The 42,053-nt window shown below is 64.7% G+C and carries 37 protein-coding genes and 1 pseudogene (1 of these 38 only partly in view); 16 read left to right on the top strand and 22 right to left on the bottom strand.

Annotation, left to right across the window (positions count from 1 at the left end):
* The 3 genes from BG60_RS20495 to BG60_RS20505 form a co-directional block, all read right to left on the bottom strand.
* Nucleotides 1–832: the 5' end (the start) of a fatty acid--CoA ligase gene (locus tag BG60_RS20495; protein ID WP_008348519.1), read on the bottom strand. It extends 845 nt beyond the left edge of the window; 832 of the gene's 1,677 nt are visible here — the first part of the coding sequence; the start codon lies at nt 830–832; the stop codon falls past the left edge of the window.
* Between the two features lie 16 nt (nt 833–848).
* Nucleotides 849–1,973, bottom strand: coding sequence for a porin (locus BG60_RS20500; RefSeq protein ID WP_008348521.1), 1,125 nt, complete (start codon nt 1,971–1,973; stop codon nt 849–851).
* A gap of 162 nt (nt 1,974–2,135) precedes the next feature.
* Nucleotides 2,136–4,811, bottom strand: a complete 2,676-nt coding sequence (locus BG60_RS20505) for a winged helix-turn-helix domain-containing protein (RefSeq protein ID WP_008348523.1) — start codon at nt 4,809–4,811, stop codon at nt 2,136–2,138.
* 136 nt (nt 4,812–4,947) lie between these two features.
* On the opposite strand from BG60_RS20505, the gene BG60_RS20510 reads away from it, so the two are divergent.
* Genes BG60_RS20510 through BG60_RS20525 form a run of 4 tightly spaced genes read left to right on the top strand, consistent with a single transcriptional unit; the run spans nt 4,948 to nt 8,126 of the window.
* Nucleotides 4,948–5,679 (top strand): universal stress protein, encoded by a 732-nt coding sequence (locus BG60_RS20510; RefSeq protein WP_008348524.1) that lies wholly within the window; start codon nt 4,948–4,950, stop codon nt 5,677–5,679.
* A gap of 38 nt (nt 5,680–5,717) precedes the next feature.
* Complete coding sequence (locus BG60_RS20515) at nt 5,718–6,698, top strand: quinone oxidoreductase family protein (protein WP_034472575.1); 981 nt, start codon at nt 5,718–5,720, stop codon at nt 6,696–6,698.
* A 10-nt stretch (nt 6,699–6,708) separates the two neighbouring features.
* A complete protein-coding gene (locus BG60_RS20520) occupies nt 6,709–7,557 on the top strand; it encodes a TauD/TfdA dioxygenase family protein (RefSeq protein ID WP_008348529.1) in 849 nt (282 codons plus the stop codon).
* A gap of 11 nt (nt 7,558–7,568) precedes the next feature.
* Nucleotides 7,569–8,126: an RBBP9/YdeN family alpha/beta hydrolase gene (locus BG60_RS20525; protein ID WP_008348530.1), complete on the top strand. Its 558-nt coding sequence runs from the start codon at nt 7,569–7,571 to the stop codon at nt 8,124–8,126.
* On the opposite strand, the gene BG60_RS20530 is transcribed toward BG60_RS20525, so the two are convergent.
* Nucleotides 8,123–9,355 (bottom strand): Zn-dependent hydrolase, encoded by a 1,233-nt coding sequence (locus tag BG60_RS20530; RefSeq protein ID WP_034472578.1) that lies wholly within the window; start codon nt 9,353–9,355, stop codon nt 8,123–8,125. The two genes, BG60_RS20525 and BG60_RS20530, sit on opposite strands and share 4 nt — an antisense overlap.
* 21 nt (nt 9,356–9,376) lie before the next feature.
* Nucleotides 9,377–10,324: a GlxA family transcriptional regulator gene (locus BG60_RS20535; protein WP_008348535.1), complete on the bottom strand. Its 948-nt coding sequence runs from the start codon at nt 10,322–10,324 to the stop codon at nt 9,377–9,379.
* Between the two features lie 118 nt (nt 10,325–10,442).
* Here BG60_RS20535 and BG60_RS20540 point away from each other — a divergent pair, with 118 nt between their 5' ends.
* Nucleotides 10,443–11,255, top strand: a complete 813-nt coding sequence (locus BG60_RS20540; RefSeq protein WP_008348538.1) for an SDR family NAD(P)-dependent oxidoreductase — start codon at nt 10,443–10,445, stop codon at nt 11,253–11,255.
* On the opposite strand, the gene BG60_RS20545 is transcribed toward BG60_RS20540, so the two are convergent.
* Complete coding sequence (locus BG60_RS20545; protein WP_008348540.1) at nt 11,241–12,452, bottom strand: MFS transporter; 1,212 nt, start codon at nt 12,450–12,452, stop codon at nt 11,241–11,243. The two genes, BG60_RS20540 and BG60_RS20545, sit on opposite strands and share 15 nt — an antisense overlap.
* 164 nt (nt 12,453–12,616) lie before the next feature.
* Entirely contained in the window at nt 12,617–14,209 is a 1,593-nt protein-coding gene (gene garD / locus BG60_RS20550) for a galactarate dehydratase (RefSeq protein ID WP_008348543.1), read from the bottom strand.
* Between the two features lie 204 nt (nt 14,210–14,413).
* Between garD and kdgD the strand changes: the two genes are divergently transcribed.
* Both kdgD and BG60_RS20560 read left to right on the top strand, forming a co-directional pair.
* On the top strand, nt 14,414–15,331 hold the full coding sequence (kdgD, locus tag BG60_RS20555) for a 5-dehydro-4-deoxyglucarate dehydratase (RefSeq protein ID WP_008348545.1): 918 nt from the start codon (nt 14,414–14,416) through the stop codon (nt 15,329–15,331).
* Nucleotides 15,332–15,450: 119 nt separating this feature from the next.
* Entirely contained in the window at nt 15,451–16,803 is a 1,353-nt protein-coding gene (locus tag BG60_RS20560) for an MFS transporter (RefSeq protein ID WP_008348547.1), read from the top strand.
* A 60-nt stretch (nt 16,804–16,863) separates the two neighbouring features.
* On the opposite strand, the gene BG60_RS20565 is transcribed toward BG60_RS20560, so the two are convergent.
* Entirely contained in the window at nt 16,864–17,196 is a 333-nt protein-coding gene (locus BG60_RS20565; RefSeq protein ID WP_008348548.1) for a DUF2322 family protein, read from the bottom strand.
* Nucleotides 17,197–17,278: 82 nt separating this feature from the next.
* Entirely contained in the window at nt 17,279–17,725 is a 447-nt protein-coding gene (locus tag BG60_RS20570; protein WP_008348550.1) for an SRPBCC family protein, read from the bottom strand.
* A 164-nt stretch (nt 17,726–17,889) separates the two neighbouring features.
* Here BG60_RS20570 and BG60_RS20575 point away from each other — a divergent pair, with 164 nt between their 5' ends.
* From BG60_RS20575 to BG60_RS20600, 6 genes are all read left to right on the top strand, one after another.
* Nucleotides 17,890–19,374 carry an MmgE/PrpD family protein gene (locus BG60_RS20575; RefSeq protein ID WP_034472580.1) on the top strand — a complete coding sequence of 495 codons (1,485 nt, stop codon included), beginning with the start codon at nt 17,890–17,892 and terminating at the stop codon, nt 19,372–19,374.
* A gap of 214 nt (nt 19,375–19,588) precedes the next feature.
* On the top strand, nt 19,589–20,464 hold the full coding sequence (locus BG60_RS20580) for a glycine betaine ABC transporter substrate-binding protein (protein ID WP_008348553.1): 876 nt from the start codon (nt 19,589–19,591) through the stop codon (nt 20,462–20,464).
* Between the two features lie 154 nt (nt 20,465–20,618).
* Entirely contained in the window at nt 20,619–21,980 is a 1,362-nt protein-coding gene (locus BG60_RS20585) for an MFS transporter (RefSeq protein WP_008348555.1), read from the top strand.
* A gap of 13 nt (nt 21,981–21,993) precedes the next feature.
* Entirely contained in the window at nt 21,994–22,965 is a 972-nt protein-coding gene (locus BG60_RS20590) for a dipeptidase (RefSeq protein ID WP_008348557.1), read from the top strand.
* A 75-nt stretch (nt 22,966–23,040) separates the two neighbouring features.
* Nucleotides 23,041–23,601 (top strand): PAS and helix-turn-helix domain-containing protein, encoded by a 561-nt coding sequence (locus BG60_RS20595; RefSeq protein ID WP_008348559.1) that lies wholly within the window; start codon nt 23,041–23,043, stop codon nt 23,599–23,601.
* 204 nt (nt 23,602–23,805) lie between these two features.
* Entirely contained in the window at nt 23,806–23,985 is a 180-nt protein-coding gene (locus BG60_RS20600) for a hypothetical protein (RefSeq protein WP_241484872.1), read from the top strand.
* A 77-nt stretch (nt 23,986–24,062) separates the two neighbouring features.
* Here the strand turns inward: BG60_RS20600 and BG60_RS20605 are convergent, their stop codons facing one another.
* From BG60_RS20605 to BG60_RS20620, 4 genes are all read right to left on the bottom strand, one after another.
* The gene (locus BG60_RS20605) at nt 24,063–26,042 is read right to left on the bottom strand and encodes a PhoX family protein (RefSeq protein WP_034472583.1); all 1,980 of its coding nucleotides are present in this window, start codon (nt 26,040–26,042) and stop codon (nt 24,063–24,065) included.
* Nucleotides 26,043–26,130: 88 nt separating this feature from the next.
* Entirely contained in the window at nt 26,131–26,616 is a 486-nt protein-coding gene (locus BG60_RS37010) for a hypothetical protein (RefSeq protein WP_075583525.1), read from the bottom strand.
* Nucleotides 26,617–26,682: 66 nt separating this feature from the next.
* Nucleotides 26,683–27,024, bottom strand: coding sequence for a double zinc ribbon domain-containing protein (locus BG60_RS37015; protein WP_075583526.1), 342 nt, complete (start codon nt 27,022–27,024; stop codon nt 26,683–26,685).
* A 27-nt stretch (nt 27,025–27,051) separates the two neighbouring features.
* Nucleotides 27,052–29,115, bottom strand: coding sequence for a heavy metal translocating P-type ATPase (locus BG60_RS20620; RefSeq protein WP_008348566.1), 2,064 nt, complete (start codon nt 29,113–29,115; stop codon nt 27,052–27,054).
* Nucleotides 29,116–29,317: 202 nt separating this feature from the next.
* Here BG60_RS20620 and cadR point away from each other — a divergent pair, with 202 nt between their 5' ends.
* Nucleotides 29,318–29,749 carry a Cd(II)/Pb(II)-responsive transcriptional regulator gene (cadR, locus tag BG60_RS20625; RefSeq protein ID WP_008348568.1) on the top strand — a complete coding sequence of 144 codons (432 nt, stop codon included), beginning with the start codon at nt 29,318–29,320 and terminating at the stop codon, nt 29,747–29,749.
* Between the two features lie 20 nt (nt 29,750–29,769).
* Here cadR and BG60_RS20630 read toward each other — a convergent pair whose 3' ends face one another.
* Genes BG60_RS20630 through BG60_RS20640 form a run of 3 tightly spaced genes read right to left on the bottom strand, consistent with a single transcriptional unit; the run spans nt 29,770 to nt 33,699 of the window.
* Nucleotides 29,770–30,798 (bottom strand): alpha/beta fold hydrolase, encoded by a 1,029-nt coding sequence (locus tag BG60_RS20630; protein WP_034472629.1) that lies wholly within the window; start codon nt 30,796–30,798, stop codon nt 29,770–29,772.
* A 39-nt stretch (nt 30,799–30,837) separates the two neighbouring features.
* Entirely contained in the window at nt 30,838–32,343 is a 1,506-nt protein-coding gene (locus BG60_RS20635) for a M81 family metallopeptidase (RefSeq protein WP_034472586.1), read from the bottom strand.
* Nucleotides 32,344–32,373: 30 nt separating this feature from the next.
* On the bottom strand, nt 32,374–33,699 hold the full coding sequence (locus BG60_RS20640; protein ID WP_008348574.1) for an MFS transporter: 1,326 nt from the start codon (nt 33,697–33,699) through the stop codon (nt 32,374–32,376).
* A 135-nt stretch (nt 33,700–33,834) separates the two neighbouring features.
* On the opposite strand from BG60_RS20640, the gene BG60_RS20645 reads away from it, so the two are divergent.
* Nucleotides 33,835–34,794, top strand: coding sequence for a LysR family transcriptional regulator (locus tag BG60_RS20645; RefSeq protein ID WP_008348577.1), 960 nt, complete (start codon nt 33,835–33,837; stop codon nt 34,792–34,794).
* Between the two features lie 50 nt (nt 34,795–34,844).
* The gene (locus tag BG60_RS20650) at nt 34,845–35,102 is read left to right on the top strand and encodes a hypothetical protein (RefSeq protein WP_033536295.1); all 258 of its coding nucleotides are present in this window, start codon (nt 34,845–34,847) and stop codon (nt 35,100–35,102) included.
* 5 nt (nt 35,103–35,107) lie between these two features.
* On the opposite strand, the gene BG60_RS20655 is transcribed toward BG60_RS20650, so the two are convergent.
* The 6 genes and pseudogenes from BG60_RS20655 to BG60_RS20675 form a co-directional block, all read right to left on the bottom strand.
* The gene (locus tag BG60_RS20655) at nt 35,108–35,731 is read right to left on the bottom strand and encodes a YajG family lipoprotein (protein WP_033536296.1); all 624 of its coding nucleotides are present in this window, start codon (nt 35,729–35,731) and stop codon (nt 35,108–35,110) included.
* 152 nt (nt 35,732–35,883) lie between these two features.
* Nucleotides 35,884–38,163: a putative bifunctional diguanylate cyclase/phosphodiesterase gene (locus BG60_RS20660; RefSeq protein ID WP_008348581.1), complete on the bottom strand. Its 2,280-nt coding sequence runs from the start codon at nt 38,161–38,163 to the stop codon at nt 35,884–35,886.
* A 76-nt stretch (nt 38,164–38,239) separates the two neighbouring features.
* Nucleotides 38,240–39,244: an ATP-binding protein gene (locus BG60_RS39345; protein ID WP_200889170.1), complete on the bottom strand. Its 1,005-nt coding sequence runs from the start codon at nt 39,242–39,244 to the stop codon at nt 38,240–38,242.
* A 265-nt stretch (nt 39,245–39,509) separates the two neighbouring features.
* Nucleotides 39,510–40,415, bottom strand: a pseudogene (locus BG60_RS40185) (PAS domain-containing protein); the annotation flags it as partial.
* Nucleotides 40,416–40,458: 43 nt separating this feature from the next.
* Nucleotides 40,459–41,097 (bottom strand): Vgb family protein, encoded by a 639-nt coding sequence (locus BG60_RS20670; RefSeq protein ID WP_008348584.1) that lies wholly within the window; start codon nt 41,095–41,097, stop codon nt 40,459–40,461.
* A 36-nt stretch (nt 41,098–41,133) separates the two neighbouring features.
* Nucleotides 41,134–42,053: hypothetical protein (locus tag BG60_RS20675; RefSeq protein ID WP_034472590.1), on the bottom strand; the 920-nt coding region annotated here is incomplete at its 5' end.

A 42,053-nucleotide genomic window follows, 5' to 3' on the forward strand; every position in this document is an offset into this window, starting at 1 on the left:
CTTCTTCCTCGATCAGACGCATGATGTTCTGCGGCACATAGCGGCCGGGGTACACCTGTTTCACGCCGAGCATCGTCGCGATGTAGGGCATGCCCCACGCGTGCACATGGAACATCGGCGTGAGCGGCATGTAGACATCGCCGCGATGAAAGCGCTGGCCGCTCGCCGGGCTCGCGAGCGCGGCCATTCCGGCAATCGTATGCAGCACGAGCTGGCGATGCGAAAAGTACACGCCCTTGGGCTTGCCGGTCGTGCCGGTCGTGTAGAACGTCGTGGCGCGCGTGTTCTCGTCGAAATCGGGAAACTCGCGCACGGGATCGGCGGCGGCGAGCATCGCTTCGTATTCACGCGCGAACCCGATGCCGTGCTCCGGAACCGCGACGCCTTGCTCATCGATCCAGATGAAAGTACGCACGGTTTCGAGGCGCGTTCTGATCGCGTCGATCACCGGCAGGAAATCGGTATGCACGATCAGCATGTCCGCGCCCGCATGATTGAGCGTGTACAGAATCTCGTCCTGCGAAAGCCGCACGTTCACCGATTGCAGGACCGCGCCCATCATCGGCACGGCGAAATAGCATTCGAGATAGCGATGGCTGTCCCAGTCCATCATCGCGACGGTGCTGCCATGCTTCGCGCCGAGCGCGTCGAGGGCATTCGCGAGGCGCGCGACGCGCTCCGTCATCGTGCGATACGACTGCCGCACCGCGCCGCGATAGACGATCTCCTGATCCGGCGAATTCGCGAGCGGCGTGTGCAGCAACTGCTTGATGAGCAACGGGTACGAATACGCGTCGGGCGCGGCGTGCGGGTCGAAATACGTGTCTTGCATCCTTGTCTCCAAATATTCAGAAGTTGTGGCGCAGGCCGAGCATGGCCGCGGTCGTCGACTTGCCCGGCGCGGTCGGCTGGCCGTAGGCGATCATCTGGTTCATTGTGCCGTTGTTGTCGACGTGGCCGACTTCGGCATACGCGAGCGTGCGCTTCGACAGGTTGTATTCCGCGCCGATCGCGAATTCCAGCGAGTGATTCGACGACTGGTTCTTGTCCTTGATGTAGTAGACGCCGGTCGTCACGTTGAGATTGGGCGCGAAGCGATAGCCAAGACCGCCCGAGTACATGTCGAAGTTCGCGCGATCCGAATCGGCGGGGTTCTTGCCGTTCGCGTAGGACATCGAGATCGAGAAGCCGTGCGTCGTGTACAGGCCGCCGAAATACATCATGCGATTGTTGTTGAGTCCGGTGGGCACGGAGCCGGGCGCGGGATTCGCGTCGTGGCCGTTGTAGTAGACAGCCGTCAGCGTCAAGCCGAAGTTCGAGTACTTCAGCACCGCCGATTCGCGCGTGCCGCCCTGAAACTGTCCCGCCACGCCGCCGGGCGCGTATTCGAGCGATGCCGACAAACCCGCATACGTCGGCGACTGATACACGAGCGCGTTGCTGTCGTAGAGCGCGCCGATCGAGCCGTTGGTGCTCGTGCCGGGCCAGCCGGCCGCCGTGTTCATGCCGAGCCATGCGGTCAGCACGCTGCCGAAATACTGCGCGCGGCGCACGTCGGTGTCGTACATCGCCCAGATCATCGGCACGATCTGGCGGCCCGCGTTGAAGGTGCCGAACGGGCCGGACACGCCGATCGTCGCGTATTGATTGAACATCGCGGTGGCGCCGGGCGTATCGGAGAGGCCGGTCTTGCCGGTGCCCGAATCGAACGAGCCTTGCAGCTTCACGTTGATGAAGTAGCCGCCGCCGAGATCTTCGCTGGCCTTCAGGCCCCAGACGCTCGAATAGATGCCGCCGTCCTTGAAGCGATACACCTTCCCCGTGTCCCGCGCGTTGCGCGCGAAGCTCGCCGCCGACGCGCTCTGATACATGAGGCCGGCGTCGAGCACGCCATAGAGCGTCACGGTGGATTGCGCATGCGCGCCGCCGGCGGCCAGCACGAGCCCTGCGGCAGTGGCGAATCTGAGCTTCATCGAGTCTCCTGATCTTGTTCTGGATGCGCCGCGCACCGATAGGGTCGCGGCGTCAGGAGGCAAGAATACGCATCGGCCAAGTGCCGAACCCCTCTCACGGAGAGAGGGGTAGGGATTGCGAGAGAGGCGGGAAAACCCTGCTGAAAACGCTTGAAAAAGGCGCTATTGCACGCCTTCGAGCAGGCCGAGCGCGATGGCGCGGCGCACCGCGTGCTTGCGCGAACTGGCGTCGAGCTTGCCGAAGAGATTCTTCAGATGCCACTTGACGGTGCCCTCGCCGACCGCCGCCGCGAGCGCGATTTCCTTGTTGCTCAAGGTGCGCGCGAGCAGTTCGAGAATCTCGCGCTCCTTCGGCGTGAGGATCACGCTCGGCAACGCGCGCGGCCCGCCTTCGCCCGAACGCGGCGGCACGCGCACGACATGCGGCGGCACGACCGGGCGCTCGCCGGCATCCACGCCGCCCGCTTCGCTCACGCGCCGCGCCCAGTCGGCGAGACCGGGATGCGCGTCGATCAACACGCGCCCGAGATGATACGTGCGCGCGAGGTTCAGCGCTTCGAGAAACGGCGCGTGGCCGTCGCCCGTCGCGCGTTCCTGGGCGAACGCGCGCAACGCCATCAGCTCGATGCGCTCGCGTCCGCGCTTCATCGTCGCGGCGATCTGTTCCGCGCGCGCGAGCGGTTCGACCGCAGCCGGCCAGTCCTGACGCGCGAGCGCCGCGCCGCCGTGCGCCATCGTCTGCAGCATCTGCACGGAGCGGCTCCAGATCGGCCCGCGCGTGGCGATGTGTTCATCGACGATCGCGTCGATACGCTCGACGAGCGCATCGCAGGTCTGCGCGCGATAGCGTCCCGCATGCGCGCTCACCTGCTCCGCGAGGCTCGTCACGCAAAGACGCGGCAGATTGCGCGCGACGCCCATCGCGTAAAGCATTTCGAGCAGATCGAGCGCGCGATGCTCGTCGCCGCGCAACGCCGCGATGCGCGCCGCCGTGCGATACGCGAGCACGACGGTCTCCGGCAACGCCGCGCGTTCGAGCACGTCGAGACGGTTGGCGAGCAGCGCGGCGGCCTCGTCGATGCGATCGTCCTCATACGCGATCGACGCGCACGTCGCCGCGAACATGCACGTCAGCGGATGACGCCGCCCGAGGTCTTCTTCGGCGCTCGCGAGCGCGGGCAGCAGGACGCTTTCGGCGAGCTTCACCTGTCCTTCCTGAAGCCACGTCAGGCCGACCATGTGATCGCCCCAGCGCACGACATAGCCGAGCCCCTTGCCGATCTGCGCGCGCGTCACCGCCTGTTGCAGACGCCGCGCCTGCGCCGGCTCGCCGAGCAGCATCGCGCGGGCGGCGAGGCGGTTCGCATGCGACTGCGCGAGCCACGAGTCCTTGGGCGGCGGCGTCTGCGCCCACGGCTCGAAAAGCGTCAGGAAGCGGTCGGGATCGTCGGCGTACCACGCGGCCGCGCTCAGGATCAACGCGCATTCGTAACGCAAGGCGTCGTCCGCACCCGGCGATGCAAGCACGCGCTCGACCTGACGCTGCGCCTCGTGATGACGTTCGCCCAGCGCGAGCGCCCACGCGACCGCCAGACACAGGCGCGGACGCTTTTCCAGTTCCGCTTCCGGCAGACGTTCCAGCCACTCGAGCACGGTGCCGAGCTGGCCTTGCTTCACGGCGTCGTGCAGCGACTGCTCCGCGAGTTCGTACGCATGTTCGCGCTCGCCCGCCGCATGCGCGTGGCGCGCCGCCTGTTCGAGCATGCCGCGCGCGCCGAGCCAGCGCGCCGCGCGCCGATGCAGTTCCGCGCGCGCATCGTCCGCGAGCGCGGCAAAGCGCGTCTGCAGCACGTCGCGCACGAGCGGATGCAGGCGGCACCAGTCGCTCTCCTCCGCCGTCACGAAGACGGGCGTATCGCGCGTGAGACGTGCGAGGCGTTGCGGCGCGTCGGCGTCGCCGGTCAGGGCTTCGCACAAGTCGGGGTGCAGCACGTCCACGACGCTGATGTCGACGAGCAGGCGTTCATCGGCGGATGACAGCTCGCTCAACAGCGCCGCGACGAGCGGTTCGCGCAAGCCGCGCGGGCCCGCCGCGAGATTGTCGAGCGCCGTGCGCGGGTCCTGCGCGCGCGCCATCGCGGTGAGCGCGAGTTGCAGGCCGAGCGGCCAGCCGCCGGTGATTTCGAAGAGGCGCGCGGCGGCATCGGCGTCGACGCGCGCGCCGAAACGCTGCGTGACGAGCGCGATGGTTTCATCGACGCGAAAACGCAGCGCGTCCGGCGCGACGAGTTCGGCCTGTCCGTAGGCGAGCAGTTCCGCCGCGGGCTTGTCGAGCCCCTGCCGGCCCGCCGCGACGATGCGCAGATTCTGCGGCGCGTTGTGCATCACGTAATCGAGCAGTTGCGCGCCGGGTTCCGGCAGACGATCGGCTTCGTCGACGATCAGCACGACATCGAGCGATAGCTGCGCAAGCTCCGCCAGCCACGCGGTGGCGAGATCGAACGCGCCGGCGGGCACGCCCGGATTTTCCGCGATGAGACGCCCGAACGAGGGCCGCGCGCAGCATGTCCGGATCGCGTGGACGAGCGCGCGCAGGAAGCGCTCCGCGTCGTCGCGATCGTCGGCGAGCAGCCACGCGACCGCCGCGCCGTGCGCCAGAAACTCGCGCCGCCATTGCGCGAGCAGCGACGTCTTGCCGTAACCCGCGCCGGCCTGCACGAGCACGATCTGGCTGCGTGCGGTGTCGGCGTTCAAACGGGCGCGCGCGAGCAGCCCGGACGGCGCGCGCGGCGCCATCGTCTTCAGCACGAGCTCGGTGGATGGGGAGTCGGTGGGCATCGGTAATTTTTTGTCTTCCATCTAGGATGGTTCGGATCGCGCGCGTGCGTCAAGCCCCTCCCGCCGCGAGAGGGGCGCTCGGCCGCCGCCCGCACTACGATTCGATCAACCGTGCAATTGAAACCGAAGGATCACCATGTACCGACATCTGCTCGTGCCCGTCGAGCGCAACGACGCCAGCGTCGAGGCGACTGGCCATGCGGCCGAGCTCGCGCGCTCGCTCGGCGCGCGCATCACGTTCGTCAGCCTGCATGCGGGCGCGAGCGACGATGCGGCGCAGCATCGCCGGATCGCGGCCGCCCTCGCCCGCGCCGAAGCCGCCGCTCGCGCGCACGGCGTGCCGGCGACGGTGCTCGGCGTGCAGGGCATCGATTCGGCGGCGGCGAACGATTACGACCTCGTGTGCATCGCGCAAGGCAGCGCGGTGCCGCCCTTGCCGGGCGTGGCCGTGCTGATCGCGCCGAGCGACGCGCGCCCGATGGTCACGAAGGCGGCGGGCGCGCTGCTCGCCGTGCATCGGATGCGCTCGGACGCTTACGACGATGCGCTGCGCACTTCGCGACCCGATGCGCGGACGATCGAGCGTCTTCGCGAAACACATCACGAAGAAACCGCGCTGACCACGGCATTGCGCGAGCGCACATCGACGCTCGATGCCGAACTCGACGAACTCGCGCGCCTCGCCGAACGCGAAGCGGCGCTGCTCGCGCGCGTCGCGGCATCGATCGCGAATGGCGAGGTCATCGACGACACATTGCTTGCGAGCGCGCGCTTCGCGTGCGAACGCATGGGACGCATCGAAGGCGTCGTGCTGCCGGCCGCGCGCCGCTATCTGCGCGACGCCGACTGGAACGCGCTCGCGCGCTGAACGCCATACAGGAAACAGAGACTCAAGGAGACGAAACAATGGCACATGCAATCCGCTTTCACGAAACCGGCGGTCCGGAAGTGTTGCGCTGGGAAGAAGTCGCCGTGGGCGAACCCGGCCCGTTGGAGGTCCGTCTGCGTCACGAGGCCGTCGGGCTCAATTTCGCGGACACGTATTTCCGCTCGGGCCTCTATCCGGTGCCGCTGCCTTCGGGCATGGGCGTCGAAGCGGCGGGCGTCGTCGAGAAGGTCGGCGCGAACGTCACGCATCTGAAGGAAGGCGATCGCGTGACCTACACTGGTTTCATCAACACGCTCGGCGCGTACAGCACGGAGCGCATCATTTCCGCCGCGCCGCTCGTCAATCTGCCCGATGCGATCGACTGCACGCGCGCCGCCGCCATGACGATGCGCGGCCTCACCGCCGCCTATCTGATGACGCGCATCCGCCGCTTCGAGCGTGGCGACACGCTGCTCTTGCACGCGGCGGCGGGCGGCGTCGGGCTGATCGTGTCGCAATGGGCGAAGCTGCTCGGCGTGACGGTGATCGGCACGGTATCGAGCAAAGAGAAAGCGCGCGTGGCGCGCGAGCATGGCGTGGCGCACACGATCGACTACAGCCGCGAGGACGTGGCCGCGCGCGTGCGCGAACTGACCGATGGCAAGGGCGTGAACGCGGTATTCGACAGCGTCGGCAAGACCACTTTCAACGCATCGCTCGATTCGCTCGCGCGCCGCGGTCTGATGGTGTGCGTCGGCACCGCATCGGGTCCGATTCCGCCGTTCGATCCGCAATTGCTCGCGATGAAAGGCTCGCTCTATCTGACGCGCCCGGCGCTCGCGGATTACATCGCCGATCCGGCCGAGAAGAATGCGCTCGCCGCCGAACTCTTCGATCACGTCGCGAGCGGGCGCATTCGCATCGAGATCAACCAGCGCTATGCACTGCGCGACGCGGCGGACGCTCATCGCGATCTCGAAGCGCGCAAGACCACGGGTTCGTCCGTGTTCGTCGTCTGAGGAGACATTCATGCGTATCGAACAACTTACTTGCGCGATCGGCGCGGAACTCACCGACGTCAATCTCGCCGACGCCATTCACGACGACGCCCTCTTCGCCGAAATCCGCGCCGCGTTGCTCGCGCATCGCGTGCTTTTTCTGCGCGATCAGGAAATCACGCGCGCGGAGCACGTCGCGTTCGCGCGGCGCTTCGGCGAACTGGAGGATCATCCGGTCGCGGGAAGCGATCCGGACCATCCGGGGCTCGTGCGTATCTACAAGTCGCCCGATCAGCCGAACGACCGCTACGAAAACGCGTGGCACACGGACGCGACCTGGCGCGTCGCGCCGCCCTTCGGCTGCGTGCTGCGCTGCGTGGAAACGCCGCCCGTCGGCGGCGACACGATGTGGGCGAACATGGTGCTCGCGTATGAGAAGCTGCCCGCGCACGTCAAGGAACAGATCGCGGATTTGCGCGCGCGGCACAGCATCGAGGCGAGTTTCGGTGCGGCGATGCCTATCGAGAAACGCCTCGCGCTGAAGGCGCAGTTTCCCGATGCCGAGCATCCCGTCGTGCGCACGCATCCGGAAACGGGCGAGAAGGTGCTGTTCGTCAACGCCTTCGCGACGCACTTCACCAACTATCACACGCCGGAGCGCGTGCGCTTCGGGCAGGACGCGAATCCCGGCGCGGGGCAGTTGCTCGCGTATCTGCTGAGCCAGGCGTATATCCCGGAATATCAGGTGCGCTGGCGCTGGAAGAAGAACAGCATCGCCATCTGGGACAACCGCAGCACGCAGCATTACGCGGTGATGGACTATCCGCCGTGTCATCGCAAGATGGAGCGCGCGGGGATCATCGGTGACGTGCCCTTCTGATGGATCGACGCATGAACGCACCGACGATACTCATGGTCCCCGGCCTGCGCGATCACGTCGAGGACCACTGGCAGACGCATTACGCCAACGCGCATGACAACGTGCGTACCGTGCCGCCGCTGCAACGCGACAAGCTCGATCGGAGCGCGCGGGTCGCCGCGCTCGACGCGGCGCTCGCGCAGATCGACGGACCGGTCGTGCTCGTCGCGCACAGCGCCGGCGTGATGATTTCCGTGCACTGGGCGCAGCGGCATCGTCGCGAGATTCAGGGCGCGCTCTTCGTCACGCCGCCCGATTTCGATTCGCCGCTGCCGGAAGGCTATCCGTCAGCCGATGAACTCGAGCTGCACGGATGGCTGCCCACGCCGCGCGAACGCCTGCCGTTTCCGTGCGTCGTCGCGGCGAGCCATGACGATCCGCTCGCGCGCTTCGAACGCGTCGCCGGCATGGCGCACGACTGGGGCGCGCGGCTCGCCGATCTCGGCCGCGTCGGGCACATGAATCCGGCGTCGGGATTCGGCCTCTGGCGCGACGCCGGGCGATACATCGCGGAGATCACCGAGCGTTAAGCCGACAAGCTCGCGAGGATATTCGCCGCTGCCCGCGCCGCCACTTCGCAGCCGAGCACGATGTGCGACTCCGCCGTGTCCTCGATGAAATCGTGACTCACTCCGCCGATGCTCGGCACGAACAGCATGCACGCCGGCACATGATGCGCGATCACCTGCGCATCGTGCGACGCGCCGCTCGGCATGCGTTCCCACTGACCCGGCGCGAGCGCTTCGGCGGCCTCCGCGATATGCGCCTGCAAGGCGGCGTCCATCACGACGGGCGCTTCGGGCGGCTCGCTGTCCGTCATCGCGACACCGATTTTCCCTTCTGCATTGAAGTCGCGGATCAGCGCGGCGAGCGCGGCTTCCATCGCGCGCAAACGCTCCGCGCTGGCGTCGCGGAATTGCAGATACATGTCCGCCGCGCCCGGCACCACGCTGAACGAACCCGGATCGAGCTCGATGCGCCCGACGGTCCAGACGGTATCGGCATCGGCGATCGCGCGAAACGCTTCGTCCATGCGCGCGATGAACGCAACGAGCGCCGCGCCCGCATCGCGCCGGATCGACATCGGCGTCGTGCCCGCGTGATTGCGCTGCCCGGTCAAGCGCAGCTTCAGCTCGCGTATGCCGACGATCGTCGTCACCACGCCGATCGACTTGCCGTGCGCCTCCAGCCGTCCGCCCTGCTCGATGTGCGGTTCCGGATACGCCTTGTGCCGCGCCCTGTCGATACGCACGCGCGCCGCGCCGATGAGTCCGGCTTGCGCGAGCGCATCGCCGAGCAGGACGCCCTCGCGATTGCGCGCGTGGCGCAGGGCTTCATCGACGGCTTCGCCGACGAAACTGCGGCTGCCGAGAAAGCCCGAGAACGTGCCTTCCTCGTCGATCCACGATGCGACGTCCACCGCGAAATGACGCGTCGTTTCGCATTCGGCGAGCGCCCGCGCGATTTCGAGGCCGTAAATGACGCCGAGCGCGCCGTCGAGCCAGCCGCCGGTCGGTTGCGTGTCGGTGTGCGAGCCGATCAAAAGCGCCGGGCCCGCGTTGCGCGAGCGGCCGAACACGGTGCCGACGCCGTCGATCGTCGCGGCGAGTCCCGCTTCGTTCATGCGGCCCGCGAGCCAGCGGCGCGCGTCCATATCGACCGATGACAGCGAGAGGCGCACGACGCCCGGACCGGTTGCGCCGAACGTGCGCAGATGACGGAGGTCGTCGAGCAGGCGGGCGGGATTGATCTTCAGCACTGTTTGTCCTCGATGTAGTCGTTACGTTTGAGTGCGCGCCTCGCGCCGCACTTCCTGCGGCGGCACGCCGAAGCCGCGCATGAATGCTTCGCGCATGTGACGGCGGTCCCTGAAGCCCGTTTCCTGCGCGATCGTTTCGAGCGAATGCCGGCTTTTCTCGATCATCAGACGCGCCGCTTCGAGCCGCAATCCTTCGATGGCTTTCGCCGGCGACTGCCCCGTCTCCAGCGTGAAGACGCGGCTGAACTGACGCGGGCTCAGATGCGCCTCGCCCGCGAGCTCCTGGACCGTCAGCGGCCGGTTCAGATTCTTGCGCGCATAGTTCAGCGCATTCTGGATGCGATCGGACTTCGGCGCGAGATCGAGCATTTCCGAATGCTGCGACTGCCCGCCCGCGCGACGCTGATGCATGACGAGCTTGTGCGCGACCGAACGGGCGATATCGGCGCCGAGATCCTTCTCGACCATCGCGAGCGCGAGATCGAGCCCCGCGGTCATGCCCGCCGACGTCCAGACCGGGCCATCGACAATGAAGATGCGGTCTTCTTCCACTTGCACATCGGGATAAAGCCGCTGCATGTCGCGCGCGTAGGCCCAATGCGTGGTCGCGCGGCGATTCGCGAGCAGGCCCGCTCCGGCCAGCACGAATGCGCCCGTGCAGATGCCCGCGATACGCCGCGTGCGCTTCGCCGCGCGGCGCAGGAACGCGAACACGTCGGCGGGCGGCGCGATCGTGAGCGGCGTGGTGACGCCGACGGCGATCCAGGTGTCCATCTGCGTGCGCGCGGTGATCGCTCGCGTGTCGATCTTCATGCCGAGCGACGAGCGCACTTCGCCGCCCGCCGTCGAATAATTTTCGATGCCGTAGAACGCCTCGCCCGATACGTCGTTCGCCATTTCGAAAACCGTCTGCGAGGCGAGCGCCATGATCTGGAAGCCGTCGCTCAATAAATAGCCGATGCGGTGCATGTCGTTTTCCTGCCGCGCGATGTCACGAATCACTACCCTATACGTCATTTGCGTCACGGTCAAATCCGGCCAGAATTCACTCACGCAATCAACCACTTGTTTTCTGACGGAGTGAAACATGACGCAGACACACCTCGGCACGGCGCTCGTCACGGGCGCGTCTTCCGGAATCGGCGCGGTCTATGCGGAGCGCCTCGCGCGGCGCGGCTACGACCTCATTCTCGTCGCGCGCAATCGCGACAAGCTCGCGGCGCTCGCCGAACGCATCACGAACGAGACGCGCCGCAGCGTCGAGATTCTCGATGCCGATCTGAACGACCGCAGCGCGCTCGCCACTGTCGAAGCGAAGCTGAAGAATGACGCGAGCATCACGCTGCTCGTGAACAACGCGGGCATCGGCACGCATACGCCTTTGCTCGACAGCGACGTCGACGCGATGACGCGCATGATCGATCTCAACGTGACCGCGCTCACGCGCCTCGCTTACGCGGCGGTGCCCGGCTTCGTCGCGCGAGGCCGTGGCGCGATCATCAACATTGCGTCGATCGTCAGCATTGCGCCGGAGATCCTCAACGGCGTGTATGGCGGCACCAAGGCGTTCGTGCTCGCGTTCAGCCAGTCGCTGCATCGCGAACTGGCGGGCAAGGGCGTGCGCGTGCAGGCCGTGCTGCCCGGCGCGACGGCCACCGACTTTTGGGAAACGGGCGGCCTTCCGATCGAGAATCTCGACAAGGCGATCGTGATGTCGGCGGGCGATATGGTCGATGCGGCGCTCGTCGGCTTCGATCGCGATGAGCTCGTGACGATTCCGTCGCTGCACGACGGCGCGAAGTGGGACGCGTACGAAGCGGCGCGGCAGGCGATGGCGCCGGAGTTGTCGGCGAACAAGCCGGCTGCACGGTATGTATCGGGCGCTTCAAGCCTTTCGTGACGCGGAATCCGCTCGCCGTGGCGCGAAGCACATGACGAGCGGTATCAGCGCGAGCGCGGCGCCGGTGTAGAAGGTCGCCGGCGCGCCATGGCGATCCCAGATCCATCCGGCGATCGCACTCGCCAGCACCATGCAGACGCCGCTCGCGAGATTGAACACGCCGAATGCGGTACCGCGCAGGGAAGGCGGCGCGGATTCGGCGACCATCGCCGCGAGAATGCCTTGCGTGAAGCCCATGTGCAGTCCCCACAAGGCGACGCCCGCGAACAGCGTGAGCATCGACGATCCCGCGCCGAGCAGCACATCGGCCGCGATCAGCAGCGCCAGGCCGCAGGCGAGCAACGCGCGCCGGTCCCATCGATCGGACAGCACGCCCGCCGGATACGCGCTCGCCGAATACGCGAGGCTCATCACGACCATCACGGCGGGAATCCACGCGATATCGAGTCCTGTCTGCTGCGCGCGCAGTACCAAGAACGCCTCGCTGAAGCGCGCGAGCGTGAAGGTCGCGCCGATCGCGACGACATACCAGTAGCGCCCAGAAAACTCGCGCATCGACCGCCAGTGCAGCGGCGAGCGGAAGCTCGCGCCTCGTGCGGACGCGCTTTCCGGCTCACGCACGCCGAACAGAATGATGATGACGGCGATGAACGCCGGCACCGTCGCGAACCAGAGCACCGTGCGGATGTGATCGGAGAACGCGAGCATCAGCACGATGGCGAGCAACGGCCCGGCGAACGCGCCGATCGTGTCCATCGACTGCCGCAGGCCGAAAGCGGCGCCACGGATTTCCGGCGGCGCGACATCCGCGAGCAGCGCATCGCGCGGCGCGCCGCGAATGCCCTTGCCGAAGCGATCGACGAGACGCGCGGCCACGACCAGCGCGGGCGTTTCGGCGAGAGGGAACAGCGGCTTCGTCAATGCCGCGAGGCCGTAGCCGAAGAGCAGCAGGCCCTTGCGGCGTCCGAGCCAGTCGCTCAGCGCGCCCGAAAAGACTTTCACGATCATCGCGGTTGCTTCGGCTGCGCCTTCCAGCGCGCCGAGTGCGGTGACGCTCATGCCCATGGTCGTCACGAGGTAGATCGGTAGAAGCGCATGCACCAGCTCGGAGGACAGGTCCATGAACAGGCTGACGAGGCCGAGCGCCCAGACGGTGCGGGGGATCGGCGGGCGCGGTTTGGCGAAAGGAGATGGCATGGGCTCGATTCGTGTCATCGATTCGATGTCATCGTGCCAAAGAATGGCCCAGCGTGGCGGTCCGATCGCGCATTCCGCTCGCTCATCCGCCTCACACCGCGCCCGCAAAAAAAATCGCCCCGCTCAAAGCGGGGCGATTTCGTTTCCGGCGAGCGCGCATCGAATCACGTCACCGGCGCCGGATTGAACAACACAAGCGCGTTGTGCAGCTTCAACGCCTCGGCCTTCGTCTGCTTCTTCCCGCTCGCGACATCGAGCATCAGCCGGAACAGTTCCCAGCCCACATCGGCGATGGTCGCCTCGCCCGTCGCGATGGTTCCCGCGTTCACGTCCATCAGATCGTGCCAGCGGCGCGCGAGATCGGAGCGCGTCGCGACCTTCAGCACCGGCACTTCGGCGAGGCTGTACGGCGTGCCGCGCCCCGTCGTGAAGACATGAAGGTTGATGCCCGCCGCGAGCTGCAGCGTCCCGCAGATGAAATCGCTCGCAGGCGTCGCCGCGTAAATCAGACCCTTCTGCTTCACCTTCTCGCCCGGCGACAGCACGCCCGAAATCGTCGATGACCCCGACTTGACGATGGAACCCATCGCCTTCTCGACGATGTTCGACAGCCCGCCCTTCTTGTTGCCCGGCGTCGTGTTCGCGCTGCGGTCCGCGCCGCCGCGCTTCAGATAATCGTCGTACCACTGCATCTCGCGGATGATCGCCTGCGCCACCTCACGGTTCGCCGCGCGCGCCGTCAGTTGCGCGACGCCGTCACGCACTTCCGTGACCTCCGAGAACATGACGGTCGCGCCCGCGCGCACCAGCAGATCGGTCGCGAAACCGACCGCCGGATTCGCCGTCAGCCCGGAAAACGCATCGCTGCCGCCGCACTGCACGCCGACGACGAGATCCGCCGCCGAACACGTCTCGCGACGGCGATTGTTGAGGCGCTTCAGATGCGTCTCGGCCATCCGCATGATCGACTCGATCATCGAGCCGAAGCCGACGTGCGCCTCGTCCTGCAACACGACCGTGCCGCCGTTGTCGTCGTGCGTGTTGTCGCCGATATCGGCCACGTCTTCCGTTTCCGCCGATGCCGCCGCGATCGGAATCGTGCCCGGCGGCATCAGGCGTTCCGGCTGGAGCTTCTCGCAGCCGAGCGACACCATCATCACTTCGCCGCCGAAGTTCGGATTCAGCGCGATGTTGCGCACCGTGCGGATCGGCACCATCGCGTCGGGCGCGTCGATGGCCACGCCGCAGCCGTATGTGTGACCGAGGCTCACGACGTCATCGACATTCGGATACCGCGGCAGCAGTTCCGCCTTGATGCGCGTCACCGCGTGCTGCACGACGTCCGCGACGCATTGCACCGTCGTCGTGATCGCGAGGATGTTGCGCGTGCCGACCGAGCCGTCGGCGTTCCGATAACCCTCGAACGTGAAGCCTTCCAGCGGCGATTCGTCCGGCGCCTTGATCGTCGCAATCGGCAGGTCGTGCAGCTCGGGCGGCGTCGGCATGCGCGTGACGTGCTCGTTGATCCAGCTTCCCTTCGGGAGCGCCTTCGTCGCATAGCCGATCACGACGTTGTAGCGGATGACCGCATCGCCTTCCGCGAGATCCTTCAGCGCGACCTTGTGGCCCTGCGGTACGCGTTCGCGCAGCACGAGGCCATCGGCGAACGTGGCGCCTTCGCCGAGACCGCCGTCGTTCGCGACGATCGCGACGTTGTCGTCCGGGTGGACGCGAATATAGAGAGGGGACTGATTCATTCTGACGAATCCTTGAGCAAACATACCGCGCGGCTGCGGCTTGAGTTATGTCATCCTACAACATAGACAATCACAATTGGTTAGTATTTACCCGTATCCATTGATTTTACACGCGTAAATAGATTGTCTGACGTCAGTCGATGTTGTACGATGACTTACGAGATCGGCAATCGGCCGGTCGCCGAACATCGAGACTTCATCACCATGACGACACCGCAAGAACTGAAGCAAATCGTTTCCGAAGGCCTGCTCTCCTTCCCCGTGACGGATTTCGACCAACAAGGCAACTTCCGCGCGAACACGTACGCGGAGCGCCTCGAATGGCTGGCTCCTTACGGTGCTTCAGCGCTGTTCGTCGCGGGCGGCACGGGCGAGTTCTTCTCGCTGACGCAACCCGAATATTCGCAGATCGTGAAGACGGCCACCGAAGTGTGCCGCGGCAAGGTGCCGATCCTCGCCGGCGCGGGCGGCCCGACGCGCACGGCCATCGCCTTTGCGCAGGAAGCGGAGAAGCAAGGCGCGCAAGGCGTTCTGCTGATGCCGCACTATCTGACCGAAGCGTCGCAGGAAGGCATCCGCGCGCACGCCGAGGAAGTCTGCCGCGCCGTGCCGAACATGGGCGTCATCATTTACAACCGCGCGAATTCGAAGCTCAACGCCGACATGCTGGAGCAACTCGCGGATAGCTGCCCGAACCTGATCGGCTTCAAGGACGGCGTCGGCGAAATCGAGAACATGGTGACGATCCGCCGTCGCCTCGGCGACCGCTTCTCGTACTTGGGCGGCCTGCCGACGGCCGAAGTCTACGCAGCCGCGTACAAGGCGCTCGGCGTGCCGGTGTACTCGTCGGCGGTGTTCAACTTCATCCCGAAGACCGCGATGGAGTTCTATCGCGCAATCGCCGCCGACGACCACGCGACCACGGGCCGCCTGATCGACGAATTCTTCCTGCCGTACCTGAAGATCCGCAATCGCCGTGCGGGCTATGCGGTGTCGATCGTCAAGGCGGGCGCGAAACTCGTCGGCCACGATGCGGGCCCGGTGCGCGCGCCGCTGACCGATCTGACCGAAGACGAGCTCGAGCAACTCGACGTGCTCATCAAGAAGCTCGGCGCGCAGTAAAGGCACAGGCAGGAGACGGGCGAAGCGAGGACGCACGACGCCGTGTGACGCTTCGCCGATGAGGGCCGCGCGAGCGGCCCTCCGTGCATCTCGCACGTACGGAAAGAAAGGGGAAGTCCATGTCGATGAGCCGCACCGCGAATCCCGCGGACGTCATGAAGCGCACCAAGGTGCGCTATCTCATTCTGTTGCTGATCTTCGTGATCACGACGTTCAACTATGCGGACCGCGCGACCTTGTCGGTGACGGGCTCCGCGATGCGCGCCGAATTCGGTTTCGACGCGATCCGCATGGGCTACATCTTCTCGGCCTTCAGCTGGGCGTATGTGCTCTCGCAAGTGCCCGCGGGCTGGCTGCTGGATCGCTTCGGCGCGCGGCGCGTGTATGCGGCGAGCATTTTCCTGTGGTCGCTGTTCACGTTGCTGCAAAGTTCGATAGGCCTGCTCGGCAGCGCGGCGACCGCCGTGACCGCCCTCTTCGTGCTGCGCTTCGCGATGGGCGCGGCGGAAGCGCCCGCGTTTCCGGCCAATGCGAAGGTCGTCGCGAGCTGGTTCCCGACGAAAGAACGCGGCACGGCATCGGCGATCTTCAACTCGGCGCAGTACTTCGCGGCCGTCGTTTTTACGCCGTTGATGGCGTGGCTCACGCATGCTTTCGGCTGGCATCACGTCTATATCGTGATGGGCGTTGCGGGTCTCGCGCTCGCGCTGACGTGGCTCGCCGTGATGAAGAATCCGGCGGATCATCCGCGCGTGAACCGGCAGGAACTGGAGTACATCGAGGAAGGCGGCGGTCTCGTGCGCGGTCATCAGCGCGCGGGCGGCGTGGCGCGTGGCACGTCCCACAGCGTGGGCTGGCCCGTCGTCAAGCAATTGCTGACCAACCGGATGCTGCTCGGCGTGTATCTCGCGCAGTACTGCATCAACGTGTTGACGTACTTCTTCCTGACGTGGTTCCCGATCTATCTCGTGCAGGCGCGTCACATGACGATTCTGCAAGCAGGCTTCGTCGCGTCACTGCCGGCGATCTGCGGCTTCACGGGCGGCGTGCTGGGTGGCGTGATCTCCGATGGCCTCATCCGTCGCGGCAAGTCGCTCACTTTCGCGCGCAAGGTGCCGATCGTCGGCGGCATGCTGCTGTCGTCGTGCATCATCGGCTGCAATTACGTCGACACGGACTGGATCGTCGTCGCGCTGATGTCGCTGGCGTTCTTCGGCAAGGGCATCGGTGCTTTGGGATGGGCCGTGGTCGCGGATACGTCGCCGAAGGAAGCCATCGGGCTCTCGGGATCGATCTTCAACATGTTCGGCAATGTCGCGGGCATCGTGACGCCGATCGTCATCGGCTATCTCGTCGCGCAGTCGGGCTCGTTCAATGGCGCGCTGGCGTTCGTCGGGATCAATGCGCTGATCACGGTGTTCAGCTATCTCGTGATCGTGAAGGACATCAAGCGGGTGGAGTTGAGGGTCTGATCCGCTGCAAGCGATGAATCGTAAAAGCCCGTTCTGCTCATGGCAGAACGGGCTTTTGCTTTACTGCGCCCGAACCACGTCGACCCGCAACGCCTCGCCGCCATCGACGATCGCAATCAGCCGATCCACATTCGGATGCGCGCCCGGGCGATTGCGCGCATCGGCCGTATGTTCGGCGAACACGGCGAGACCATGCTCGGCGGCTTGCGCGTCCAGCGCGCCGAACGCCTGCTTCAGATAGTGATAGACCGCGAGCGAGCCCTGCTTGCCCGGCTTGTTCTCGATGCTCGCGACCACGTCACCTTTGCCATCGACCAGATCGATGCGCTCGATGCCGTCGATGGCGGGCAATTGGGCGAGGTTATCCTTGAATACGTTGCTCGGCTGGATCACGAAAAGCACTCCACGTTATGAATTGATGTTGCGGGGCGCCGTATCTTATCCGATCAACGAAAGGGCTCGATCGCGCGCATCGTCACTCGGGGATCACAGGCTCGACGAGCCGCGCGAGTTGCTCCAGCGACTCTTGCCAGCCGAGATAGCACATCTCCACCGGAATGACTTCGGGCACGCCCTCCTGAACGATGCTCAACTCGGTCCCGCACACGACCTGCTTCAACGAAACGGTGACCTGCATTTCGCCGGGCAGGTTCGGATCGTCGAAGCGGTCCGTGTAGCGAATCTTCTCGAACGGCACCAGCTCGACGTACTCGCCACCGAACGAGTGACTATTGCCCGTGCCGAAATTGCGGAACGACATCTTGTGCGTGCCGCCCTGGCGCGCATCCATGTGATGGACCTGACATGTGAAGCCGTAAGGCGGAAGCCACTTCGCGATCGCATCGGGTTCGAGGAACGCGCGATAAAGACGCTCGGGCGTCGTACGCAAGACACGGTGAAGGCGGATGGTTCCGGTGGCCATGGTGTGCTCTCCTTTCGCGGAAAAATTGGACACATCTCTACGACGATGCATCGAAGCGTGAATCGACATGCAAGGGAATCGGGAAAACCCTTGGTTCGCCTCGTTGCCGCGGAATGATACTTGCGCGCGGGTTCCCACTTGTGCCATTTCAAGGAAACGACTCCATGCCCAACATCGATCGCCGTAGCTTTCTCATGACCAGCGCAGCAGGCGCTTTCGCATCGGCGGCAGGCACGACAGCGTTCGCGCAGACAAGCAACGCCGCATCTGCATCCGCTTTCGCATCGGCCAGTGGGGCGAATGGGAAGCCGCCGCGCGTCACGCGCATTCTTGCGGACTTCATCGTAAGAACGGGCTATGGCGATCTGCCCGCGCCGGTGCGCAAGGAAGGCGTCAGGACGTTGATGAACTGGGTCGGCGTCGCGGTCGGCGGATCGCACGACGAGACCGTGAATCGCGCAGTCGCCGCGCTCACGCCGTTCTCCGGTCCGCCGCAAGCGAACCTGCTCGGACGGACCGAGCGCTTCGACATCATGAACGCGGCGTTCATCAACGGCGTGAGCAGTCATATCTTCGACTACGACGACACGCATCTGAAGACGATCATTCACCCGGCGGGACCGGTCGTGTCGGCGATATTGGCGTACTCGCAATATCGCGCCGTCACGGGCAAGGACTTTCTGAACGCGCTCGTGCTGGGCGTCGAAACGGAGTTGCGCATTGGCAATGCGGTGTATCCGAATCATTACGATGTCGGCTGGCACATCACCGGTACGTGCGGCGTGTTCGGCTCGGCGGCGGCGACGGGCAAGCTGATGGGACTGAGCGTCGAGCAGATGGTCTGGGCGCTCGGTCTCGCCGCCTCGCAGCCGGTCGGCTTGCGCGAGTCGTTCGGCTCGATGAACAAGAGCTTCAATCCCGGCCGCGCCGCCGCGAACGGCATCTTCGCGGCACTGCTCGCGGGCCAGAACTACACAAGCTCGGACGGCATGATCGAAGCCAAACGCGGCTGGGCCAACACGATCAGCACGAAGCAGGATTATCGTGAGATCACGGAGGGCCTCGGTTCGCATTGGGAATCGACGTTGAATACGTATAAGCCTTTCGCGTGCGGCATCGTCATTCATCCGTCGATCGATGCAGCGATCCAGTTGCGCAATCAGGAACACTTGAGCGCGGATCAGATCGCGCGCATCGATCTTCGCGTGCATCCACTCGTGCTCGAACTGACGGGCAAGAAGACGCCGCAGATCGGGCTCGAAGGCAAGTTCAGCATCTATCACGCGGTGGCGATCGCGATCATCGACGGCGCGGCGGGCGAGAAACAGTTCAGCGACGCCAAGGTACGCGACCCGAAGACAATCGAGCTGCGCGACAAGGTGAACGCGATCGTCGATCCGTCCATCAAGCCGGAACAGGTCGACGTGACGATCACGCTGAAGGATGGCCGCAAGCTGCACAAGTACATCGAACACGCGATCGGCAGCACGCAAGTGCCGATGACCGACAAGCAGCTCGAAACCAAGTTCTCCGATCTGGCGGACGGCATCCTCACGCCGGAGCAAACGCGCGCGCTGATCGATAAATGCTGGCACGTCGAGCAACTGGACAGCGCGAGCGAAATCGCGACTTCGGCGCTGCCGCGATGATCGTTCATCCGAAGAGCGCCAGCTCGATGTATCGGCGTTCCATCCGACGATATAAGCAAAGAACATTGACGTCGCGTTAATGCGCCCGAATACTGCGGGCTGCAGGGCGTCGCCTGCAACTGCTTAATCATCCGTCGCAAATGAATGCGTTATAGATCAGGAGAATCGATCGCGTCGCGTCTTCCATAAAACCTGTCGATGCAAGGAAACGTCAATGATGAATGCCTTGTCCGTGAGCTTCGCCATGAAAGCTGCCGTTGCAGTCTCCACTGTCACGTTCGCGATGTGCGCGAGCGCCGTCGAGCCGATCAAGATCACGCTAGCCAATTGGGCCGATACGCAGGCGGTCGTCTATACCGCGAAGTACGTTCTCGAAACGAAGCTGCAACAACCCGTTACCCTGACCACGGCGGACCTCGGCATTCAGTTTCAGGGCATCGCGCGCGGCGATGTGGACCTGATGCTCGGCGCGTGGCTTCCGGTCACGCACGCGGCCTACTACGCGCGCTTCAAGAACGACATGGAAGATCTCGGCGTCATCTATTCCGGCGCGAAGATCGGCTGGGCGGTGCCGGATTACGTGCCCGAGAGCGAAGTGGCGTCCATCGGCGATCTGAACAAGCCCGAAGTCAAGAGCAAGTTGAACAGCACGATTCAGGGCATCGAACCGGGCGCGGGCGAGATGGTCGCTTCGGAAAAGGCGCTGAAGGAATACGACCTCGCCGGATATAACCTCATTCGCGCAAGCGAGGCCGGCATGTTGACCGCCGTTGCGCGCGCGTATCAATCGAAGAGCTGGATCGTCGCGACGGTGTGGAGTCCGCACTGGCTCTGGCAGAAGTACAAGATGCGTTATCTGAAAGATCCCAAGGGCGTGCTCGGCGGCGACGAGCAGATTCACGGCTTCTCTTCCAAGCAGTTCGCGACGAAATTTCCGCGCGCGAATGTCTTCATCCGGCACTTCAAGCTGACGCTGGCCGATGTCGAATCGATCGAGCTCGACGGCAACGCATCGAACGACTGGAGCGCGGCGGCGAAGAAGTTCGTCGACAGCCATCCCGAGAAGGTCCAGGCGTGGCTCCAGCAATAGGCGCGAAGCCGCGCCCGGCCTTGCACGCCGGGCGCGGCGGCGTCGTCGGAGCGCCGATTACCTAGGTAATTGGCACGTATGGACCTAAGTAATTTGAGCACTTACGCTCCTTTCAATCCGGATCGAATCCGACACGCGAAAGGGGTGAAGCGCCATGCCACATCAAGCAACTCACGAGGTCGATACCAAAACGCTGAGACGTGTCATCGCGGCGGCGTCGATCGGAAACTTTGTCGAATGGTTTGATTTCGCGGCGTACGGCTTTCTCGCGACCATCCTGACGCGCGAGTTCTTTCCCAGTGGCGATCCCACGGTCGGTCTCCTGAAGACGTTCGCGGTCTTCGCGGTCGCCTTCGCATTCCGTCCGCTCGGCGGCCTCTTCTTCGGCGTGGTCGGCGACCGCATCGGCCGCAAGCGCACGCTCGCTTTCACCATCCTGTTGATGGCCGGCGCCACGACGCTGATCGGGCTGCTGCCGACTTATGCGAGCATCGGCTATTGGGCGCCGCTGCTTCTCACGATCATCCGCTGCGTGCAGGGCTTTTCCGCAGGCGGGGAATACGCGGGCGCGTGCGCCTATGTGATGGAGCACGCGCCGCGCCGACGCCGCGCGTTCTTCGGCAGCTTCGTTCCGGTCTCGACGTTCTCTTCGTTCGCATGCGCGGCCGTTGTCGCCTATGCGCTCGAATCGTCGCTTTCGCCCGCGGCGATGGTCGACTGGGGCTGGCGCGTGCCGTTCCTGATCGCGGCGCCGGTCGGTCTCATCGGCGTGTATCTGCGCGTGAATCTGCACGAGACGCCGGCATTCCAGGCGCTCGAAGGCAAGCATGAAGTCGCGCATGCGCCGCTGATGGAAACCCTGCATTCGCAGTCCGGAAACATTCTGAAGCTCGGCGCATTCGTTTCGGTGACGGCGCTTTCGTTCTACACGTTCACGACGTATTTCGCGACCTACATGCAGGTCGCCGGACATCTGACGCGCGGAACATCGCTTCTCGTGACCGTGCTCGCGCTCTTCTTCGCCGCGGCGCTGTGCCCGCTCGCCGGTCTGTTCTCCGACCTCGTGGGCCGCCGCGCGACGATCGCGACGACGTGCATCTTCATCATCGTCTCGGTCTATCCCGCCTTCGCGCTCGGCGGATCGGGAAATCTGTCGCCTTCGCTGCTCGGCGTGGCGCTGCTCGCGGTGGGCGCGGTGCTTTCGGGCGTGGTCACTGCTCCGCTTCTTTCGGAAGTGTTCGCGACGAAGACGCGATACACCGCATCCGCGATCACATACAACCTCGCGTACACGATCTTCGGCGGCACCGCGCCGCTCGTCGCGACCTGGCTGATCGCGGAAACGGGAACGAATCTGTCGCCGGCGTATTACCTGATCGCCGTATCCATCTTCGCGATGATCGGCGGCCTCTCGCTGCGCGAAACGTCGAAGACCGCGCTCGAAGAAGCAGGTTCGTCGAACAAGAGCGCAAGCAGTGGCCCGGCCGTCGAGCGCGGCATCAAGAGAACCATCTGAACGGATACACGCGATGAATAGCCTTCACGATTCGAGCATCATCATCGACGGACTGAACATCTCGAAGTTCGAGCGCTCCGTATTCGAAGACATGCGAAAGGGCGGCGTCACCGCCGTGAACTGCACCGTGTCGGTGTGGGAAGACTTCCAGAAGACCATCGATAACATCGCGGAAATGAAGCAGCAGATCCGCGAATACAGCGAGATTCTGACGCTCGTACGCACGACCGACGATATCCTGCGCGCGAAGAAGGAGAACAAGACCGGCATCATCTTGGGCTTTCAGAACGCGTATGCGTTCGAGGATAACTTAGGCTATATCGAGGTGTTCAAGGAGCTGGGCGTGAATGTGGTCCAGCTTTGCTATAACACGCAGAATCTCGTCGGCACGGGTTCTTATGAACCGGATGGCGGCTTGTCGGGATATGGCCGCGAAGTGATTCAGGAGATGAATCGCGTCGGCATCATGGTCGATCTTTCGCATGTGGGCGCGAAGACTTCTTCCGATGCGATCGCCTGCTCGAAGAAACCCGTCACCTACTCGCACTGCTGCCCTTATACGTTGAAAGAGCATCCGCGCAACAAGACGGATGAGCAATTGAAGGAGATTGCCGAAGCGAACGGTTTCGTCGGCGTGACCATGTTCATGCCCTTCCTGAGACGAGGCGCCGATGCGACCGTCGACGATTATCTCGAAGCTATCGAATACGTCATCGATCTTATCGGTGAAGACAAGGTCGGTATCGGAACGGACTTCACGCAAGGCTATAGCACCGAGTTCTTCGACTGGATCACGCATGACAAGGGCCGTTATCGCCGTCTGACGAACTTCGGCAAGGTCGTGAATCCGGAAGGCATTCGCACGATCGGCGAGTTTCCGAACATCACCGCCGCGATGCAAAAGGCCGGCTGGAGCGAATCTCGCATCAGGAAAGTGATGGGCGAAAACTGGCTGCGCGTATTCGGTGAAGTCTGGAACGGTTGAAGCGAAAGTCCGTGCGAAAAGTGCCGAACCTCGGTGTTACAGTAACTTTTCGCCAGACGCGACAATCTTCCCGACATGACCGATTCGCCCAAGCTCGACTACGAGGACTTGTTCAGGCATTTGCCCGTGGCCGTCATCGTCGCGAGAGAGCGGATCATGGTCGACTGCAATGCACGCGCGCTGGAACTCTTCAGGGCAAAACGCAGCGATATCATCGAGCAGTCGTTCTCGAAGCTCTATCCCGAGCAGAAGGATTTCACCACCACCGGTCATCGTCTGGCGCCGCTGCTTGCAAAGCATGCCGTATTCAGCGATGACCGCATCATGCGGCGCGTCGACGGAAGCTACTTCTGGGTGACGGTCGGCGGCTTCGGCTATAACCCGAAGCGGCCTTTCGAGCTTGCGGTCTGGACGTTCACGGATCTGTCGCAAGGCACGAAGCAATCAGACAACGCAAGCCTGCTGACCGAGCGCGAGCGCGACGTCGCCGCGCTGCTCGTGCATGGCATGACGAGCAAGGAGATCGGCAAGGAGTTGAACATCAGCCCGCGCACGGTCGACATCCATCGTGCAAGCCTGCTGCGCAAATACGGCGCGCGAGCCACACAAGACCTGATCGCGCGGCTCCTGGCCTGAATCGGCGCGAACTGCCGCAATATTCAGACGAAAGCGCTCGCGTAAAGAAGCATTTTCCGATGCCGATAACCTGAAGCAGAAGGAGCCGGACGCCAGATCGTTCGCGCCTTTTCGACATTCATAACGCGTGTTCCGCAGCCATACGGCGCGGGCCAACGACATCCGGAAGAGAAAGAAGAAATGGTCTTCAGTTACAGGGACATGATGGTCACGCCGGCGGCGGTCCGGCACGGCGACGCGTTTGCCGCGACGGCGCGAATCCAGGATTTGAACGGGATGGAGCGTTCGGTGCGCTTGGCCGGCGAGTTTCCGAACGTGGAAGAAGCGATCCGCTATGCGATTGCGGCCGGCTTCGAATATATCGATTACGAGCAAAGCTGCTGAACTCCGCGAGGCGCGCCGCGTCCGCGACGCACCTCGAAGCTACGCATCGAGGGAAGCGTTGCGCTTCCCCTGGCTCGTCAACTCAGCTTGACCGAGGTTGCATCGGCGGTCAGATAGCCCACCGCCGCGCCGTAGCGATCCTTGTAGTTCGCGCGGATCAGCGGATCGAGCGTCGCCTGCACCTTCGAATGCAGCGGCGTTTCCCAGTCGCCCGCATGCTGGAAGTTGCTCATGACGTAGGTCCAGCCGTTGATCTCGTCGACCGCGTGCAGGCCCGTCGATTCAGCGCCCGACGGCGCCGACAGAATGCGCGACAGCGACTTCGTATCGACGTTGTATGCCCACAGGAAGTTGTTGACGTGCCGGCCGCTGTCTTCGCCGATGAACAACGTGCGCAGCTTCTCGGAGAACTTGAGGTTATCCGGATTCGCGATGCGCTCCGGGTTGCCGATGTTGCCGAGCGCATCGGCGGAAATGTCTTCGCCGACGAGCGCGGCGGGCGCGGCCATGTCGACCGGAACCCATTCGCTGTTGATCGCCGCGCCGGTCAGATCCTTCTGTCCGCCCTTCAGATTGAACGCGTACACCGCGCCGGAGTTGATGGTCTTGTCGACGGCGAATTCGGCCGCGTGCGCGTCGCCCTTGACCATCGACTTGACGATCTGCGACATCGCCGAGTACACGATCTTGTCCTTCGCGTTGACCGTCGTGCCTTCGAGCTTCGTGAAGCACATGCTCGCGCCGCGCAATGCCGCGTAGCGATGCGTCTCCAGAAACGCGGCCGCCTTCTCCATGCCCGGCTTGATGCGAATCCAGTTGAACGCGCCGTTGTAGTTGATGCGCGTATAGCTCGCATCGAGCGTCGCGCCGACGGTCGCATCGCTGACGACATCCATGATGTCGGCGAGCGTCAGCGTGTTGGCGAGGTTCTCGATTTCATCGCTCGTCGCGTGGCCGAGGTTCATCCACGTCAGATTGGCCGAGCCCGCGCCCGCCGATGACGTCATCGCGCATTTCGCGACGTAAAGCGTGCCGGCCGAAAGATCAGCTTCCTTGTCCGCGACGAACATGAAGACGCCGCCGTTGGTCGCGTCGTCGCCCATCATGACGGTGCGCTTGTCGGGCATCACTTGAATCAGCTCGTGCGAGATGCGGCCGAGGCAATAGTGCTTCTTGATCGTGCCGGTGCCGTCCGGGTTGACGGTGACTTCGGGCACATGGCCGTAGTGATACGGACGGGCCTTCGTTTGATCGCCGTAAAGGTTCCGGCTATACGCGAGGAACTGCGCGTCCTTCGAGCCGAGCGCCGCATCCGGCTCGTACTCTTCGCTCGACAAATGCGTGTTCCACGGCGAGAGGCTCGCGCCGCACGTGATCCACAGACCGTTCGCCTTCGACGTATCGACGTTCGCGTAGCTCACGAGCGTCAGCTTGCCGGTGGCCGGATCCTGATCGAGCGTCAGCACGGCGATCGGCGACGGCAGGCGGCCGTACATGCTCGCGGCGTTCTGGTCGCGCGTCGTGTATTCGAACTGCACGACGGCGAACACGGCGTTGCCCTTCACGCCCTTGACGGTCGTCTTGTCGAGCTTGATGAGCGACGTGCCGTCCGGGCAGTCCGAGAAGAACTGGCGCTCCTTGCCCGCCACCGACTTGTCGATGATCGGCTGATTGTCGATATCGAAATAGCCGCCCGCGACGATGGTGCCGCCGGCCGTGTTCGGCACGACATCGCCCGTCACGAAGAACGGCTGATACGCGAGCTTGTACGCGCGATTGCTGCCGTCGCTGAAGTTCACGGTCATGGTCGAGCCGACGGTGGTCTTCGCCATCGCCGCGGGATCGGCGAGCGTCGGCGCGGCCATGCTGCTGAACGTCGCCGTGGTGAACGCAGCCGTCGACGCGGGCGCGGACGCGTTCGTCGCCGCGTTGCTGTCGCTGCCGCCGCATGCGGTGGCGAGCAGCGAAGCGGCGGTCGCGCCGCCGAGCGGCAGCATCGGTGCGCCGGCGAGAATCTTGAGAGCTTTGCGGCGGGAGAGGTCGAGTGGCAGCGCCATGTGTGGTTCGAGTCCTTGATCGTGGGTTTGTACCGGCGATGAATGTCCCTGCTTCGGGCCGTTGCAGCCCGATGTGCCGGTTGACGCGCTACTTTAGGAAAGAAATGTGAAATTTGTTTGACAGGACGCTGTAATCTCTTGATTCCTCGACCGGAACGTAGAAATGTCCGCTGAGGCTTTGCCATCGGGCCGCTGGACCGACGGTTCCGATTCCGGCGGCGGCAATTTCAACGCCAACCAGGGCGCGCATTACGTCGTCGGCAATCCGCTGACACTCGCCAAACGCACGGGCACCCTCGCCTGCACCAATCTGATGGCCACGTCGCCCGATCGGATCCGACAGCAACGCAAGCGTCACGAAGGACACCGTCTTCGCGGGCGGACAGGTCATGGGCGGCGGTATGAACGTCATGTCGCGGCTGATGGGCAACAATGCGACGCATCCTCTCATCGCGATCGTGTACGCCGCGAAGCTGCCCAACACGGGAGACGTCACCGGCGCCGTCGTGCTGGCGTGCTGGCGTGCAACCGATCGCCGCGCGACCGTTCTGATCGCATCGCGAAGAAAGGCCACTCATCAGTGGCCTTTTTTTGGCTTCCAGTCTTGCGAAGGCGGCGCGTTCCCCACACGCTCCGACAATCAAACCACGCGCTTCCCGCAACTGACGCAGTACCGCGCGCCCGCCTGGATCGACGTGCCGCACGTCGGGCATCGGCTGGGATCGAGCGGCGTGTCGCACTGCTTGCAGACGGCCGTGTCCGGCGGATTCGACTTGCGGCATTGCGGGCAGATCACATCGGGCGGCAGCGGCGGAATCGAGCCGGGATGACGGCCCCACGATTCATCGCCGTCGTATTCCTGATAGCCGTCCCGATGACGCCGGTCATGCTCTCTCCGATGGCTGCCGTGCCCGCCGTGCCCGCCGTGCCCGCCATGTCCGCCGAAGTGACCGTTCTCGAACAGCTTCCGCAAGAAACTCATGATTTGCTCCTTTTGCTGGTGAGGTGCTCAGTTGAAGCGCTTATGCAGAATGCGCAGCCCGTTGCCGACGACAAGCAGGCTTGCGCCGACATCCGCGAACACGGCCATCCACATCGAACCGAGTCCGGCCACGGCGAGCGCGAGAAACACGCCCTTCACGACGAGCGCGAACGCGATGTTCTGCACGAGAATCGCGTGCGTCGCCGACGAAAGACGGATAAACGCGGCGATCTTGCGCAGGTCGTCGTCCATCAGCGCGACGTCGGCGGTTTCGATGGCCGTATCGGTGCCCATCGCGCCCATCGCGAAACCGATGTCCGCGCGCGCCAGCGCAGGCGCGTCGTTGATGCCGTCGCCGGCCATGCCGACCGCGCCGCCGTCCGAGCCGAGACTTTCGATGGTGCGCAGCTTGTCCTCGGGCAACTGGCCCGCCTCGACGCGATCGATGCCGACCGCGCTCGCGATGGCGCGCGCCGTGTGCGGGTTATCGCCCGAGAGCATCGCCGTCTGCACGCCGAGCGCGTGAAGCCGGGCGATCGCGTCGCGGCTCGATTCCTTCACGGTGTCCGCCACGGCGAAAAGCCCGAGGACGTTGTCCGCATCGGCGAGCATCACGACGGTCCTGCCTTCACGCTCCAGCGCTTCAGCCCGGCGCTTCGCATGGCTCGCGCCGCGTCCGATGTCTTCCATCATTCGCTGATTGCCGAGCCAGTAAGCACGGCCTTCGACGACACCGCGAACGCCGCGCCCCGGCACCGCTTCGAACGCCTCCACCGCGATGCGCGGCCCGCCGTCCTGGCTCGCGGCCTGCGCGATCGCGAGCGAAACCGGATGATCGGAACGGCCCGCGAGACTCGCCGCGATCGCGCGCACGCGGCCTTCGTCCATGCTCCGGTCGAGCAGCGCGAAATGCGTCTGCACCGGCTTGCCGTGCGTGATCGTGCCGGTCTTGTCGAACGCGAGCCAGCGCAGGCGCCGTCCGCGTTCGAGAAAGGTTCCGCCCTTCACGAGGATGCCGTGCCGCGCCGCCGCGGCGAGTCCGCTGACGATCGTCACCGGCGTCGAGATGACGAGCGCGCACGGACACGCGATGACGAGCAGCACGAGCGCGCGATAGATCCACGCGTACCACAACTCGTCGAACGCGAGCGGCGGCACGACCGCGACCGCTATCGCCACGAGAAGCACGAGCGGCGTATAGATGCGCGCGAAACGATCGACGAAACGTTGCGTCGGCGCCTTCGCACCTTGCGCGCTTTCGATCGCGCGGATGATGCGCGCAAGCGTCGTGTCCTTCGCCGCCGCCGATACGCGAAACTCGAACGAGCCGGTTTCGTTGACGGTGCCCGCGAACACATCGTCGCCCGGCGACTTTTCGACGGGCAGGCTTTCGCCGGTGATCGGCGCCTGGTTGACGGCGGAGCGCCCGGACGTGACGACGCCATCCAGCGCGATGCGCTCGCCCGGCCGCACGCGCACGACGGCGCCGCGCGTGACCGCGCTCGCTTCCATCGCGCGCCACAGGCCGTCGGCTTGCAGAACGGTCGCCGTGTCGGGCGCGAGCTTCATGAGTCCCGCGATCGCGTTGCGCGCCCTTTGCAGCGACTTCGCCTCGATGAGTTCGGCGATCGTGAAAAGCGCCATGACCATCGCGGCTTCCGGCCACTGTCCGATGACCATCGCGCCGGTCACGGCGATGCTCATCAGCGCGTTGATGTTGAGGTTGCCGTTGCTGATGGCGATGAAGCCCTTGCGATACGTCGAGAAGCCGCACGAAGCGATCGCGGCGAGCGCGAGCGCGACGACGAGCCAGGACGGTCCGCCGAACCCGCTCGCAGCCTCCGACGCCGCCGCCGCAACGCACGCGAAGGCGAGCATCCACAGCGCGCGCTTGCCTGCGGGCGCGTCGTTGCGGGGTTCGGTGCGCGGCGTGAAGCCCAGTGCGCGCAACGCATCGAGAACGGATGCGAGCGCGTTGGCATCGTGTTCGACGGTCAGCACGCGACGCAGCAGATTGAACTCGACCGATCCGACTCCCGGCATGCCCGCGAGCTTCTTGCGGATCAGCGTCTCTTCGGTCGGACAATCCATCTCGTCGATGACGATCTCCGTCCGAACCGAAGCTTTCGTCTTTATTTCGTATTCCTTTAAATCATTTCGGACACGACGATCAGCCGGCTCAGGCCGGGGCTTGCCGATGCTCTCGGGACGTAACATACTGGCTCCTTTTCTTGACTTTTCCCGAATTGAACACCTTGGAGCCACTCCAGGGTCAAGAAAAAAGGATGCCGAAATGAAGATAGGGGAACTGGCGCGCATAGCGAATTGCACGCCCGATACGATCCGCTTCTACGAAAAGGAAGGGCTGATTCCGCCGCCTGCAAGGACGGACGCGAATTACCGGACTTACGACAAGACGCATGTCGAACGCCTGCGCCTTATCCGCAATTGCCGCGAGCTCGACATGACGCACGACGAAGTGCGCGCCCTGCTCTACGCATTGCAGGCGCGCTCGCCGGATTGCCGCGAAATCGATGCGCTCGTCGATGAGCATATCGGCCACGTAAGCGCGCGCATCGACGAATTGATGAGGCTGCGCGACCGGCTCACCGCATTGCGCGAGACATGCCGCGGCGAGCACGCCGTCGATTCGTGCGGGATCGTGCACGAACTGACATCGCAGAAGACGCCGGGACGCAGAACGAAGAAGTCACACGTCGGCTAGCGCTTCGTCCTGCATGCGCGTTACATGCGGCTTGCGTCGATGACCGCATCGGCGAATGCTTTCGGCGCTTCTTGCGGCAGATTGTGGCCGATGCCGCCCGCGACGTTCCGATGCTCATACTTGCCCGTGAACTTCTTGGCATACGCCGACGGATCGGGATGCGGCGCGCCGTTGGCATCGCCTTCCATCGTGATCGTGGGCACGCCGATCGTCGGCGCGCTCGCGAGACGCTGTTCGAGCGCGTCGTATTGCGCTTCGCCCTGCACGAGCCCGAGACGCCATCGATAGTTGTGAATCACCACGGCGACGTGATCGGGGTTATCGAACGATTTCGCGGAACGGTCATACGTCGCGTCGTCGAAGTTCCATTTCGGCGATGCGAGTTGCCAGATCAGCTTGTTGAAAGCGTGACGGTTCGCCTCGTAGCCCGCCTGGCCGCGCTCGGTCGCGAAGTAGAACTGATACCACCATGCGAGCTCGGCTTTCGGCGGCAGCGGCGCGCGATTCGCCTGCTGGCTGCCGATCAGATAGCCGCTCACTGAGACCATCGCCTTCACGCGTTCCGGCCACAGCGCCGCGATGATGTTCGCCGTGCGCGCGCCCCAGTCGAACGCGCCGAGCGTGGCCTGCTGAATCTTGAGCGCATCCATCAACGCGATGATGTCCACCGCGACCACCGCCTGCTGTCCGTTGCGCGGCGTGTCGGCGGAAAGAAAGCGCGTGGAGCCGTACCCGCGCAGATACGGCACGATCACGCGATAACCCTGCGCCGCGAGCATCGGCGTGACTTCCGCGAATGCGTGGATGTCGTAGGGCCAGCCGTGCAGCAGGATCACCACGGGACCGTTCGCCGGACCCGCTTCCGCATAGCCGATGTTGAGCGCGCCCGCGTCGATCTGGCGAATGCCGGCGAAGCCCGCACTCGACGATGCGCGCGGCGCGGTCTGCGCGCGCACGAGGTCGCTGAAACCGAGCTGCATCGCGCCTACACTCGCGACCGCCGTGCCGAGCAAGCGTCGGCGCCGCGCGTTGATCTGATCGTCCGGCATCTTTTGATTCTCCTTGTCCATGTAGTCGATGAAAAACGTTCACGCAGCCGATGCGCGCAGTTCGGCGAGCGTCGGCCCGAGCGGTCGCACACGCATGCGCGAATCGAGATTGCGCCAGGGCAGATCGGCCGGATCGGCGGCCATCGAGCCGGGCGCTTTCGCGACGAGCACGCGCTCGGCGATCGGCTCGAAATCGGCGCGGAAATGCACCGAGCTCTTGTTCACCAGAATCTTCATGCGCTCCGGCTCGATGCCCGCAACGCGAAAGAGATTGCGGTCGAAGACCTGCATCTTGATGCTGCTCACCGCGATACGCACGCCGCCGATACGCAGGCAAGCCGTCGGTCCCAGTTCGCCCGACATGCCATTGAGCATCGGGCCGTCGAAGCGAAAGCGGCCATCCGACAAATACTCGACTTCGAACTCGCCTTCAAGCGGCGCGTCGCCGGGCACGTTCGAGCCGCCGCCCAGCGCTATCCTGATGCGCGCGCCGACGCCCGCGCGATGCGCCGCATGCGCCGCCTTCTCGTCCCAGATAACGCCTACCGCAGCGTCGCGCGCGTCGTGGCGCAGCAGTGCGCGGACCATGCCCATCGTGTTCGAATCGCCGCCGACGCCCGGATTGTCCTGCGTATCCGCGATGATGACGGGCTTGCCCGCATCGCGGCTCGCGTCGATCGCTTCACGCGCGGCTTCATCGGGAGAGAGGAACGGCACGTTCCAGCGCGCTTCTTCGTCCACGAGTTGCGTGTATAGCTTGTCGACCGCGAAGTCCGCCGCCTCGCCGTCGAGCGCGTAGCCCCAGAACACCGGACCGCATTCGTCGAAATCCGATGCCGGAAAGCCCGGCGCGAACGACAGCGACACGACATCCTTCTCCAATGTCTCGAGCATGGCGTACATGCCGCGCGCCGGTTCGACGAGCGTGCACATGCCGTTCACCGGAATCAGAAACGGAATGCGCCGCATCGCGCGCGCGAACGGCTTCCCGTGTTCGATGCGCTTTGCCAGCAGATGCGCCGCGCGCAAGCCCGTTTCGGCCATATCGACGTGCGGATACGTGCGATACGCGACGAGTGCATCCGCGAGTTCGACCATGCGCGCCGTGACGTTCGCATGCAGGTCGAGCGAAACGACGAGCGGCATCGCATCGCCGACGATGTTGCGCACGCGCGCCAGCAGTTCGCCTTCGCCATCGTCGAGATGTTCGGCGACCATCGCGCCGTGCAGATCGAGATAGATCGCGTCGAAGCCGCCTGCCTGCACGCGATCGACGATCGCGCCCGCGATGCGCTCGTATGCGTCCTGCGTCACATGCGCCGATGCGCTCGCGCCCGCCCAGATCACCGGAATCGGCTCGTGCCCTTGCGCCTCGGCCCATTGAATGAAACCGCCGATCGGCACGTTCACGTCGCGCAGCTTGAGGACATCGTCGCCGTGCGCCATCGGCGGAAAGCCTTCGCCCTGTATGAAGCTCTGGTAGCTCGCCTTCGTCGGCGCGAAGGTGTTCGTTTCGTGCTGGAATCCTGCGATCAGAATCTTCATGACCTTGTCCTTTCGAGTATCGATTGATGTTCAGGCCGCGCGTGCCGTGGCCGCGGCAGCCGTGCGCCTGTTCGCGAGAATCAGCACGCAGGACAGCGCCGCCATGCACGCCATCACGACGAGGCCGCCGTTCGTGCTGCCGGTCGCGGACTTGACCCAGCCGATCATCGCGGGGCCCCAGAATCCGCCCGACAAGCCGATCGTGTTGATGAGCGCGATGCCGCCCGCCGCCGCCGGGCCGGAAATCGTTTCGGAAGGAATCGCCCAGAACACCGTGTAGGCCATCCACATGCAGGCGGTGGCGAGCGTGAGCAGCGCGAGCGTCGCGACGACGTTGCCGTTCGCATACGGCGTCATCACGAGCAGCGCGGCGGCGGCGAGCGCGGGCACTGCGCTGTGATAGCGGCGCTCGCCGACCTTGTCGGAACGGCGGCCCGCTGCGTACATCGCGACGGCCGCGGCGACGTACGGAATCGCGACGTACCAGCCGAGGCGGATCGTGTCGTGCATGGAGCCGCTGAGACCCTGCTCCTTGATGAGCGTCGGCAGCCAGAAGCTGATCGCGTAGATCGGAAAGATGATGCAGAAGTACGCGATCGCCAGCAGATAGATGCGCGGGTTCTTCGCGATCTCCGCGAACGATTCGATGCGATGCGACGCGCCGCCGTGATGACCGACTTCCGCCTCGACGAGCCGCTGTTCGTCCTGCGTGAGCCAGCGCGCATCGGCGGGACGATTGGCGAGCACGCGCCACACGAGCGCGCCGAGCGCGATGCACGGCAGGCCTTCGACGAGGAACATCCACTGCCAGCCCGCGAGTCCGCCGACGCCGCCGAGCGACGCAATCAGCCACGCCGACAGCGGCCCGCCGACGACACCGCCGAGCGGCCCCGCGACGAACACGAGCGCAATCGCGCGCGCCATGCGCTTAGGGCCGTACCAGTTCGAGAGGTAATAGATCATGCCTGGCGCGAAACCCGCTTCGAAGACGCCGAGCAGGAAGCGCATCGCGTAGAACGCGGGCACGTTGCGCACGAAGAGCATGCACGCCGACGTGATGCCCCACAGCACGAGAATGCGGCTGAACGTGAGACGCGCGCCGATCTTCGGCAACATCAGGTTGCTCGGAATCTCGAACAGCACATAGCCGATGAAGAAAATCCCCGCGCCGACGCCGTACGCTGCATCGGAGAAGCCGAGATCGCTTTGCATCTGAAGTTTCGCGAAGCCCACGTTCACGCGGTCCAGATACGCGAACATGTAGCACGCGATGAGGAGCGGCAGCAGCCGCCAGTTGATTCTGCTGTAGAGCGCCGAAACGGCATCGCCGCTGCGCAGGGTCTGGATCGTCGACATCCGCGTCTCCTTGTCTCGTCTTCCCTTTCTCGGGTAAGGCGATGTTGAGCGCGTGCGACCGTGCGAGCAAGAGCAACAAAGTTCACGTATCGTTGCTCTGCGAGCAACGCATTCCTTCCCATACGGACGACGACCATGCGCGAAATCAATCAGCAACGTCTGCGCTATTTCCACGAAGTGCTCACGCACGGCACGATTCGCGGCGCGGCGGATCATCTGAACACGTCGCCGTCGGTGATCGCGCGGCAGATCAAATTGCTGGAAAACGAACTCGACACGACGCTCTTCGAGCGCGAGCCGCGCGGCGTGCGGCCGACCGAAGCGGCGTTCCATCTGCTCGAATTCTGGCGCGGCTATCGTTCGCAGCAGGAGAAGTTCGAGGATCAGCTGCATGCGCTCAAAGGCCTGCAGCAAGGGCAGATTCGTCTCGCGGTGAGCGAAGGCTATGTCGATACGCTCGTCGACGATGTGCTCGCGCCGTTCTGCGCGCGCTATCCGCGCCTCGAAATCGACGTGCAGATGCTCGCGGTCGACGATCTGCTCGAAGAAGTCGCGCAGAGCCGCGCGCATATCGGGCTCGCGTACAACCCGCCGCCGCACGAGCGCATCGAGATTCGGGCAAGCTCGCCGCAGCCGGTCGTGCTGCTCGCGCGGCGCGATCATCCGCTGGCCGTGCGCGGCGGCGTCGCGCGGATTCGCGATCTGCTCGAGTATCCGCTCGCGCTGATGCCGCCCACGTTCGGCATCGGCCATGTCGTGAAGATGCTCGAAACCACCGACGATCTCGCGATCCGCCCGACGCTCACGACGAACTCGCTCGGCGCGCTGAAGCGCTTCGTGGCCGCGGAAAATTTCATGACGCTGATCGGCGAATTCGCCGCGTATCGCGAGCTCGCGAGCGGCGAGCTGACGACGATACCGGTCGCGCATCCGCTTTTCGAGAGCGCGCAGGCGAAGCTGCTCGTGAAAGCCGGACGTCCGCTCGCGGCCGGGCCGCAGGAACTGCTCGACTGGATTCTGACCCGCATGCCCATGTTCGCGCATGCGGGCGCCGCGCCCGTCAGACGAACGCGCGCTCGGGCACGTCGCAAGTGATCGCGGAACGGGGCTTGCTGCGTTACGGAAAACATCTTCAGGAGAATGCGATGAACCGCGAACCGTCAGATCCCGTGCAGCGCGCCGACGAACGCCGCGAGGCGCTCGGCGAGGGCGACGTCAAAGAAAAGAGCGATGGCACGATCGAGCAGCGCGAGCACGGCAATATCGATCCGACGCTCGTTCCGAAGGGCAAGGATCATCCCGAGCAAGGGCCGTACACGCCCGAGCACGATCTGAAGGATCCCGACACCTCGCCGGACGCAAGCGCCGACCATCCGAAAGGCAAGCGCGACTCGGAGGCGTGAAACGCCTATTGCCCGCCGTCGAGCTTCGCCTTCTCCGCCGCGATCTGATCGGCGATCTTCGCGGCGAGCGCATCGAGCGAGGAAATCGACTGAACCTCGTTGATGACGAAGCGCGCCGCGGCGCCGTAGGGCTTTGGCGCGGCCGCCGATTTCTGCCCTTTCAGTTCGCCGCTCGTGTCGATCTGCGCCGGCGCGGCGTCCGGGCTCGCCGCGAGATTGGCGAGCTGCACGGTGACATGCGTGTTGGGCGTCTTGTCGGATGAACCCATCGACGGCAACGCGGAGCCGAATCCGCTCGACAGCGTTTCGTCGAACTCCCCGCTGACGAGCCAGCCCGATGCCGGCGGCGGCGAATCCGCCGTCACATGGCAAGCGGCGAGACCTTTCCCGTTCAGCGCCTTGACGATGCCATCCGCCAGCGCCGATGCGTTCTGACCCACTTTCACCGCATTGCGCGCCGACCGCAATCGCGAGCCGAGCACATGCGACGCGCCGCTTTCACGGCTGACGGCCGTGAAGTCGCGTACCTGTATCAGTTGGCCGGCCGCGGGCGGGCACTGCGGCGCGGACTGGGCGCATGCAAGCGAGCCGATCGCGGCCAGCGCAACGCCCAGGCAAAAAATCTTCATCGGTGCTCTCCGTCGGAGAACGATCGTCGTCAACCGCCGCAGCAACACGCCCAACGCGAAGATCAGGTGGCTCATTGCGTCCATCCTCCGTTTCCGGCTCGCATCCGCGAATGCCGCGATGATAACGCCGGGCGGCCCGCGCGGGCACGCGTTTAACGCACGGTCGCGGCGTCTTCTGCGTCTGTCCGCATCATCAGGCTCGCGAGCAGGACGGGGCGGCTCAACAGAAAACCCTGCACCTTGTCGCAGCGCACGTCGCGCAGCGTGTCGAGCTGCTCCTGCGTCTCGACGCCTTCCGCGACCACCGTCACGCCGAGCTTGTGCGCGAGATCGATCACGCCTTCGACGACCGTGCGCACCATCGCGTCGGTGGCGATGTTGTCGACGAAGGATTTGTCGAGCTTCAGCACGTCCGGCCGGAAGCGCGCGAGATAGCTGAGACTCGAATAGCCGGTGCCGAAATCGTCGATGGCGATGCGTACGCCCATCGCGCGAACGTTCGACAGCACGACCTGCGCATCATCGACGTTGTCGATCAGCGCGGATTCGGTGATCTCGAGCGTGATGCGGTTCGAATCGATGCCGGCGCGCCTGATCGCGTGCCGCAGAACCGACACGAGGCGCGGATCGCGGAACTGCTTCGGCGACACGTTGAGCGCGACCGAGCAAGCCTGCGGCAGCGCGAGCGCGAGTTGCGACCCGGCCTGCACGGCCTCGCGAATGACCCAGTGCCCCGCCTCGACGATCAGCGCGCTCTCTTCGAGCACCGGCACGAACGCGCCCGGACCGAGCAGCCCGAGCTGCGGATGATTCCAGCGCAACAGCGCCTCGACACCGACAAGCGCACCGGAATCGACGCGATATTGCGGCTGATAATGCAGCACGAACTCCTTCTCGCGGATCGCGCCGTGCAGTTGCGCTTCGAGATGCGCGCGCGCGAGATCGTCCTTCTCGCGATCGCCGAACACGCGAAACGTGTTGCGGCCCGCGCGCTTCGCGGCGTACATCGCCATGTCGGCGCTGATGAAAAGCGCTTCGGGCGTGCGTCCGTGTTCGGGATAGAGCGCGACGCCGATCGAGCACGTCATCGTCACGCTCTTGCAGTCGATCTCGATCGGACGATGGCACGCGAGCGAGAGCTTGCGGCACGCGCGCTCGATGCTTTCCTGATCGAAGCTGCCGGGCAGGATCACGGTGAACTCGTCGCCGCCCGGCCGCGCGGCCACGGCGCCATCGGGCAGCGTTTCCGCGATGCGTCGCGCGATGGTGCGCAGCACCGCATCGCCGGCGATATGACCGGCCGTGTCGTTGATCGACTTGAAGCGATCGATGTCGATGAAGAGATACGCGAACGGCGCGAGCGCTTCACAGCGCTTCACGAGCGCGTCCATCATCGCGTTGCGATTGGCGAGTCCGGTGAGGCTGTCGGTGTTCGCGAGCCGATGCAGTTCCTGAAGGCGCTCGCGCTCGTCGGTGGCATCGACGCACACGCTCACGACGCGCGACACCGCGCCGTCCTCGATGACCGGATAAATATCTGCGCGCACCCAGCGCGTGCGATCGTGCTGCAGGCAGAGACGAAAATAGCTCTGCGTGGCCGCGCCCGTGTTCACGGCGGTACGCATTTCGTCGCGCAGCGCGGGCAGGTCTTCGGGATGCACGCTTTGCGACCAGGCGGTCTGATCGGCTTCGAGCGCGGACATCGGCATTTCCCACATGCGTTCGAACGCGGAGCTCACATGCAGAAGCTCGCGGAAATCGCGCGTCGCGGTCCAGAAGACGGCATCGACGTGATCTTCCATGTCCTTTTGCACGCGCGCGTTGCCGCGCAATTCGTCGATGAGATTGCGCTCCGCCGTGATGTCGCGCGACTTGCACAGCACCGCGCTCACCCGTCCGTGCTCGCCGTAGACGGGCGCGAAGGTCGACGTCCACCATTTCAGCGTGCCGTTCATCGTGCGGCAGGCTCCGGAGAACGACGTCGATTCACCCGCTTTCGCGCGTTCGAAGGCACGCCGCGCGTCGGGGCCGTCCCAGAGCGCGAGCCAGTCGACGCCGATGAGATCGTCTGCGTGATCCGCTTCGATGAGCTGCCCGCCGACCTCCGAAATGCACATGATGCGGCCTTCGAGCGACAGCAGCTTGAGACAGTCCTCGGCGATGGCGAGCAGCCCATGCGCGACCTGACGTGCGACGAAGATCTTGCGATTCGCTTCGTGCATGCGATGCACGACGAACGCCGCGCCGAAGACGAGCACGCCGAGCAACACGTTCCACGGCAGCGGCACGAAGATGGTTCCGCACGCGGCGGCGAGCACGCCGAGCGGCGCGAGACCGAGCGCACCGAAACGGCGTGCGCGTTCGATGTAAGGCCGGTTCCTGGCGATGGTCTCGCCGATGGTCCCGAGGAAATCGTTGGCGCCTCTCTGCACCGTTCTGGCCCTGTTCTAGTGATGGGTTTGATCGGTGTTTATCGGCGCGGAGAAGAAAGTCTTGAGAAAGGAACCGCTACGCCGCGGCCTGCAACGCCCCCGCGATTTCCTTCGCCAGCGCCTCCGCGCGATACGGCTTGCCGAGCAAGGTCACGTTCGGCCGCAGCACGCCATCGCGCGAGATGATGTCGCGCGTATAGCCGGAGACGTAGATCACCGGCACGGGCCGCTCCTGCGAAAACGCCCATTCCGCGAGATCGGCGCACTTCACTTTGCCGGGCATCACGACGTCGGTGAGAATCAGGTCGACGTTCACGCCGCTTTCGAGCACGCTCATCGCGGCATCGCCGTTAGCGGCGCGCAGCACCGTGTAATGCATCGCTTCGAGTATCGCGACCGTCGACATCAGCACGGCCGGATCGTCATCGACGACGAGCACCGTCGCGCCGCCCGTGTGCGCCGTCATCGCATCGACGCGCAGTTGCGCGGTTTCATCGTCGAAGCTGCGCGGAAAGAACATCTCGACCGTCGTGCCCACATCGACCGAACTCGACACCGCGATATGCCCGCCCGACTGCTTGACGAAGCCGAACACCATCGAGAGGCCGAGACCCGTGCCGTGCCCTTCCGGCTTCGTCGTGAAGAACGGCTCGAATGCGCGTTCGAGCACGTCGGGCGCCATGCCCGCGCCGGTGTCCGATGCGGACAGCTTCACGTATTCGCCCGGATGCAGATCCTTGCCCTCGCACGCCGCGGCATCGAGCGCTTCGTTCGAGCAGACGAGCGTGAGCTTGCCGTCGCCGCGCATGGCATCGCGCGCGTTGATCGCGAGATTCAGCAGCGCGTTTTCCAGTTGATTGCGGTCGACGCAGAAGTTCCATGCGTGCTCCGCGAGCAACGTGTTGATGCATACCGACGGTCCCACTGCATGCCGCAAGAGCTCGCGCATCTCTTTGAACAGGCGCTGCGGATTGATCACGACCGGCGACTGCGGTTGCCGCCGCGCGAACGACAGCAATTGCGAAGCGAGCTTCGCGCCGCGCTGCACGGCTTCCATCGCGGCGTGTACGCGCTCGGGCACGCGGCTGTCCGTCGGCGGCAAATACTGCAGCAATTGCAGGTTGCCGCTGATCGCCTGCAGCGTGTTCGTTGAAGTCGTGCGCGACGCCGCCCGTCATCGCGCCGAGCGCTTCCATTTTCAGGCTCTGACGCAATTGCGCCTCCACCGCGATGCGCGCGGCCACGGCTTCGGAGATCTTGTCTTCGAGACCGCGCGTCAGTTCCCGCAAGGTCTCTTCGGCGATCCTGCGATCGTGAATGTCGATGATGACGCCGGGAAAGCGCATTGGTGTGCCGGTTTCGTCGTGGTCGCAGCGGCCGGTGGCGAGAATCCAGGTCCATCGCGCATCGCCGGAAAGGATGCGGTATTCGGCGCGAAACGGCTCGCCGTGCTGCAGCGTGCGCACGATAAGCCCCCTGACGCGTTCCAGATCCTCGGGATGGATCTTCGCGAACGCCGCCTCGATCGGCATGCCGCGCGCCACTTCGTCGAGCGAAAACGAAAACGTGCGCGCGAAGCGCTCATCGCCTTTCACGCGATTGTCGGGAATGTCCCACACGAACGTGCCGAGCACCGCGCCGGAATTGAGCGCGAGTTGCAAGCGCTCATCGGCTTCGCGAAACGCGCGTTCGGCTTCGGCGCGCGTGCGTTCGAGCAGCACGCGCCCGGTCGTTTCGACGACGATCGCGAGCACGCCGACGGGCACGCCTTCGTTCGACGCGACCGGGCTGTAATGCAGATCGAGCCACACTTGCGCATCGCGACCGTCGCGCGGCAACGTAAAGCTCATGTCGCGATACGAAAGCGATTCTCCGCGCAGTCCCGTATCGAGCACATTGCGATTGAACTCGGCCGCCTCGGGCCACGCCGCTTCGATCGGCATGCCGAGAATGCGCGGATGACGCCCGCCCGAAAAATGCGCGTATGCGTCGTTATAGAGCAGCGTGCCTTCGTCGCCCCATAGCACGGCCATCGGCAACGCGTTGCGCAGCATCATCTGCACGACGGAGCGCAACACTTGCGGCCATGCGTCGATGGGACCGAGCGGCGTCGCGCGCCAGTCGTAGTCGCGAATGGCGCGCGCTGTTTCGCCGACCCAGGAATCGAGCTGACGGTGATCGGAGATATTCGAAGTCAAAACCGGCCTTAACTGTCTGAAGAATCGCGTGGTCGTTCGCGAATTCGACAGCATAAAGGCTATTCGTTCAGACCTGAAGCGCTACCCGCCATGCCTCTTATCCGCGCTTCGGTTTGCGCACCGCGCGCACCTTGCCCGTGCGCCCGCCGCCGCAGAAAAAGCGGTCGCGTCCATCCGATTCGAGTCCCGACACGCCCACGCCTTCGGGCATGTCGAGCCGCTCGATGACTTCGCCCGATTGCGCATCGATGTGCCGCAACTCGCTTTCGTCGCCTTCCCACGTCGCGTGCCACAGTTCGCCGTCGATCCACGTCACGCCCGTCACGAAGCGATTCGACTCGATCGTGCGCAGGATCGCGCCATCGTCCGGATCGATCTGATGAATCTTGCGTTCGTTGTACTGCCCGACCCAGAGCGTGCCCTCGGCCCACGCGAGCCCCGAGTCCGCGCCGCCGCCCGGCGCGGGAATCGTCGACACGACGCGACCGGTTCGCGGATCGATCTTCTGGATGCGGTCCTCGGCGATCTGAAACAGATGCTCGCCGTCGAACGCGGTGCCCGCATGCGCCGCGACCTTGAGCGTTCGCGCCTTCTCGCCGCTTTCGGGATCGAAGGCGTTGAGCGTATCGCCGGCGGCGAACCACACATGCTCGCCGTCATACGTGACGCCATGCACGCCGTCGATATCCGGAAAAGGCCCATATTCGCGGATGATTTCCGCCTTCGCGCGTTTCATCGCCGTCCTCCTGATGATTGATTCGATGGCTTCATGCTAATCACTCGCGAGATCGACGGGGAGTAACAAGGCCGTCGCGAATCCGGGCATCGGCGGCGTGGTCCAGCGGCGCGCACGGCCGCGACCGAATGATTGCACCTTGCCGCTCGCGGCGAGCGCATCGAGCGATCGCTGCACCGTGCGCTGACTCGCGCCAAGCGCAATGGCGAGCGCGGAGCTGGACCACGATTCGCCATCGGCGAGAAACGCGAGCAGCGGCGCATGTTCGTCTTCGACGGGCAACGCGAGCACCGCAACGTCGCGCGCGTGACGCGGCTTCAGCACGAAGCCGCGCGGCGTCGCATCGATGTTCGCGTGTGCGCGCAGCATCGTGCGCAGCCGGCCCATCTCGACGCGCAAGCGCGCGCGATGCGTTTCGTCCGCTTCACGAATGCGAAACGCGCGCAGGATCAGCGCGTCGCGAGGCACATCGCCGGGCCACGCTTGCGCGAGCATGCGCGCGAGCGTGAAGAGCACGGGGCGCGTCGCGAGCGACATCGACGTGCCGTTTTCGCGCACGCAAAGACGGCACGCATCGACGACGAAGGCATTCGATGCGAACAGCGCTTCGACTTCATCGAGCCGGAGCAGCCGCTCTTCGCCCTGCGCGATGAGACGCGCGGCGGGCGCGTTGAGGATGCGCCACGCGCTGTCGACTTCGGCGGCGAGCGCGGGAATCGCAGCCTCACGCGCGGCGAGCGTCGCGCGTTCGAGCGCCGCGCGCGCCGCGTGGGTCTGCAGACGGCGCATCGCGATGCCCGCGTCGATGAGTTCATGCGCGGCCCGCGATGCAGCGGGCAGCGCCGCATGATCCAGTTCGTCGAGCATGCGTTGCGCATCGTCGATCCGTCCGATGAGAAGCGCGCGCCGCACTTCGAGATAGCGCGCGTGCGCGGCGTTGACGTGATCGCCGTGCG

This window comes from Caballeronia zhejiangensis (assembly GCF_000698575.1).
Taxonomy (GTDB): Bacteria; Pseudomonadota; Gammaproteobacteria; order Burkholderiales; family Burkholderiaceae; genus Caballeronia; species Caballeronia zhejiangensis.

Coding starts and splice junctions, on each gene's coding strand:
- BG60_RS20500 (WP_008348521.1), bottom strand. CDS start 1,973: ATGAAGCTCAGATTCGCCACTGCCGCAGGGCTCGTGCTGGCCGCCGGC.
- BG60_RS20505 (WP_008348523.1), bottom strand. CDS start 4,811: ATGCCCACCGACTCCCCATCCACCGAGCTCGTGCTGAAGACGATGGCG.
- BG60_RS20510 (WP_008348524.1), top strand. CDS start 4,948: ATGTACCGACATCTGCTCGTGCCCGTCGAGCGCAACGACGCCAGCGTC.
- BG60_RS20515 (WP_034472575.1), top strand. CDS start 5,718: ATGGCACATGCAATCCGCTTTCACGAAACCGGCGGTCCGGAAGTGTTG.
- BG60_RS20520 (WP_008348529.1), top strand. CDS start 6,709: ATGCGTATCGAACAACTTACTTGCGCGATCGGCGCGGAACTCACCGAC.
- BG60_RS20525 (WP_008348530.1), top strand. CDS start 7,569: ATGAACGCACCGACGATACTCATGGTCCCCGGCCTGCGCGATCACGTC.
- BG60_RS20535 (WP_008348535.1), bottom strand. CDS start 10,324: ATGCACCGCATCGGCTATTTATTGAGCGACGGCTTCCAGATCATGGCG.
- BG60_RS20540 (WP_008348538.1), top strand. CDS start 10,443: ATGACGCAGACACACCTCGGCACGGCGCTCGTCACGGGCGCGTCTTCC.
- BG60_RS20545 (WP_008348540.1), bottom strand. CDS start 12,452: ATGCCATCTCCTTTCGCCAAACCGCGCCCGCCGATCCCCCGCACCGTC.
- garD (WP_008348543.1), bottom strand. CDS start 14,209: ATGAATCAGTCCCCTCTCTATATTCGCGTCCACCCGGACGACAACGTC.
- kdgD (WP_008348545.1), top strand. CDS start 14,414: ATGACGACACCGCAAGAACTGAAGCAAATCGTTTCCGAAGGCCTGCTC.
- BG60_RS20560 (WP_008348547.1), top strand. CDS start 15,451: ATGTCGATGAGCCGCACCGCGAATCCCGCGGACGTCATGAAGCGCACC.
- BG60_RS20570 (WP_008348550.1), bottom strand. CDS start 17,725: ATGGCCACCGGAACCATCCGCCTTCACCGTGTCTTGCGTACGACGCCC.
- BG60_RS20575 (WP_034472580.1), top strand. CDS start 17,890: ATGCCCAACATCGATCGCCGTAGCTTTCTCATGACCAGCGCAGCAGGC.
- BG60_RS20580 (WP_008348553.1), top strand. CDS start 19,589: ATGATGAATGCCTTGTCCGTGAGCTTCGCCATGAAAGCTGCCGTTGCA.
- BG60_RS20585 (WP_008348555.1), top strand. CDS start 20,619: ATGCCACATCAAGCAACTCACGAGGTCGATACCAAAACGCTGAGACGT.
- BG60_RS20590 (WP_008348557.1), top strand. CDS start 21,994: ATGAATAGCCTTCACGATTCGAGCATCATCATCGACGGACTGAACATC.
- BG60_RS20595 (WP_008348559.1), top strand. CDS start 23,041: ATGACCGATTCGCCCAAGCTCGACTACGAGGACTTGTTCAGGCATTTG.
- BG60_RS20600 (WP_241484872.1), top strand. CDS start 23,806: ATGGTCACGCCGGCGGCGGTCCGGCACGGCGACGCGTTTGCCGCGACG.
- BG60_RS20605 (WP_034472583.1), bottom strand. CDS start 26,042: ATGGCGCTGCCACTCGACCTCTCCCGCCGCAAAGCTCTCAAGATTCTC.
- BG60_RS37015 (WP_075583526.1), bottom strand. CDS start 27,024: ATGAGTTTCTTGCGGAAGCTGTTCGAGAACGGTCACTTCGGCGGACAT.
- BG60_RS20620 (WP_008348566.1), bottom strand. CDS start 29,115: ATGGATTGTCCGACCGAAGAGACGCTGATCCGCAAGAAGCTCGCGGGC.
- cadR (WP_008348568.1), top strand. CDS start 29,318: ATGAAGATAGGGGAACTGGCGCGCATAGCGAATTGCACGCCCGATACG.
- BG60_RS20630 (WP_034472629.1), bottom strand. CDS start 30,798: ATGCCGGACGATCAGATCAACGCGCGGCGCCGACGCTTGCTCGGCACG.
- BG60_RS20635 (WP_034472586.1), bottom strand. CDS start 32,343: ATGAAGATTCTGATCGCAGGATTCCAGCACGAAACGAACACCTTCGCG.
- BG60_RS20640 (WP_008348574.1), bottom strand. CDS start 33,699: ATGTCGACGATCCAGACCCTGCGCAGCGGCGATGCCGTTTCGGCGCTC.
- BG60_RS20645 (WP_008348577.1), top strand. CDS start 33,835: ATGCGCGAAATCAATCAGCAACGTCTGCGCTATTTCCACGAAGTGCTC.
- BG60_RS20650 (WP_033536295.1), top strand. CDS start 34,845: ATGAACCGCGAACCGTCAGATCCCGTGCAGCGCGCCGACGAACGCCGC.
- BG60_RS20655 (WP_033536296.1), bottom strand. CDS start 35,731: ATGAAGATTTTTTGCCTGGGCGTTGCGCTGGCCGCGATCGGCTCGCTT.
- BG60_RS20670 (WP_008348584.1), bottom strand. CDS start 41,097: ATGAAACGCGCGAAGGCGGAAATCATCCGCGAATATGGGCCTTTTCCG.